Annotated in this window: 57 protein-coding genes (2 of these 57 only partly in view); 34 read left to right on the forward strand and 23 right to left on the reverse strand. The window is 57.2% G+C overall.

Annotated elements, in window-relative coordinates; all coding sequences use genetic code 11:
- Positions 1 to 740: the 3' portion of an SMP-30/gluconolactonase/LRE family protein gene (locus AC2FLB_RS17770; protein WP_496692871.1), read on the forward strand. It extends 331 nt beyond the left edge of the window; 740 of the gene's 1,071 nt are visible here — the last part of the coding sequence; its start codon lies beyond the left edge, outside the window; the stop codon is at positions 738 to 740.
- A 66-nt stretch (positions 741 to 806) separates the two neighbouring features.
- Positions 807 to 1,589: a crotonase/enoyl-CoA hydratase family protein gene (locus tag AC2FLB_RS17775; protein ID WP_496692870.1), complete on the forward strand. Its 783-nt coding sequence runs from the start codon at positions 807 to 809 to the stop codon at positions 1,587 to 1,589.
- A 205-nt stretch (positions 1,590 to 1,794) separates the two neighbouring features.
- Here AC2FLB_RS17775 and AC2FLB_RS17780 read toward each other — a convergent pair whose 3' ends face one another.
- Both AC2FLB_RS17780 and AC2FLB_RS17785 read right to left on the reverse strand, forming a co-directional pair.
- Positions 1,795 to 2,958: a benzoate/H(+) symporter BenE family transporter gene (locus AC2FLB_RS17780; protein WP_496709771.1), complete on the reverse strand. Its 1,164-nt coding sequence runs from the start codon at positions 2,956 to 2,958 to the stop codon at positions 1,795 to 1,797.
- Between the two features lie 143 nt (positions 2,959 to 3,101).
- Positions 3,102 to 6,200, reverse strand: coding sequence for a valine--tRNA ligase (locus AC2FLB_RS17785; protein WP_496709772.1), 3,099 nt, complete (start codon positions 6,198 to 6,200; stop codon positions 3,102 to 3,104).
- Between the two features lie 142 nt (positions 6,201 to 6,342).
- Between AC2FLB_RS17785 and AC2FLB_RS17790 the strand changes: the two genes are divergently transcribed.
- The 3 genes from AC2FLB_RS17790 to AC2FLB_RS17800 all read left to right on the forward strand — a co-directional run bounded on the left by AC2FLB_RS17790 (position 6,343) and on the right by AC2FLB_RS17800 (position 10,901).
- Positions 6,343 to 8,634, forward strand: a complete 2,292-nt coding sequence (locus tag AC2FLB_RS17790) for a xanthine dehydrogenase family protein molybdopterin-binding subunit (protein WP_496709773.1) — start codon at positions 6,343 to 6,345, stop codon at positions 8,632 to 8,634.
- A complete protein-coding gene (locus tag AC2FLB_RS17795) occupies positions 8,612 to 9,688 on the forward strand; it encodes a T6SS phospholipase effector Tle1-like catalytic domain-containing protein (RefSeq protein WP_142638056.1) in 1,077 nt (358 codons plus the stop codon). Before AC2FLB_RS17790 ends, AC2FLB_RS17795 begins: the two co-directional genes overlap by 23 nt.
- 124 nt (positions 9,689 to 9,812) lie before the next feature.
- Positions 9,813 to 10,901, forward strand: coding sequence for a Hint domain-containing protein (locus AC2FLB_RS17800; protein WP_496709774.1), 1,089 nt, complete (start codon positions 9,813 to 9,815; stop codon positions 10,899 to 10,901).
- Between the two features lie 101 nt (positions 10,902 to 11,002).
- Here AC2FLB_RS17800 and AC2FLB_RS17805 read toward each other — a convergent pair whose 3' ends face one another.
- Positions 11,003 to 11,578 carry a GcrA family cell cycle regulator gene (locus AC2FLB_RS17805; protein ID WP_142638060.1) on the reverse strand — a complete coding sequence of 192 codons (576 nt, stop codon included), beginning with the start codon at positions 11,576 to 11,578 and terminating at the stop codon, positions 11,003 to 11,005.
- Positions 11,579 to 11,704: 126 nt separating this feature from the next.
- On the opposite strand from AC2FLB_RS17805, the gene AC2FLB_RS17810 reads away from it, so the two are divergent.
- Positions 11,705 to 12,508 (forward strand): ABC transporter permease, encoded by an 804-nt coding sequence (locus AC2FLB_RS17810; protein ID WP_142638062.1) that lies wholly within the window; start codon positions 11,705 to 11,707, stop codon positions 12,506 to 12,508.
- Here the strand turns inward: AC2FLB_RS17810 and AC2FLB_RS17815 are convergent.
- Together AC2FLB_RS17815 and AC2FLB_RS17820 are read right to left on the reverse strand one after the other, a co-directional pair.
- A complete protein-coding gene (locus tag AC2FLB_RS17815; protein ID WP_496690153.1) occupies positions 12,490 to 13,383 on the reverse strand; it encodes a DMT family transporter in 894 nt (297 codons plus the stop codon). The genes AC2FLB_RS17810 and AC2FLB_RS17815 overlap by 19 nt on opposite strands.
- A gap of 47 nt (positions 13,384 to 13,430) precedes the next feature.
- On the reverse strand, positions 13,431 to 13,796 hold the full coding sequence (locus AC2FLB_RS17820) for a MerR family transcriptional regulator (RefSeq protein ID WP_496698048.1): 366 nt from the start codon (positions 13,794 to 13,796) through the stop codon (positions 13,431 to 13,433).
- A 73-nt stretch (positions 13,797 to 13,869) separates the two neighbouring features.
- Here AC2FLB_RS17820 and AC2FLB_RS17825 point away from each other — a divergent pair, with 73 nt between their 5' ends.
- From AC2FLB_RS17825 to AC2FLB_RS17850, 6 genes are all read left to right on the forward strand, one after another.
- The gene (locus AC2FLB_RS17825; protein ID WP_496692863.1) at positions 13,870 to 14,127 is read left to right on the forward strand and encodes a zinc ribbon domain-containing protein; all 258 of its coding nucleotides are present in this window, start codon (positions 13,870 to 13,872) and stop codon (positions 14,125 to 14,127) included.
- 239 nt (positions 14,128 to 14,366) lie between these two features.
- Positions 14,367 to 15,554, forward strand: a complete 1,188-nt coding sequence (locus AC2FLB_RS17830; protein WP_496707590.1) for an aspartate aminotransferase family protein — start codon at positions 14,367 to 14,369, stop codon at positions 15,552 to 15,554.
- Between the two features lie 28 nt (positions 15,555 to 15,582).
- On the forward strand, positions 15,583 to 16,509 hold the full coding sequence (argF, locus tag AC2FLB_RS17835; RefSeq protein ID WP_271950442.1) for an ornithine carbamoyltransferase: 927 nt from the start codon (positions 15,583 to 15,585) through the stop codon (positions 16,507 to 16,509).
- 57 nt (positions 16,510 to 16,566) lie between these two features.
- Positions 16,567 to 16,908 carry a 5-carboxymethyl-2-hydroxymuconate Delta-isomerase gene (locus AC2FLB_RS17840; protein WP_496707587.1) on the forward strand — a complete coding sequence of 114 codons (342 nt, stop codon included), beginning with the start codon at positions 16,567 to 16,569 and terminating at the stop codon, positions 16,906 to 16,908.
- A gap of 309 nt (positions 16,909 to 17,217) precedes the next feature.
- Complete coding sequence (locus AC2FLB_RS17845) at positions 17,218 to 18,180, forward strand: pirin family protein (RefSeq protein WP_282027759.1); 963 nt, start codon at positions 17,218 to 17,220, stop codon at positions 18,178 to 18,180.
- A 67-nt stretch (positions 18,181 to 18,247) separates the two neighbouring features.
- Complete coding sequence (locus AC2FLB_RS17850; protein ID WP_496709775.1) at positions 18,248 to 19,213, forward strand: 2-dehydropantoate 2-reductase; 966 nt, start codon at positions 18,248 to 18,250, stop codon at positions 19,211 to 19,213.
- A 4-nt stretch (positions 19,214 to 19,217) separates the two neighbouring features.
- On the opposite strand, the gene AC2FLB_RS17855 is transcribed toward AC2FLB_RS17850, so the two are convergent.
- The 3 genes from AC2FLB_RS17855 to hrpB all read right to left on the reverse strand — a co-directional run bounded on the left by AC2FLB_RS17855 (position 19,218) and on the right by hrpB (position 23,820).
- Positions 19,218 to 20,696, reverse strand: a complete 1,479-nt coding sequence (locus tag AC2FLB_RS17855; protein WP_496709776.1) for an inorganic phosphate transporter — start codon at positions 20,694 to 20,696, stop codon at positions 19,218 to 19,220.
- Between the two features lie 93 nt (positions 20,697 to 20,789).
- Positions 20,790 to 21,248: an NUDIX hydrolase gene (locus AC2FLB_RS17860; protein WP_282027762.1), complete on the reverse strand. Its 459-nt coding sequence runs from the start codon at positions 21,246 to 21,248 to the stop codon at positions 20,790 to 20,792.
- A gap of 139 nt (positions 21,249 to 21,387) precedes the next feature.
- Complete coding sequence (gene hrpB / locus AC2FLB_RS17865) at positions 21,388 to 23,820, reverse strand: ATP-dependent helicase HrpB (RefSeq protein WP_496709777.1); 2,433 nt, start codon at positions 23,818 to 23,820, stop codon at positions 21,388 to 21,390.
- Between the two features lie 153 nt (positions 23,821 to 23,973).
- Here hrpB and meaB point away from each other — a divergent pair, with 153 nt between their 5' ends.
- The 5 genes from meaB (at position 23,974) to AC2FLB_RS17890 (ending at position 27,962) form a co-directional block, all read left to right on the forward strand.
- Positions 23,974 to 24,951 carry a methylmalonyl Co-A mutase-associated GTPase MeaB gene (gene meaB, locus AC2FLB_RS17870; protein ID WP_142638208.1) on the forward strand — a complete coding sequence of 326 codons (978 nt, stop codon included), beginning with the start codon at positions 23,974 to 23,976 and terminating at the stop codon, positions 24,949 to 24,951.
- Positions 24,952 to 25,100: 149 nt separating this feature from the next.
- Complete coding sequence (locus tag AC2FLB_RS17875) at positions 25,101 to 26,240, forward strand: Hint domain-containing protein (RefSeq protein WP_496709778.1); 1,140 nt, start codon at positions 25,101 to 25,103, stop codon at positions 26,238 to 26,240.
- Positions 26,241 to 26,409: 169 nt separating this feature from the next.
- Positions 26,410 to 26,697 (forward strand): 50S ribosomal protein L28, encoded by a 288-nt coding sequence (rpmB, locus tag AC2FLB_RS17880; RefSeq protein WP_142638086.1) that lies wholly within the window; start codon positions 26,410 to 26,412, stop codon positions 26,695 to 26,697.
- A gap of 407 nt (positions 26,698 to 27,104) precedes the next feature.
- Entirely contained in the window at positions 27,105 to 27,455 is a 351-nt protein-coding gene (locus AC2FLB_RS17885; protein ID WP_142638088.1) for a hypothetical protein, read from the forward strand.
- 42 nt (positions 27,456 to 27,497) lie between these two features.
- A complete protein-coding gene (locus AC2FLB_RS17890) occupies positions 27,498 to 27,962 on the forward strand; it encodes a copper chaperone PCu(A)C (RefSeq protein ID WP_496709779.1) in 465 nt (154 codons plus the stop codon).
- 81 nt (positions 27,963 to 28,043) lie between these two features.
- Here AC2FLB_RS17890 and AC2FLB_RS17895 read toward each other — a convergent pair whose 3' ends face one another.
- Both AC2FLB_RS17895 and AC2FLB_RS17900 read right to left on the reverse strand, forming a co-directional pair.
- Positions 28,044 to 28,652, reverse strand: coding sequence for an HdeD family acid-resistance protein (locus AC2FLB_RS17895; RefSeq protein ID WP_496692855.1), 609 nt, complete (start codon positions 28,650 to 28,652; stop codon positions 28,044 to 28,046).
- A gap of 54 nt (positions 28,653 to 28,706) precedes the next feature.
- A complete protein-coding gene (locus AC2FLB_RS17900; RefSeq protein ID WP_271950400.1) occupies positions 28,707 to 29,402 on the reverse strand; it encodes an NAD-dependent deacylase in 696 nt (231 codons plus the stop codon).
- Between the two features lie 28 nt (positions 29,403 to 29,430).
- Between AC2FLB_RS17900 and AC2FLB_RS17905 the strand changes: the two genes are divergently transcribed.
- A complete protein-coding gene (locus AC2FLB_RS17905; protein ID WP_496692854.1) occupies positions 29,431 to 29,874 on the forward strand; it encodes a low molecular weight protein-tyrosine-phosphatase in 444 nt (147 codons plus the stop codon).
- A gap of 67 nt (positions 29,875 to 29,941) precedes the next feature.
- Here AC2FLB_RS17905 and AC2FLB_RS17910 read toward each other — a convergent pair whose 3' ends face one another.
- From AC2FLB_RS17910 to AC2FLB_RS17920, 3 genes are all read right to left on the reverse strand, one after another.
- Positions 29,942 to 30,868 (reverse strand): DMT family transporter, encoded by a 927-nt coding sequence (locus AC2FLB_RS17910; RefSeq protein WP_496709780.1) that lies wholly within the window; start codon positions 30,866 to 30,868, stop codon positions 29,942 to 29,944.
- A gap of 159 nt (positions 30,869 to 31,027) precedes the next feature.
- Positions 31,028 to 31,969: a LysR family transcriptional regulator gene (locus AC2FLB_RS17915; protein WP_282022114.1), complete on the reverse strand. Its 942-nt coding sequence runs from the start codon at positions 31,967 to 31,969 to the stop codon at positions 31,028 to 31,030.
- Positions 31,970 to 32,035: 66 nt separating this feature from the next.
- The gene (locus AC2FLB_RS17920) at positions 32,036 to 32,344 is read right to left on the reverse strand and encodes a hypothetical protein (RefSeq protein WP_496704024.1); all 309 of its coding nucleotides are present in this window, start codon (positions 32,342 to 32,344) and stop codon (positions 32,036 to 32,038) included.
- A 175-nt stretch (positions 32,345 to 32,519) separates the two neighbouring features.
- Here AC2FLB_RS17920 and AC2FLB_RS17925 point away from each other — a divergent pair, with 175 nt between their 5' ends.
- The 3 genes from AC2FLB_RS17925 to AC2FLB_RS17935 all read left to right on the forward strand — a co-directional run bounded on the left by AC2FLB_RS17925 (position 32,520) and on the right by AC2FLB_RS17935 (position 35,228).
- Complete coding sequence (locus AC2FLB_RS17925) at positions 32,520 to 33,143, forward strand: RNA ligase family protein (RefSeq protein WP_496709781.1); 624 nt, start codon at positions 32,520 to 32,522, stop codon at positions 33,141 to 33,143.
- Positions 33,144 to 33,229: 86 nt separating this feature from the next.
- Entirely contained in the window at positions 33,230 to 35,029 is a 1,800-nt protein-coding gene (lepA, locus tag AC2FLB_RS17930; protein WP_496709782.1) for a translation elongation factor 4, read from the forward strand.
- Between the two features lie 61 nt (positions 35,030 to 35,090).
- Positions 35,091 to 35,228 carry a hypothetical protein gene (locus tag AC2FLB_RS17935; RefSeq protein ID WP_496709783.1) on the forward strand — a complete coding sequence of 46 codons (138 nt, stop codon included), beginning with the start codon at positions 35,091 to 35,093 and terminating at the stop codon, positions 35,226 to 35,228.
- A gap of 42 nt (positions 35,229 to 35,270) precedes the next feature.
- On the opposite strand, the gene AC2FLB_RS17940 is transcribed toward AC2FLB_RS17935, so the two are convergent.
- Positions 35,271 to 35,840, reverse strand: coding sequence for a hypothetical protein (locus tag AC2FLB_RS17940; protein WP_496704026.1), 570 nt, complete (start codon positions 35,838 to 35,840; stop codon positions 35,271 to 35,273).
- Between the two features lie 624 nt (positions 35,841 to 36,464).
- Between AC2FLB_RS17940 and AC2FLB_RS17945 the strand changes: the two genes are divergently transcribed.
- Positions 36,465 to 36,644 (forward strand): CTP synthetase, encoded by a 180-nt coding sequence (locus AC2FLB_RS17945; protein ID WP_142638109.1) that lies wholly within the window; start codon positions 36,465 to 36,467, stop codon positions 36,642 to 36,644.
- Positions 36,645 to 36,734: 90 nt separating this feature from the next.
- On the forward strand, positions 36,735 to 37,055 hold the full coding sequence (locus AC2FLB_RS17950; protein WP_142638110.1) for a hypothetical protein: 321 nt from the start codon (positions 36,735 to 36,737) through the stop codon (positions 37,053 to 37,055).
- Between the two features lie 1,294 nt (positions 37,056 to 38,349).
- On the opposite strand, the gene AC2FLB_RS17955 is transcribed toward AC2FLB_RS17950, so the two are convergent.
- The 4 genes from AC2FLB_RS17955 to AC2FLB_RS17970 form a co-directional block, all read right to left on the reverse strand.
- Positions 38,350 to 38,487: an entericidin A/B family lipoprotein gene (locus AC2FLB_RS17955; RefSeq protein WP_142638111.1), complete on the reverse strand. Its 138-nt coding sequence runs from the start codon at positions 38,485 to 38,487 to the stop codon at positions 38,350 to 38,352.
- Between the two features lie 76 nt (positions 38,488 to 38,563).
- Complete coding sequence (locus tag AC2FLB_RS17960) at positions 38,564 to 39,358, reverse strand: metal ABC transporter permease (RefSeq protein ID WP_142638112.1); 795 nt, start codon at positions 39,356 to 39,358, stop codon at positions 38,564 to 38,566.
- Entirely contained in the window at positions 39,358 to 40,107 is a 750-nt protein-coding gene (locus tag AC2FLB_RS17965; RefSeq protein ID WP_496690139.1) for a metal ABC transporter ATP-binding protein, read from the reverse strand. Before AC2FLB_RS17965 ends, AC2FLB_RS17960 begins: the two co-directional genes overlap by 1 nt.
- On the reverse strand, positions 40,104 to 40,583 hold the full coding sequence (locus AC2FLB_RS17970; protein ID WP_142638114.1) for a Fur family transcriptional regulator: 480 nt from the start codon (positions 40,581 to 40,583) through the stop codon (positions 40,104 to 40,106). Before AC2FLB_RS17970 ends, AC2FLB_RS17965 begins: the two co-directional genes overlap by 4 nt.
- A gap of 93 nt (positions 40,584 to 40,676) precedes the next feature.
- Between AC2FLB_RS17970 and AC2FLB_RS17975 the strand changes: the two genes are divergently transcribed.
- Positions 40,677 to 41,705, forward strand: coding sequence for a zinc ABC transporter substrate-binding protein (locus AC2FLB_RS17975; protein WP_496709784.1), 1,029 nt, complete (start codon positions 40,677 to 40,679; stop codon positions 41,703 to 41,705).
- Positions 41,706 to 41,728: 23 nt separating this feature from the next.
- Here AC2FLB_RS17975 and AC2FLB_RS17980 read toward each other — a convergent pair whose 3' ends face one another.
- Positions 41,729 to 42,064: an ArsR/SmtB family transcription factor gene (locus tag AC2FLB_RS17980; RefSeq protein ID WP_142638116.1), complete on the reverse strand. Its 336-nt coding sequence runs from the start codon at positions 42,062 to 42,064 to the stop codon at positions 41,729 to 41,731.
- Between the two features lie 320 nt (positions 42,065 to 42,384).
- Here AC2FLB_RS17980 and AC2FLB_RS17985 point away from each other — a divergent pair, with 320 nt between their 5' ends.
- The 6 genes from AC2FLB_RS17985 to AC2FLB_RS18010 all read left to right on the forward strand — a co-directional run bounded on the left by AC2FLB_RS17985 (position 42,385) and on the right by AC2FLB_RS18010 (position 46,150).
- Entirely contained in the window at positions 42,385 to 43,017 is a 633-nt protein-coding gene (locus tag AC2FLB_RS17985; RefSeq protein ID WP_142638117.1) for an ATP-dependent Clp protease proteolytic subunit, read from the forward strand.
- A gap of 132 nt (positions 43,018 to 43,149) precedes the next feature.
- Positions 43,150 to 44,415: an ATP-dependent Clp protease ATP-binding subunit ClpX gene (clpX, locus tag AC2FLB_RS17990; protein WP_142638118.1), complete on the forward strand. Its 1,266-nt coding sequence runs from the start codon at positions 43,150 to 43,152 to the stop codon at positions 44,413 to 44,415.
- Positions 44,416 to 44,481: 66 nt separating this feature from the next.
- Complete coding sequence (locus AC2FLB_RS17995) at positions 44,482 to 44,856, forward strand: Rid family hydrolase (protein ID WP_496709785.1); 375 nt, start codon at positions 44,482 to 44,484, stop codon at positions 44,854 to 44,856.
- Between the two features lie 79 nt (positions 44,857 to 44,935).
- The gene (locus AC2FLB_RS18000) at positions 44,936 to 45,319 is read left to right on the forward strand and encodes an NADH:ubiquinone oxidoreductase subunit NDUFA12 (protein WP_271950379.1); all 384 of its coding nucleotides are present in this window, start codon (positions 44,936 to 44,938) and stop codon (positions 45,317 to 45,319) included.
- Between the two features lie 13 nt (positions 45,320 to 45,332).
- Positions 45,333 to 45,785: an outer membrane lipid asymmetry maintenance protein MlaD gene (gene mlaD, locus AC2FLB_RS18005; protein ID WP_496703388.1), complete on the forward strand. Its 453-nt coding sequence runs from the start codon at positions 45,333 to 45,335 to the stop codon at positions 45,783 to 45,785.
- Positions 45,782 to 46,150, forward strand: a complete 369-nt coding sequence (locus AC2FLB_RS18010; protein WP_142638127.1) for a DUF2155 domain-containing protein — start codon at positions 45,782 to 45,784, stop codon at positions 46,148 to 46,150. Before mlaD ends, AC2FLB_RS18010 begins: the two co-directional genes overlap by 4 nt.
- On the opposite strand, the gene aat is transcribed toward AC2FLB_RS18010, so the two are convergent.
- The 4 genes from aat to AC2FLB_RS18030 all read right to left on the reverse strand — a co-directional run bounded on the left by aat (position 46,105) and on the right by AC2FLB_RS18030 (position 49,325).
- Positions 46,105 to 46,737, reverse strand: coding sequence for a leucyl/phenylalanyl-tRNA--protein transferase (gene aat / locus AC2FLB_RS18015; RefSeq protein ID WP_496709786.1), 633 nt, complete (start codon positions 46,735 to 46,737; stop codon positions 46,105 to 46,107). The two genes, AC2FLB_RS18010 and aat, sit on opposite strands and share 46 nt — an antisense overlap.
- 48 nt (positions 46,738 to 46,785) lie before the next feature.
- Positions 46,786 to 48,135 (reverse strand): acetyl-CoA carboxylase biotin carboxylase subunit, encoded by a 1,350-nt coding sequence (gene accC, locus AC2FLB_RS18020; RefSeq protein WP_271950374.1) that lies wholly within the window; start codon positions 48,133 to 48,135, stop codon positions 46,786 to 46,788.
- A gap of 9 nt (positions 48,136 to 48,144) precedes the next feature.
- A complete protein-coding gene (gene accB, locus AC2FLB_RS18025) occupies positions 48,145 to 48,636 on the reverse strand; it encodes an acetyl-CoA carboxylase biotin carboxyl carrier protein (protein ID WP_281995796.1) in 492 nt (163 codons plus the stop codon).
- A 152-nt stretch (positions 48,637 to 48,788) separates the two neighbouring features.
- On the reverse strand, positions 48,789 to 49,325 hold the full coding sequence (locus AC2FLB_RS18030; protein ID WP_142638135.1) for a helix-turn-helix domain-containing protein: 537 nt from the start codon (positions 49,323 to 49,325) through the stop codon (positions 48,789 to 48,791).
- A 226-nt stretch (positions 49,326 to 49,551) separates the two neighbouring features.
- On the opposite strand from AC2FLB_RS18030, the gene AC2FLB_RS18035 reads away from it, so the two are divergent.
- From AC2FLB_RS18035 to AC2FLB_RS18050, 4 genes are all read left to right on the forward strand, one after another.
- Positions 49,552 to 50,847 (forward strand): helix-turn-helix domain-containing protein, encoded by a 1,296-nt coding sequence (locus tag AC2FLB_RS18035; RefSeq protein WP_496709787.1) that lies wholly within the window; start codon positions 49,552 to 49,554, stop codon positions 50,845 to 50,847.
- Between the two features lie 78 nt (positions 50,848 to 50,925).
- A complete protein-coding gene (locus AC2FLB_RS18040; protein ID WP_142638139.1) occupies positions 50,926 to 51,306 on the forward strand; it encodes a response regulator transcription factor in 381 nt (126 codons plus the stop codon).
- Complete coding sequence (locus tag AC2FLB_RS18045; RefSeq protein WP_281973229.1) at positions 51,303 to 51,605, forward strand: hypothetical protein; 303 nt, start codon at positions 51,303 to 51,305, stop codon at positions 51,603 to 51,605. The genes AC2FLB_RS18040 and AC2FLB_RS18045 overlap by 4 nt, the downstream gene beginning before the upstream one ends.
- Positions 51,605 to 54,274, forward strand: partial view of an ATP-binding protein gene (locus AC2FLB_RS18050; RefSeq protein WP_496703393.1) — the 5' portion only. Its footprint extends 9 nt past the window's final position; only the first 2,670 of its 2,679 coding nucleotides appear in the window; it begins with the start codon at positions 51,605 to 51,607; its stop codon lies beyond the right edge, outside the window. Before AC2FLB_RS18045 ends, AC2FLB_RS18050 begins: the two co-directional genes overlap by 1 nt.

A 54,274-nucleotide genomic window follows, 5' to 3' on the forward strand; every position in this document is an offset into this window, starting at 1 on the left:
TCGCAGATAGCTACCGGGGGCTGATGCGCTGGACCGGGCCCGGCACGCTGGTATCCCTTGTGTCCGAGATTGGCGGGTCTCCGGTGGTCTATGCCAATCAGTTGGACGTGGCTCCGGACGGTACGGTCTATTTCTCGAACTCGTCTGATCGGTTCGATCCCGAAACCATGGGCGGTACCAAAGCCACCTCGGTCCTGACCATCTGGGAGCAGTCGGATACGGGATACGTGGCCCGCTATTCCCCTGATGGCACAACAAAAAAGGTGGCCGAGGGCTTTGTCTATACCAATGGTGTAGCGCTTTCCCCGCAGACGGATTTTCTGCTGATCGCCGAAACTGGCCGTGCGCGGGTGCACAAGCTCTGGCTAACTGGGCCGAGTGCTGGGCAGCGCGAGGTGTTGATGGAAAACCTGCCGGGATACCCCGATAACCTAACGGCGCAGGGCGACGGCACTTATTGGATGGCCTTCGCCAGCCCGCGGGTGCCGAGTGAAGCTTTGATGCCCTATCCCTTTTTGCGCAAGGTGATTTGGCGGCTGGGTCCTTTGGTGCGACCGGCCCCGATTCATCGCGGCATGATCGTCCAATTCGACGGGGATGGCACAATCCTGCAAACCTTGCAGGACCCCGGCGGGCGGCTGGGCATCACCACGGCGGGTCAGGTCGTTGGTGACCTGTTCTATGTCATGACGCTGGATTCGCCGTGGTATGGCCGAATGCCCGTCGCTGATTTGCCCTGACGTCGTGGTGGCACTGTCCTCATCTTGCTGGCATGGTTGACGCAACACTGATTTCCGGAGGGACCAATGTCTCGCGTTTCCATCGAATACAAAGACCATATCGCCCATGTCACGCTAACCCGTGGCGACAAGATGAACGCGCTGGACGAAGCCATGATCAAGGCGATCCTGTCTGCCGGGCAAGAGGTGGCGGTTTCCGACGCCCGCGCCGTGGTGCTGTCGGGTGAGGGTAAAAGCTTCTGCGCCGGTCTCGACATGGCCAGTTTCGCCAGCATGGCCCACAAGGACCCAACCGAATGGCTGATGAACCGCAGCCATGACGACGCCAACGAAATGCAGGAGCTTGCCTTGATCTGGCGCCGTGTCCCCGTTCCAGTCATCTGTGCCATTCAGGGTGTGGCCTATGGTGGTGGTCTGCAAATCGCACTGGGCGCGGATATCCGCATTGCCCACCCCGAGGCGAAATTGGCGGTGATGGAGATGAAATGGGGTATCATTCCCGACATGGGCGGCATGGTTCTGCTGCCCGAGCTTGTGCGCTCGGACGTGCTGCGCTTGCTGACGTATACTGCACGTCCAATAGGCGCGCCGCAGGCGGCTGATTGGGGGCTGGTCACGAAACTCTCGGACGATCCTCTGACCGAGGCGCTGGCTCTGGCTGAAGACATCGCAGGCCAAAGCCCTTCAGCCATCCGTGCCGCCAAGCGCCTGATCGACGTGGCCGAAACCCGTACGCGAGCCGACGTTCTGCTGGCCGAATCTGCCGAACAGGTGGAGCTGATCGGCAAACCCGATCAGATGGAGGTTGTCATGGCGCAGATGCAGGGCCGTAAGCCCAAGTTCAAGTAGTCACCACATGAATCCCGATGGGCATCGCGGACCTGCGTGTCAGGCAGTGGGGTGTAGGCTTTGCGCATCTGATCCAGCGTTACTTGAAACGAATTCTCTGGGTTGGACTTAGGTCTGTGCTTTCTTGATCCGGCGTTCCACCAGAGTTCCCAATGATCCAAATTTAAGCCGGTTTTGCTTTGGCTGTGGCCTCTGGGCAAAGCGGCTATCGCAGCCGGTTAGTCACCAGATAGGCAATGCCACCAGCCAGCAAACCCCAGACCGCGGCCCCCAGCCCGAAGACTGTGATACCGGACGCAGTGATAGCAAAAGTCAGGATCGCCGCCTCACGCTCGGCCACAACCTCCAGCGCAGCGTGGATCGCATTTGCCAGCACGCCGATCAGTGCGACCCCGGCCAGCGTCCCCATCAGCAACGGATCGGCATGGGCGGCAAATCCGGTGATGGCCACGGCAAAAATACCAAACAGGCAATAGAATACGCCACCCATGATGGCCGACCAATAGCGCAGCGCAGGATCGGGATGACTATCCTGATTTGAACACATCGCGGCAGTGATGGCGGCAAGGCAGGTGGCGGGGGCTCCGAACGGGGCGGACAGCAGGCTGGCCCCTCCGACGGCCGAGAACAATTTGCCCGGCACGGGCGCAAAGCCAAAGCTGCGCATCACCGCGATGCCGGGGATGTTCTGTGTCGCCATAGTGACGATGAACAGCGGCATTCCGATCCCTATGGCCGAGGCCAGCGAGAATGTAGGCATGGCCCAGATCGGTGCCGCAACCAGACGCTCGGGCATGATCGTTGTATCCCCGGCGTTCAGGATGACTACAACGGCTGCTGCGATCACTGCCGCGGGAACCGCAAACAGCCGGTTGAACCGCCCCGCGATGAACCATGTCAGGATTACGGGTAGCGCCTGCCACGGAATCTCGACGGCCGCTTTGAACGGGAGGATACATAGCGGCATCAGAACCCCGGCAAGCATTGCCTGCGCTAACGTGGTCGGGATTGCAGCTGCCAACCTTCCCAGCGGCTTCCACAACCCAGCCACAACCGTCAAAGCGCCAGCGCACAGGAACGCACCGATAGCTCCTGAGAACCCCTCGACAGGTGTAGCGGATACAGCCAACAGCGCGACACCCGGCGTGGACCAGGCGACACTGATCGGCAACTTGTAGCGCAAGCTCAGCGCGATGGCGGCCAGCCCCATGGCGATGGCGGCGGTCATCAGGCCCGATGCGGCCTCCTCCGGTGACGCGCCCATCGCATCCAGCCCCTGCAGTACGATGGGGAATGAGCTGAAAAAGCCGACGATGGCCACAACCAATCCGGTTGAGATGGTCTGCATTGGTGGAAATGCGCGTGTCATCCTGCCCTCAGCGTTATCAACCCGCACTTGCTAGCAATCGTAAGCGGAGGTGAACAGGGCGAAATCCGGGCCGGGGAACGAAAACCCCGCCAACGCGGGCGTGGCGGGGTCTGGTATCTAGAACGGCTTGGAGTAGACGAAGATCAGGCGATTTCGGCCAGACGGGCTAGCGCTTCGTTCAGTTTCACCTCTTCCTCTTCACGGGCGGCGAGGTTGGCTTTGGCTTCGGCGACAACCTCTTCCGGGGCCGAGGCCACAAATTTCGGATTGTTCAGACGACCGCGCAAACCACCCAATTCCTTGGCAAGTTTGCCCTTGGCCTTCTCAAGTCGTTCCTTTTCGGCGCCGATATCGATGATATCCGCCAGCGGCAAACCGAACGTCGCACCCGGCGCGGCAATCGAGATCGTCCCCTTGGGAAATGCGTCCACTTTGGTCAGGCTGTCGATCCGCGCCAGCCGCTTGATCAATGCCTCGTTACGGTCCCATGCAGCTTGGCCATGCGCGTCAATCTCTGTCACCAGCATCGGTACATAAAGGCCCGCCGGAACCCGCATCTGCGCACGAGCTGAGCGCGTGTTCTCGATCACCGAGATCACCCAGTTCATTTCGCGGTCCGCCTCTGGGTCGACCAGTTCGGTGCCGTAAGTCGGCCAGTCGGCGTGCACGACCATCTTGACGCGCGTGCCTGTCAGGCCCCACAGTTCCTCGGTAACGAAGGGCATGATTGGGTGCAGCAAGACCATGCACTGGTCCAGAACCCAGCGCATGGTAGCGCGGGTCTCGGCCTGTGCCTCGGCGTCGTCACCCTGCAGCAGGGGTTTGGACAGTTCCACATACCAGTCGCAGACCTTACCCCATACAAAGGCGTAAAGCCCGTTGGCCGCATCGTTGAAACGATAGCTTTCCAGTGCGGCGTCGACCTCGGCCCGTACGCGGGCAGTTTCGCCTATGATCCAACGGTTTACGGCGGCCTTGGGTTTCAGATCAGCGACGTCTAGTTGCGGTACGGCGTCGGTGAAGACCTCGTTCATCTCGGCAAAGCGAACAGCGTTCCAAAGTTTTGTACCAAAGTTGCGATAACCGGTGATGCGTTCGCGAGACAGTTTCAACACGCCGCCAATCGCCGCCATCGAGGCATTGGTAAAGCGCAGCGCGTCGGCGCCGAATTCGTCCACGATCTCCAGCGGGTCGATGACGTTGCCGGTGGTCTTGGACATCTTCTTGCCCTTCTCGTCGCGGACGAGCTGGTGCAGGTAGACGGTGTGGAACGGGATCTGATCGACCACCGCCAGTTGCATCATCATCATCCGGGCGACCCAGAAGAACAGGATGTCAAAGCCAGTGATCAGAACGTCCGTGGGGAAGTAGCGCTCCAGCTCCTCGGTCTGTTCGGGCCAGCCTAGCGTACCGATGGGCCAGAGGCCGGACGAGAACCAGGTGTCGAGGACGTCGGGGTCGCGGATAAGGCCAATTCGTCCGCGCTCTGGCGCGTTGTCCGAGAAATTGACAAGACTATCTTGCGCATCTTTGAACGATCCAGCTTCGAAGACGTCGTAGATCAGTGCCCCATCGACATCTCGGTGCTCTTCAGCGCACATCCGAGCAGCTTCTTCGAAGTTCGCGGCACAATACATACGGAGGTTTTGAGGCTCATAGCTCCAATGAACCTCTCGCGTCTTTTTGTTGTGCCCTTTAGCCCGAAGACCCGGTCCATACCAAACCGGAATCTGATGCCCCCACCACAGCTGGCGCGAGATGCACCAGGGCTCGATGTTTTCCAGCCAGTGGTAATAAGTCTTCTCACCGGACTCGGGGATGATCTTGACCGTGCCATCCTTAACCGCATCCAGCGCAGGGCCGACGACCTTTTCGGCGTCAACGAACCACTGGTCAGTGAACATCGGCTCGATGACCACCTTCGAGCGGTCGCCAAAGGGCTGCATGATCGGTTTGCTCTCGACCAGCGGTACCAGAGCGGCCGGATCGTCATCTTCACCCAGTTTGGTGCCCAGAACTGGGTTGTCAGCGCGGGTCATGACGGCCAGACCGTCGGCGGTGATCTCTTCGACCACCTTGGCGCGCGCCTCGAACCGGTCCAGTCCCCGCAGGTGATCGGGGATCAGGTTGATTGCGTCGATCTCATTCTCGGTGAATGCTTTGCCGCGTGCGTATTCCTGCGCTTTGCCCGCTTCCTCGGCGTAAGGCGCGCCATCGGCCCGCATTGCGCCACGCGTGTCCATCAGACGGTACATCGGAATACCGCCACGCTTGGCGACCATGTTGTCGTTGAAATCATGCGCGCCGGTGATCTTCACCGCGCCCGAGCCGAAATCGGGATCGGGATAGTCATCAGTAATGATCGGAATCTGGCGACGATGTTCCTTTGGTCCAACAGGAATTTCACAGAGTTTGCCGATGATTGGCGCGTAGCGCTCATCTGACGGATGAACCGCAACCGCGCCGTCGCCCAGCATTGTTTCGGGCCGTGTCGTGGCGATTGAGATATAGTCGCGCTGTTCCTCAAGCACGATATTCCCGTCCTCATCCTTTTCGACATACGTATAGGTCTCACCACCCGCCAGCGGGTACTTGAAGTGCCACATATGGCCCGCGACTTCGATATTCTCGACCTCAAGATCCGAGATTGCGGTCTCAAAATGCGGGTCCCAGTTGACCAGACGCTTGCCGCGATAGATCAGGCCCTTTTCGTACATTTCTACGAAGACCTTGATGACGGCATCGTGGAAATTTGCAGAATTCTCATGCCCTGTGCGCGGGTCACCCGGTGCACCTGCCATGGTAAACGCGTTGCGCGACCAATCGCAGCTGGCGCCAAGACGCTTGAGCTGTTCAATGATCGTGCCGCCGTATTCACCCTTCCATTCCCAGACTTTCTCAAGGAACTTCTCGCGCCCGAGTTCACGCCGCCCTTCGTTGCCCTGCGCCGCCAGCATCTTTTCAACCTGCATCTGCGTGGCGATGCCTGCGTGGTCCTGACCGGGTTGCCACAGCGTGTCGAACCCGCGCATGCGGTGCCAGCGGGTCAGGATATCCTGCAGCGTGTTATTGAACGCGTGTCCCACATGCAGCGCCCCCGTCACGTTGGGCGGCGGGATCATGATGGTAAAGCTTTCATCGCGCGATCTGTTCGCGCCCGCCTTGAAGGCTCCGGCCTGTTCCCAGGCCTCGTAAATGCGGGCCTCGGCCTCGGCCGCGTTGAATGTCTTTTCCATCGCCATTGGATGCGTCCTGCGTCAACAAATTCGGGTTAGCGCTTGCAATATCGAAAGGATAGCAAAAGGGAAAGGGCCAAGCGCCGGGGCTATGGACAATGATGCATCGCAGCCTAATGTCGCCTAGAGGCAGAGACAGGAGCGCGCGGTGGAAAAGTTTGGCAAAAGCCAGCCCGTCAAACGGACCGAGGACCAGCGGTTTCTGACCGGGCAGGGGCAATATATGGACGATGTCCTGCCGCACGGGGCTTTGCATGCGGTATTCGTGCGATCCCAGGTGGCGCATGGGGTGATTGGGGCGCTGGATCTGGATGACGCGCGCGCGGCCGAAGGGGTGCGGCTCATCATGACGCTGGACGACCTGAAGGCCGCCGGGATCGACACGTGTATGAATGCGGCCATCCTGAATAACCGAGACGGTTCGAAAGCCGCTGCGCCGGACCGGCATATGCTGGCCGCGGATCGCATACGGTTTGTCGGAGAACCCGTCGCTGTAGTCATTGCCGACACCGCCTTACAGGCCCGCGATGCGGCCGAGCTGATCTGGGTCGAAACCTCAGACTTGCCCGTAAAACTGGACGTGTGTGCGGGCGGAGAAACGCTGCACGCAGAAACTCCGGATAATCGGGCATTTGACTGGGCGCTGGGCGATGAGGCGGCAACTATTGCTGCGTTTCAGCAGGCGGCTCATACCGTTGCACTGAATGTGGAAGACAATCGAGTGATCATCACGTCGATTGAACCGCGGGGCTGTCAGGCGCATTGGGTTGATGGGCGGTTGCACTTTTCCTATGGCGGGCAGGGGGTTTGGGCCATGCGTGGTCAGCTGGCGCAAAAGTTGCGACTCAACCCCGAAGATATCCGCGTCACGACCCCGGATGTCGGTGGCGGGTTCGGCATGAAGGTCATGCCCTATCCCGAATATTTCTGTGTGGCCGTAGCTGCGATGAAGTTGGGCCAGCCTGTTCACTGGATGTCTGACCGTTCCGAGGCAATGTTGTCCGATCACCATGGCCGCGACCTGTCTTCGCTGGCCGAGCTGGCATTTGACAGCGATCACCGGATCACCGCCTATCGAGTGCACAGCAAGGTAAATCTTGGGGCCTATAACAGCCATTTCGGCCAGGCGATACAAACCAATCTTTTCAGCAAAGTGTTGATGGGCGCCTATGATGTACAAACCACCTATCTGCGGGTCGAGGGGTTCTTTACCAATACAACGCAGGTTGACGCCTATCGCGGCGCAGGGCGACCCGAGGCGATATATGTCCTTGAACGCGCTTTCGACCGCGCGGCCCGAGAGCTGGGTGTCGATCCCTGGGATCTGAGGCGCAAGAACTTCATCCGGCCCGAGGCCTTTCCTTACAAGACCGCGACCGGCGAAACGTATGATGTCGGCGATTTCGACATGGTTCTGTCCCAAAGCCAAATACAGTCCAGCGGATTTGCCGCCCGCAAGATCGCCGATGCTGAACGCGGTTTGTCCCGGGGGCAGGGGATTTGTTACTATATCGAAAGTATTTTGGGCGACCCTTCCGAGAACGCAAAGATCGAGTTCGTTGAGGATGGCACCTTGAAACTTTTTGTCGGAACCCAATCCAACGGGCAGGGGCACGAAACGGTCTATGCTCAGTTCCTGTCTGACCAAACCGGGGTTCCCCTGGATTGTATCATCGTAGTTCAAGGTGACAGCGACCAGCTTCCGAATGGTGGGGGAACCGGGGGATCGCGATCAGTTACGGTGCAAAGTACAGCGACGCTTGCCACGATCGACGTCATGGTTGCCGCATTCACGCCCTATCTCGCAGATAAGATGGGGGTGGAGGAAAGCGACGTGCGCTTTGATTTTGAAACCTTCCGCGCGCCGGGATCAAACCTGACGCCCACTTTGACCGAGGCCGCGGATATGGCCCGTGCCGACGGGCGCGTTGATTTGTTGCAGCATCAGGCAAGCATCACGCTGGACGACCGTAGCTATCCCAACGGGGCACATGTTGCCGAAATCGTGATTGACCCTTGTACCGGCGAAACATGGGTAGACCGCTATACTGTGGTTGATGATTTCGGTAATCTTATCAATCCGATGCTGGCCGAGGGGCAAGTTCATGGTGGTGTCGCACAAGGCATAGGTCAGGCGCTGTCCGAACATGTTGTCTATGATGCGCAGGGGCAACTGCTCACGGCATCGTTGATGGATTACGCCTTGCCCCGCGCAACCGAGATACCCATGATTAAGTTTACCTCGGCGCCGGTACCGTCAACCTCTAACCCGTTGGGAATGAAAGGATGCGGAGAGGCCGGCACCGTGGGCGCGCTGGCTGCAGTGGCAAATGCGGTTCAGGATGCGCTCTGGGATCACGGGGTGCGGCAGGCCGATATGCCTTTTACGCCGCACAAAGTATGGGAACTGCTGAACGATGCAACTGTCGCGGCTGAGTAGAAAGGTACTGGGGTGGCTTGGACGGCCGCTGCGATCCGAGCATTCGGCCGAAACGCGCCATCGTGAACCTGTCAGCCATGTCATCATTCTAGACGGCACCATGTCGACGCTTGAGCCCGGATATGAAACTCATGCGGGGCAGGCGCTGCGGCTGTGCTGCGAGATGGGAAGCAAGGTATCCGTCTTCTATGAGGCCGGTGTGCAATGGGAAAGCTGGAAGTCCTCGTTGGATGTGATGATGGGGCGGGGGATCAATCGCCAGATACGCCGGGCCTATGGATATCTGGCCTCGCGGTATAAGCCCGGCGACCGTATCTATTTCATCGGCTACTCACGTGGGGCCTACGGTGTGCGCAGCCTTGCGGGTGTTATCGACATGATTGGCCTGCTCAAGGCCGAGCACGCGACCGTTAGGAATATCAAACAGGCCTACCGCCACTATGAATGCAATGCCAATGGTAGCGCCGCCGCTGCGTTTCGCCGGCAGTTCTGCCACGAAGATGTTGCAATCGAAATGATCGGCGTGTGGGATACAGTAAAAGCGCTGGGCTTGCGTCTACCGCTGCTTTGGCGTTGGGCCGAGGATCGCCACGCCTTCCACAACCATCAGCTTGGTCCTGCTACGCGCCACGGCTACCACGCGATGGCGCTGGATGAAACGCGCGAGGTATTCGAGCCGGTCCTGTGGAAATGTACCCCCGATTTTAAAGGCCATATCGAGCAAGTCTGGTTCCGAGGCACCCATGGCGATGTGGGTGGCCAGTTGAACGGGTTTGAAGAAGCCCGTCCTCTTAGCAACATCTCGCTGGTTTGGATGCTGGACAAGGCAGAGCTGCACGGCCTGCCATTGCCGGAGGGATGGAGAGACCGCTTTGTGATCGACCCTCATGCGCGTTCGGTCGGCACATGGCGCGGTTGGGGTAAGATTTTCCTACTGCGCAAGCACCGCAAAGTAGGCCGCGACCGATCCGAGCGGCTGCATGTCTCGGTTTCGCCAAACGAACTGCCCGGTTGGGTGCCGATGTTGGATTTGCCATCGCATCCAGCGCAGTAATTCGGTTCCAGCTGCGAACAAAAATCACTGGGAACATTTACTGGTTAGTGAGACCCTAGTACTCATATATTGAAACAAGTATCGGATCATCATACTCACGCCGAACACAAAGGCGAATTGACATATGGCAGACCCATATTTTTCCGAACTCAAGTACCTTGGAGGCCCACCACAGGACTTTATCGAGGTCGCTGTTGACGCGGGTGCGGATGTTTCTGGGCTTGTTGTTACGATCTACAATTCTGACGGATCCATCCGCAGCACTAACACGCTTGATGGGATCACCCCGACGACCGTCGCAGGCCGGGACGTCTATGTAATTGATTCAGCCAGTTCCGCCACCTTTACCGGGCTCGGTAAAACCAATGGTATCTCTTTATCCGACGGATCAACGGTTTATCAGTTCAGCTCTTTCAGCGATCCCCCCAGCCCCGGTCCTGTAACGGCGACAACAGGCCCTGCCAATGGGATGAGCTCGACGGTTATCGGCGAGGCCGGGGCGGGAGATTCACTTATTTCCACCGACAATGGTGGAACCTATACTCTGAACACCACTCCGACACCGGGCACCATACCGTGCCTGACGGCAGGAACGTTGATTGCGACCGATCAGGGCCCAGTCTTGATCGAGAGTTTGAAGCAAGGTGATCGTGTCTTGACGGATCATGGTTGCACGCAGCCTTTGTCACAAATCATTCGGCGACATGTCAGTGTGCGGGATTTGCGCCGCAATCCCAAGCTTTACCCAGTACGCATTTGCGCTGGCGCGCTAGGGCAGGGCCTGCCCAGACGCGACCTGCTCGTGTCCCGTCAGCACCGGATGCTGATATCCTCGGCGATCGTTAAGCGCATGTTTGAGTGCCCCGAGGTTCTGGTCTCAGCTATAAAGTTGGTCGAGCTTCCGGGGATATACGTCGACGACAGAATTACAGAAGTTACTTATTTCCACCTGGTGTTTTCTGAACATGAGGTAATTTATGCAGATGGCGCCCCGACCGAGAGCCTTTTGCTTGGCGATGAAGCACTGAAATCTCTACCGGCAGCAGCCATGGAAGAGCTTTTTACGCTGTTCCCCGATCTTGTCGAAACCCCGATGCAAAAGACCAGCTACAAAATCCCAGAGGGGGGGCGGCAAAAGCGATTGATCGCTCGGCATGCACGGAACCGGCGGCCGCTTTTGGCAGATTACAACTCTTCTTCGATTCCAGTGTGATCGCTCTTAGATGACGCAGAGCCAAAACAGGTGTATTGCCTACATTCCGGCCTGCTGCGGGCACCGCGTTCTGTTGCTAGGTGCCTGCCGTCGTCAAAGCCTTACCGCCGCCGGTCGCGACGTGAGCTCATAGGCTGGAACGCCACACCCACATGCGCTTCGCAATAAGGTTTGCCTGCCTCAACGGGCAGACCGCAAAACCAGAAATCCTCGGTCGCGGGGTCGCCGACGGGCCATTTGCAGGTCTTCTCGGTCAGTTCCATCAGCGTCAGCTTTTTGGCTTTCTTCTCAACCTCGTTGACCTTGGCCAGCGCCTCGGGGCTGATCTCGTTCGCTGAAGGTTGCGGCGGCAGCGGTTGACCGGCCGGGATGATCTGACGGCGGGCCGGAACAGCGGGCTTGGCCTCGGCTGCCGGCGCTGCGGCTGGACGTGCCGGTTCCGTCTTGGGCGTGGGTTTGGGCTTGGCCTCGGCCTTGGGCGCGGGCGCTGGTTTTTCCTTTGGCTCAGCCTTGGCGGGGGTCGCGCCGGTTGCGCGATTCGACAGGCCCAGCCGGTGGACTTTGCCGATAACCGCATTGCGGGTCACACCGCCCAGTTCCTTGGCGATCTGGCTGGCCGACTGGCCCTCGCCCCACATCTTTTTAAGCAGCTCTACACGCTCGTCAGTCCAGGACATCATTTGCCTTTCAAAAGCGGAAAGCGGCCCCGGATTCGGGCCGCCTTGGGAATTCGTCTCAGCCCCCTATTTTAAACACTGCGGTCCGAGTTACAAGCGGTCTTCGAATCAGGTAGAGGGCAGATCATGCAGAATCTCATGGATCAGGAGGCACGCCGCTTTGGTGCGGTGAACTGGATGGGTCTCTATACGCTGGCCCGGCGGGAAACTTTGCGGTTTATGGCGGTGTGGACGCAGACACTTTTGGCACCGCTGGTGACTGCGGGGCTGTTTCTGCTGATCTTCAACATCGCTATCGGGCCCAGCCGGTCTGATGTGATGGGCGTGCCATTTTTGACCTTTCTGGCGCCGGGCATCATGATGATGACGGTGATCCAGAATGCGTTTGCCAATACTTCGTCCTCGATGGTGATCTCGAAAGTACAGGGCAACATCGTCGATACCCTTATGCCGCCGCTTTCGCCGTTAGAGATTCTGCTGGGATACCTTGCGGGCGGCATTGCCCGTGGCTTTCTGATCGCTGTTGTCGTAGCAACCGCGCTGGCGCTGGTGCTGGGTATTGTCCCGCAGAACCCACTGATCGCCATGATATTTGTAGTGCTGGGAGGGGCCTTTATGGGCGCGCTGGGCCTTTTTGCCGGGATATTCGCCAATAAGTTCGACCAGATGGCTGCGATTACCAACTTCATCGTCACGCCTTTGGCGTTTCTTTCTGGAACCTTTTACTCGGTCGAGGCATTGCCGCCGGTTTTGTACCGGCTAAGCCACGCCAACCCGGTTTTCTATCTGATCGACGGGCTGCGCTATGGTATGATTGGGGTTTCGGACAGCTCGCCCTACCTTGGGATGTTGATCTGCACGGCTGCAACACTGGTGGTCGGTGCACTGACCTGGCAGATGCTGCGAACGGGCTATCGGCTCAAGGCCTGACGGTGCCGCGCCTCGCGCCACACAAGAATCAGCCCTCCGGCCAAGATGATGGCAGATCCAATCAGGCTGACCGCGTCGGGGACCACATCGAATATCGCAAAATCATATAGCGCAGCGAACAGCAGTGTCGCATAGCTAATCGGCGCTACGAAAGACGCATCTGCCCGCGCCATGCCGTTAACGAAACAGGCCTGTGCGCAAGCCATCAATGCGCCGATCCCCGCAAGGGCCGCCCATTGCGCCGGGTTGGGCATCTGAAACACGAAACTCACCGCGACTGATGCGATGGTCAGGCCCATCGCGTTGTTCACCAATAGAATTTGGATCGGGCTCTCTCGCCCTGACAGCTTTTTGATAAAGATCAGCTCCATCCCGATGACGACAGCCGCCGCCAGCGCCAGTAACGCCGCAGGTTGGAAGCTCGCAGGTGTCGGGCGCAGCAGAACCATTGCCCCGATCAGGGCCACCGCTGCCGCCAGCCAGCGCCAGGGACCGACGCCTTCTTTCAGCAAAGGAATGGCCAGAACCATCGCAAAGACCGGGTTCAAGAACGAAATCGCCGTCGCATCCGCCATCGGTATGAACGCGACCGATGCAAACATCAGCGTGATTCCCAGCCAGCCAAAGCTTGTCCTACCGATATGCAGCCCCCAATGGGGCCGCCGCAGTTTAGGGCGCATGATGCCCACTGCCGAAACGATGACCAGGAAGGCGAATAGAAACCGCCCGTGGCTGATCTGCATTGGATGCAAAGGAGCACCTAGCGTATCTGTCCCCAAAGCTTTGGCCAGCAGGGTGGTTGCCGCAAGGAATGCACTGGCGACAAAAATCAACAGTGCCGCAAGGGGCGGGTTATGCGCTTTGGGAACGAACATGCGTAAGCGGTGATGTACGGGTGGACGAAAGGCAAGAGGTAAAACGGTCAGGGCTGTCCCGACGGTGTAGCAAGAGCCTGTTTGGCCTGTCGCAAGCTGTCCAGAAAACGATTTGCGCGCTCGATCCGCGCCTCAACCTCTTCGATCCGTTCCTGAAGAAATGCTACGCCGTCAAAGGTTTCGGGATCAGCCGCACCAAGTTGCCCCAGCAGGGTTGCAAGTTGCGCGATACTGATCCCCGCCGCCTGTGCATCGCCGATCTGTTCCAGCGTGATCAGCGTGTCATCCGGATAGTCGCGATAGCTGTTTGTCGCTTCTGGCCCGGGGCGCGAGGCAATCAATCCGTGCCGCTCGTAAAACCGCAATGTGTCGCGGGGCAGCCCGCTTCGGCGGGACAGTTCTCCGATACGCATATGTAAAACCATTGACTATACTCTATGGTTTTGATCTTATGGCTCGTGGTCAAAGCATGCAAGGGGAAAGATGATGGGATTCAAATGTCAAAGCTGCGGCATGCCTCTTAGCAAGGATACCGAAGGGGGCGGCAGCGAAGCGGACGGAACCCGCAGCACGCGGTATTGTTCACTCTGTTATGCGGACGGTGCGTTTCGACATCCCGATGCCTCGTTCGAGGAATTTCAGTCCCATTGTCTGGATGCGCTGGTGAACAAGGGCATGCCCCGTATTCTGGCCTGGGCTTTTACGCGCGGCATGGGCAAGCTGGACCGGTGGAGCGACGCCTGAAAACCAGCCCTTCTGACCAAAGAAACAAAACGCTTTTCATCACAAAGCATCGCCGCTATACGGCACCCATGATCAAACACGCTGATATCCTGCGACTTCGACGCCGACGCTTTGCCGCGTAACTGGCCCGTTTGATCCTTTTGCGCCGTCCAAATCGGCGCATCTCCCACCAAATCAGTTGACGAACATGGCTCTCGTGTATCACTCACGGGGCTCAACATATCGAAAAGGATGATCCGATGATCCCGTCCGTTCTGCCGACCTATAATCGTGCGCCCCTGACCTTTGTGAAGGGCGAAGGCGCTTGGCTGACCGAAGCGGATGGCCGACGTTTTCTGGATATGGGCGCGGGGATTGCGGTGAATGCACTGGGCCATGCGCATCCGGCGCTGGTGAACGCGCTGACGGAACAGGCCCACGCGCTGTGGCATGTGTCGAACCTTTATAACATCCCTCAGCAGCAGGCGCTGGCTGATAAGCTGGTTGAACATACCTTTGCCGACACGGTGTTTTTTACCAATTCAGGCACGGAAGCCTGCGAGCTAGCTGTGAAAATGGCACGCAAATATTTCTACGATAAAGATCAGCCCGATCGGGTCGACATCATCACCTTTGACGGTTCGTTTCACGGTCGGTCCTCGGCAGGCATCGCCGCTGCGGGGTCCGAGAAGATGACCAAAGGCTTTGGCCCGCTGCTGCCCGGCTTTGTACACCTGACATTTGGTGATCTTGACGGTGTCACCAATGCGATCTCGGACAAGACCGCGGCGATCTTGATCGAACCCATTCAGGGCGAGGGCGGTATTCGCCCCGTCCCTGATGCCGAGCTCAAAGCGCTGCGTCAAATCTGCGACGACAATGGCCTGTTGCTGATCCTCGACGAGGTCCAATGCGGCGTTGGGCGTACCGGTAAACTTTTTGCCCATGAATGGGCAGGCATCACGCCTGACATCATGATGGTCGCCAAGGGCATCGGTGGAGGGTTCCCTCTGGGTGCGGTGCTGGCCACCGAAGACGCGGCCAGCGGCATGACGGCAGGTACGCACGGGTCGACCTATGGCGGCAACCCTCTCGGTTGCGCGGTGGGCTGCGCGGTGATCGACCAGGTTGCAACCCCCGCCTTTCTGGACGGGGTCAATCGCAAGGCGGGCATGTTGCGCCAGAAGCTCGAAGGATTGATTGCAAATCATCCGGACGTGTTCGAAGAGGTGCGCGGCGCAGGGCTCATGCTGGGTCTGAAATGCAAGGCGACCAACTTGGACGTGGTGAATGCGGGATATGATAACGGCCTCATCACCGTTCCCGCCGCTGACAATGTGATCCGCCTATTGCCGCCTTTGACCCTCACAGAGGACGACATTGCACAGGCGGTTATTCGTCTGGAGAAAACGGCCGCGCAGGTCGAAAGCAATCTGGCGTCTGCCTGAGCCCACCCGATTAGAAAAGCGAAACGACATGAAGCACTTCCTCGACATTCACAAAACCAATGCCGCCGCTTTGCGGGGCATGATCGACCAGGCTGCTGCCATGAAGCAGGCGCGTCTGGGGCAGCCAAAGGCGGCACCGGATGACGAATTGGCACTCAAAGACCGCATGGTCGCCCTGATCTTTGAAAAACCGTCAACCCGGACGCGCGTGTCCTTTGATGTGGGCGTGCGCCAGATGGGTGGTCAGACGATGGTCCTTTCGGGCAAGGACATGCAGTTGGGCCACGGCGAAACCATCGCTGACACTGCCCGCGTGCTGTCGCGCTATGTCGATATGATCATGATCCGGACCTTTGACGAAACCATCCTGACCGAGATGGCGGAATACTCGGACGTGCCGGTGATCAACGGCCTGACCGATCGCACCCATCCTTGCCAAATCATGGCCGATGTTCTGACGTTCGAAGAGCACCGTGGCCCGATCGCTGGGAAGAAAGTCGTTTGGACTGGCGATGGTAACAATGTGTGTGCCTCGTTCCTTCACGCGGCGGGCCAGTTCGGGTTTGATCTGACTTTTACGGGCCCGGCGCAATTCGACCCCGAAGAGGATTTCATGGGTTTTGCCCGTCAAAAAGGGTCCAAGATTGTTGTGGAACGGGACCCCTACAAGGCTGTAGATGGGGCCGATCTGGTTGTCGCCGATACCTGGGTTTCGATGCACGACTCTCAATCCGCGAAGGAACGGCGCCACAACCTGCTGCGTCCTTATCAGGTAAACGCCGAATTGATGGCCCATGCCAAACCCGATGCGCTGTTCATGCATTGCCTTCCTGCGCACCGCGAAGAAGAAGCGACATCCGATGTCATGGATGGGCCGAACTCGGTCATTTTTGACGAGGCCGAAAACCGACTGCACGCCCAGAAGGCCGTTATGCGTTGGTGTCTGGGCGTCTGAACACATGAAAATGGCAAGAGAGAGCCGCGTGCTCTCTCATGATTTCCGGAGTGCACAATGCCCCATATAGTCCTCGAATTCTCTCAGGGCCTTGAAGAGAAACATGATTTCCATGCGGTCTGCGAGAAGTTGTTTGCGGTGCTTTCTGAACATGCTGAGTTTGATGCATCGGCCCTTAAGATCCGGGCCAACCCGGTCACCTATTTTCGGATCGGGACCGAACCGCAGACCTTTGTCCATGCGACGCTTTTATTGATGCAGGGCCGGGATGAGGCCACGCGAGCTGAATTGAACGCTACCGTTTTGGATGTTCTGACTGTTGCCATGCCCGAGGTTGGCAGCATCACGGTGCAAGAGGTCGAACTGAACCGTGCGTCTTATGCCAAACGCCTGGCGTGATTGTGTTTGGCAATTTGTTTATCTGAAGCACGGCGACTGACACCTTCTTTAGTCGTAAGCAACATTCCTTTGCAGGGCAGCAAAAATGCCCTGCATTCCCTGTCAAACAGGTGATCGGGTAGCGAGCTGTTTGGATGGTTCTTTTCTCAGGTGGAATTTCTGTTAGAATTGTTATGTAATAACATTAATGATATGTCATAACGGACAAAAATCCACCGGAGTTGTGCAATTATTGAGGTTTCTTTCAGGTGCAGCGGCCTGCATCTTGCAGGGGCGAACCGTTGCCTGCCGAAAAAGGGAGAAACTGGAATGAGCTGGAACCCGTCTCACAACCCCGATCGTTTGACTGAGAACCCGTCTTTAGAGGCACTGATCATTCCTCGCGCACGTGATCTGGGTGGGTTCGAGGTGCGCCGCGCGCTACCCTCGGTCAAACGACAGCTTGTTGGCCCGTTCATTTTCTTTGACCAGGTCGGCCCTGCAGAATTCATCACAGAAGGCGGTATAGACGTCCGGCCTCACCCTCATATCGGGTTGGGCACGGTCACCTACCTGTATAAAGGGGAATTTGAGCATCGTGATAGCTTGGGCACCCATCAGATGATCTATCCCGGTGAGGTCAACTGGATGATTGCAGGACGTGGCGTGACCCATTCTGAACGCACCAGCAAGGAAACGCGCAGCAAAAGACACAGTCTTTTTGGCATTCAGACCTGGATCGCGCTGCCAGAGGACCAGGAAGATATTGCACCGGACTTCGAACATCACAAACAATCTGCGCTGCCCCATATTCAGGATGCTGGGGTCAGCGCTCGTCTCATCCTTGGCTCGGCTTATGGTGAAAGCAGCCCGGTCACGACACTGTCTGAAACCTTCTATCTGGACGTGCAGCTTGCCCCCGGGGCCTCTTTTCCTTTGCCTGATGATCAGGAGGACCGCGGTGTTTATGTGACGGAAGGAACGGTTGAGATTGCCGGCGATCAGTTCACCCAAGGTCGTATGATGGTGTTTCGGCCAAGGGATCGCCTTTCCGTTCAGGCAGGGCCGCAGGGTGCGCGGCTAATGTTGCTTGGAGGTGCGACGTTGAACGAGGATCGTTATATCTGGTGGAACTTCGTGTCGTCCTCAAAGGAAAAGATAGAAGCAGCCACCCGCGAATGGAAAACGGCGGACTGGGCCAAAGGGGCTTTTCAACTGCCTCCGGGGGACGATCAAGACTTCATCCCGATTTCAGAAGACCTTGAACGCACCCGTCCGAGGCGCGCGCGCTGACCTGGCGTCAGTTGGCCTTGTCTGACAGGCGGATCGCGGCAATCTTTGACCGAAGGGGAGGGGCGTCATGAGGATCGCAATCGCGGGGGCGGGCAGCATTGGATGTTACTGCGGGGCTTTGCTGGCCCGATCCGGTCACGATGTCACCCTGTTGGGGCGGGCACGAATCCTCGACCCGATCCGGGATAAGGGGCTGATGGTCACAGATTTTTCAGGCCTGCGGTGTCATGTGACCAACCTGTCCCTGACCGAAGATCCGGCGGAACTGAGTGATGCTGAAATAGTCATTGTCACGGTAAAGACCGGCGCGACGGAAGAGATGGCGAAGGATATCGGAAAATATGCACCAAAGGCTGTGATCCTTTCCTGGCAGAACGGGTTGGAAAATGCAGGCACCTTACATACGATGCTTCCGCACCACGATGTCCGCGCCGGTATGGTGCCGTTCAACGTCGTACCGACAGATACCGGCGGATTTCATCGCGCGACTTCAGGTGAAATCGTTATCCAATCCGGCTTCGGCGATTTGGGCGCAAAGCTGACTGGCCCCGACCTACCGGTGTCAGAGAGTGACCAGATCGAAGCCGTCCAATGGGGCAAGCTGGTGATCAATCTCAATAACGCGCTGAATGCGCTGTCCGGGTTGACGTTGAAACAGCAGTTGCTGGACCGCAACTGGCGCCAACTGATGGCAGATCAGATGTCCGAGGCTCTGACCGTGTTGCGATCCGCAGGACAACCGATTGTGTCAATGACGCCGCTGCCCGCATGGATGACACCGTATATCCTGCGTCTGCCTACGCCTTTGTTTTCGCGGGTTGCCTCCCGGATGCTGACCATTGACCCCTCGGCGCGCACCTCTATGGCCTATGACCTGTTGGCAGGGCGCCCAACGGAAATCGACAGTCTGCAAGGCGAGATCATCCGTTTGGGCGAGCAGCAAGACATTGCGACCCCAATCTGCGCGCAGGTTCGCGAAAAGATTGCACAGAACCCAAAATCCCCGCTTACTCCCGAGCAAATCCGAAGCTGATGGGTTAGAGAAAAGCCGTCAGTGTCCAGAAGATAGCGGCTGATAACACTGCGGTAGCGGGGACCGTTATGATCCAGGCAGCCACGATCGTCATGAAATGCGAGCGACGGACGAGTTTCCGGCGTTTTTTCTCTTCCTGTGCTTGGCGCCGCTCGGGCAGTCGTTGGTGGTTCGCGTTCTTTCTGCGCCGCTCGGCATGCCATTCGCGATAAAAGCCCACTCCGAAGACCGCGCCCACTGCGATATGGGTGGAACTGACGGGCAGGCCCAGCCAACTGGCCAGGATCACAGTGATCGCCGCAGAAAGGGCGACACAGAATGCGCGCATTGGGTTGAGCTTGGTGATCTGACTGCCGACCATCCTGATCAATTTTGGGCCAAACAGGAACAGCCCAAAGGAAATTCCCAGCGCTCCGATCACCATAACCCAGGTTGGAATTGCGACTTGTGCAGCGAAATCCCCGAACTGCGCCGTATGCACGATTGCCGCCAACGGACCAACCGCATTTGCCACGTCATTGGCGCCGTGGGCAAAGCTAAGAAATGTTGCTGAGATAATAAGTGGTAGCCCAAACAGCGTTTTCAGAGACTTCGTTCTGTTTTCAAGCCCTTCTGATCTGCGATGCACCCAAGGGACTGTCACCAGCCATGTCAGAAATCCTGCGGCCAGACCGAACAGCAAAGCGACTTCAAGCTCAACTTTGACCAGCTTGTTCAGGCCTTTGACGGCCAAATAGGTGGTAAAGGCACCAGCCATGACAGCAACGAGTATCGGCACCCAACGGCGAGCAGCGGCGATCTTGTCGTCTTGATACTGAATTTTGGCATTGATCAAAGCCAGAAAGCCAGCGGCAATAGTTCCACCTAACACAGGAGAGATGATCCAACTGGCGGCAATGGCGCTCATCGTGGTCCAACTGACCGCGCTTAGGCCAGCTGCTGCGATGCCCGCCCCCATGACGCCCCCTACCACCGAATGTGTGGTCGAAACAGGCGCGCCGACCCAGGTGGCCAAGTTGACCCACATGGCTGAAGAAATCAGAGCCGCCATCATCGCCCAGATAAAGACGGTGCTGTCGTGAACCGATGCCGGGTCTATAATCCCTTTCGAAATCGTCGAGACGACATCCCCACCTGCCAGCAAGGCCCCCGCGCTTTCTGCGATGGCTGCGATGACGATTGCGCCGGTCATGGTCAGCGCGTTGGCCCCGACAGCGGGGCCCATGTTATTGGCAACATCATTTGCGCCGATATTGATGGCCATATAGGCCCCAAAACCGGCTGCCGCGACAACGATCAACCCGCCATCAGCCCGCCCAAAAACCACTGCGGCCGTCAGCCCGGCCAGCGCAATAAAGGCGAAGGCGATACCCGGCGCCAGCATGGGGCGTGCCACATGGGCATTGGCATACTCAACGCGTGAGATGCGCGCCAGATCGCTGTCCAGCGATTGCCAACGGGGTTTGGAGCTTGGGTTCGACATCAGGCTATTGCGGGCGGTTTCCAAAAGAACACCCGCGGCTATACGGTTTCGCTCAGACGAGCAACCGTGGCGTCATCACTTTTTGTGGAGGTGTCACAGCTGCAGCAGCAAAGCGCGCAGTTCGGGCTCCTGAACACGTCCGGCCGCTATCACGGGCGAAACCCACTCGCGGGTCCTTTCCTCGGCCTCGGGGTAGATATCGGCCAGTTCCTGCACTTCGATCCGATAGACATTGGTCACCACAGTCTGGCTGGCCCCGTCTTTCAGGATCTTGTCATAAGTATATTGCCCAACTGGGTCTTTGGATAGGGATTGGGCGCGCACGCCGGCTTCTTCCCAGGCCTCTTGCCGGGCAGCCTCGGCGCCATCCAGGCCATCAATCGGCCAACCTTTGGGGATGATCCAGCGTCCGGTGTCCCGGCTGGTGATCAAAAGAACCTGCAGCCCGTCCTGTGTTTCGCGGGTGCACAAGGCGCCAAACTGCACCCGATGGGGGCGCAGGAACAGAGGCCGGGCGACCTCTTCCCAAATATTTCGCAGCCATTTTGTCATGTTTGTCGTTCGCGAACCCGGGTTTTACCTGAGCAGCCCACATAGCAATGAAACAGATAATCTTCAATGAACGCCCGGAATCACCATGCTTTCCGCATCTTCACACCAAGAATTTTCGACGAAAATTCCCGACGCCCGCCTAATTACGACGTTTTGCGCGCAAGGTGGGGTCGGCCTTGGTTGGATCTTCGGGCCAAGGGTGTCTGGGATATTGCGCGCGCATATCTTTGCGCACATCCGCGTATGACCCAGCCCAGAAACCGGGCAGGTCGCGCGTGATCTGGATGGGTCGTTGGGCTGGGGAAAGAAGCGTGATCTTGAGGGCCTCACCGCCAATGACCGGATGGCGCGTTACGCCAAACAGTTCCTGCAGCCGCACCGAGATTTCCGGTACTGCACCGCCATAATCTATCGGCACCTTTCGCCCCAGAGGAGTTTCAAACGACCCTGGAGCGCGCCGGTCCAGTTCCTGCGTCTGGGCCCAGTCCAGTCGGGCGCGCAACGCTGGCAACAGGTCGAACCGTTTCCAGTCTTCAGCATTGCGGACGCCGGAAAGCATCGGCAACAGCCAGTCTTGCAGCGTGTCGGTCAACCCCTCGATCGAGAAATCAGGCAGCTCTGCGCCTTCGGTCCGGACCAGTTCCACCCGTGCCGCCAATCGCGCAGCGGCCCCGTTCAATCGCAGGCCAAGATCACGGACGCCATCCAGCATCGCCAATGCGACCGCGTCGTCCGGAACCTCTTTCCAAACACGATCACTCAGCGTGATTGCGCCGAGCCGTTCTTGTTTGCGCGCAACGACACGGCGGTCACGTTTTGACCAGTCGCAGACCTCGATCCAAGTGATCTGATCCTCGAACAGGTCACGAATTTCCTTTTCCGAGATTTGTGCGGCCATGCGCACCTTTGCTTCGCGGGGGTTGCCATCGGTATCGGTCACAACCAGGTAAGGCGCGGCAGCCAGCGTATCGCTGCCATCCAGCACAACACCCTTCCCTCCTGACAACACATAACGCGGCTCATCCCCTTTGCGCCGTTGTCCAATGCGATCGGGATAGGCGAGTGCGGCTGTTGCCGCTGGGCTGAAGTCGGACAGGTTGCCTTTGGTTTGCAGCCGCTTGGTCTCGGTTTTTATCCGTTCTAACGCACCAATGTTGACCTGCCAGACACGGTTGCGTTGAAAGGCGCGCATATCTCGCATGGCTTCGAGCCTAAGCAACATATCCACCGGAGCACCCCGTAAGGGATCGCGTTCGGCCATGAGAGCGGCCAAAGGTGCGGCGGCGGGGCCGACCTGTTCCAGCATATGTCCCAATCGCGGGTGCAGAGGTAGCGCCGCTAGTGACCGCCCGTGGTCGGTGATCCGTCCCTTCCCATCCAGCGCGCCCAGCATCATCAGCAACGTGCGTGCCTCTGTCATCGTGCCCTCGGGTGGAGGGGTCAGGAAAGACAGTTCTTCGGGGCCCGCCCCCCAAAATGCCAGTTCCAGCGCCAGCCCGGTCAGGTCGGTTGCCTCGATCTCGGCCGGGGGATAGGCGGCCAGCGCGCCTTCTTCGCCCTTCGACCATAAGCGATAGCACTTGCCTTCGGCGACACGACCAGCGCGGCCAGCGCGCTGCGTTGCCTCGGCGCGCGTCACCCGCTCTGTCACTAGTCTGGACATACCCGAACCCGGATCGAAACGCGCCCGCCGAGCCTGTCCCATGTCCAAGACCACGCGAATGTCTGGAATGGTCAACGAGGTCTCGGCAATGGACGTAGCCAAAACCACTTTGCGACCGGTTTCGACCGGTGCAATCGCTTGGCGCTGGGCAGCAAAAGGCATCGCGCCGAATAGTGGTCGCACCGTAGCTTTGCTGGATAGCCGGCCAGCCAAGGCGGCCTCTGCCCGGTGGATTTCGCCTTCTCCGGGCAGGAACACCAACATCCCACCTTCTGTTTCGCGCTCGGCCTGAACCACAAGATCGACCAATGCGTCCAGCTTTCGCGCCTGTTGTCCTAGCGGTCGGTCCAGCCAACGTGTTTCGACCGGGTAACTGCGCCCTTGGGACGTAACAACGGGGGCCTCCATCAACCGTCCCACAGGCTCAGCGTCTAGCGTTGCCGACATTGCCAGCAGGATCAGATCGTCCCGCAATGCCCCGGCGACCTCAAGGCACAAGGCCAGGCCGAGATCCGCGTTCAGGGACCGTTCATGGAATTCATCGAAAATCACCGCACTAATGCCGGGCAGATCGGGTTTGACTTGCAGCATCCGGGTCAGGATACCTTCGGTGACGACCTCGATCCGGGTCGATTTCGATACCTTCGCCTCGCCCCGCACGCGATAACCAACTGTGTCGCCCACGCGCTGTCCCAGCGTATCTGCCATGCGCTCAGCAGCAGCCCGGGCCGCCAAGCGGCGGGGTTCCAGCATCACGATCTTGCCATCGCATAGCCCCGCCTCGAATATCGCCAGCGGCACTCGTGTTGTTTTCCCCGCGCCCGGAGGTGCCTGCAGCACTGCGCGGCCCGAAGCCTTTAGGGCGGCAAGAAGGTCAGGAATGGCGTCGTCGATGGGCAGGCGTATCATGCGGGCTTTATCCGCCAACGGTACGACAAGGTCCAGTTCCGTCTCTTATGCCCGGAGAGCGCATATCCCAGAGGTAAATTCTTGTGCGCTCTGGTCTGGACAAACCCCTCATTGGGACGGCAACTAGAACTGCCGCAACTGATTGGGGGCGAAATGGAACTGGACAGCCTGAGTGACAGGATTTTGAACGGAGACCGGCGCGCGCTGGCCCGTGGTATCACGCTGGTGGAAAGCGGTCGCGCCGATCATCGTGCGCAGGCGACGGAACTGCTGACCAGATTGACCAAAGAGGGCCGCCAGGCCCTGCGGATCGGATTGTCAGGAACGCCCGGCGTCGGCAAGTCCACGTTCATCGAAAGCTTTGGTATGATGCTGACAGGGCAGGGGCTGCGTGTTGCAGTTCTTGCAGTAGATCCCAGCTCAACTCGGTCGGGCGGGTCCATTCTGGGGGACAAGACCCGGATGGAACGCCTGAGCCGCGAGAAAAACGCCTTTATCCGTCCATCACCCAGCCAGTCGCACCTGGGCGGCGTTGCCCGCCGCACACGTGAGGCCATCGCTTTATGTGAGGCCGCTGGGTTCGATGTTGTTTTGATCGAAACGGTTGGTGTCGGGCAATCGGAGACGGTTGTCTCCGAGTTGTCGGATCTGTTTATGCTGTTGCTTGCCCCGGCGGGCGGTGACGAACTGCAGGGCGTCAAGCGCGGTATCATGGAAATGGCCGACATGATCTTGGTCAACAAGGCGGATGGTGACTTGAAATCTGCCGCCACTCGCACCTGCGCCGACTATTCCGGGGCGCTGCGTCTTTTGCGTAAACGACCCCAGGACCCGGAAGGATTTCCCAAGGCGATGACTGTCTCAGCGGTCGAGGAACATGGGCTGGCTCAAGCCTGGGAGGAGATGCAGTCCCTCAGTAAATGGCGCCGTGAAAATGGCCACTGGGAGGTCAACCGCGCCACGCAAGCACAATATTGGTTCGAACAAGAGGTTCGGTCTGCCCTTCTGGCACGCCTGGCGACTCCACAAGCGCGTTCGGAAATGGAGCGTCTGGGCTCGCAGGTCAGCACTGGTCAGCTCAGTCCGTCGGTTGCGGCGGAACATATGTTGTCTGCTTTAGTCGCTGGCTAAGGCCTTATTCAAGCCTTTGATCTCATTCTCTTTCTGATTTCGGATCGGTGGGTTATCGCCCATAGGTTGCAAGTTGACCCAAACTTGATGCAAACTCAGGTTAAGGCCGCGCATCTGTCGCCAGGCCGGATATGCGGGAACCGTCAGCTATGCCCGATATTACTGGGACCAACGGCAACGACGATATCGACGTTAACAATGACACGGGGACCCTGAACGGTTCACCGGCTGGAACTCCGATTGATAATATCCGCGGCCGGGGTGGCGATGACGACGTCGACATCAATAACAGCACGATTACCGGGAATGTCATCGGCAATGCCGGCTCCGACACGATCACCGTCACCAGCAGCACCATTGGTGGCAGGATTGCCAGCGGGTCGGATGACGACACTGTCGATATCAGTGGCTCGAGTGTTGGAAACATCCGGCTGGGGAGCGGCAACGATACCCTGAATTTCACCAGCACCAGCGTCAGTGGCGATTTGCGGGGTGGCGGCGGGACCGACACGTTGAACTTGCCTGTGGGTACCGTCATCACCGATACCAATTTTGGCGTCATTAACGTCGTAGATGGCGTAGGCTATACCCTGTCCAGCGGGACATTCACCCTACCATCCGGTATCACGGTCACATATTCTGCCTTTGAGAACGGAAGTGGCGTTCCTTGTTTTACCCGCGATACGCACATCCTGACACAGGAGGGCATGAAAGCAATCCAAGCGCTGCGGATCGGGGACATGGTCCCGACCATGGGGTGCGACCCTCAGCCTATACGCTGGATCGGTCGTCGACAGTTTGACCGCGCCGCCTTGCTGGAAAATCCCAGGCTCTTGCCGGTACGAATCCTTGCAGGTGCGCTGGGCGAGGGTTTGCCGCATCGCGATCTTCTGGTCTCACGCCAGCACAGGATGCTGGTGCAGTCCAGAATCGCGGAACGCATGTTTGGCACCACCGAAGTTTTGATTCCGGCGATCAAACTGACCGCACTGCCGGGAATCTATATCGATGAGGCCGTGCAATCGGTTGAGTATTTTCACCTGCTATTTGATCGCCATCATGTCATCTTTGCCGAAGATGCCCCAACCGAAAGCCTGTTCACCGGAGTCGAGGCCCTGAAATCCCTCGGATCGGAGGCGCGGCAAGAAATTTTCGAAATCTTTCCGGAACTGATCGAAAATCATGGTGAAAACCCGGCCCGGTTCATACCATGTGGACGCCAACAGTCCCACCTGATCCAGCGGCATTTGAAGAACAACAAACCCTTGCTTCAACGCAATGGCGCCTAGGTCTTATAGAGTTTAAGATGGGTGCAAAGATTTCGCACGGCCCGTCTTGACCCTTCCTGTGATTCCCACTAAACGCATCCAACCAGTTTTCGGGCGCGACTTCGGGTTGCGCCCCTTGTGATTTGGCCACGGGTCCTGTACCCAGCCCGCAGATACAAAGGAAGAAACCATGTCGCGCCGTTGCGAACTGACCGGAAAAGGCCCGATGACTGGCAACAATGTCAGCCACGCCAAAAACAGAACTCGTCGTCGTTTTCTGCCCAACCTGAACGACGTAACCCTGCAGTCGGAAACCCTGGGTCGTGGCGTCAAGCTGCGTATCTCGGCCGCTGCCCTGCGTTCAGTTGACCACCGTGGTGGTCTGGATGCGTTCCTGGCCAAAGCCAAGGATGACGAGCTGTCCACCAACGCACTGAAAGTGAAAAAAGAAATCGCCAAGGCTCAAGCTGCGGTCTAAACGTTCTTTTTCATCAAAGATTTCGACCCTGTACCCGAACGGTGCAGGGTCTTTTCTTTTGTCTGAGTGAGTTTAGACGATTTCGCCGTCAGAGCGTGATCTTGTTCACATACAGTGTTCTGATGTTTGAATATGTTTGTTCATATTCTATTGGCGGAGTTCGATCTCATGTCTTTCAAATCCTTTGATTCCCTCTCCCTTTTGGCGGCCTTTTTTGGCAAGACGTTTGGGACATGTGTGCGGATGCAGCGTCAGGTGAACAGGTTGCATACCAGCCTGACCAAAGGGTCTGTCAAACGTCCTGGATTGGACAACTGACCTCGTACTGACCAAAATGACCCGAGGGCTTCTGGCGCATTCGATTGTGCTTGAAGCCCTTTTTGTCTCGGGCGTATACCGAAGGCAGGATGAAACACTTTCGGAACAGATTTCTATCATTTGCCCTGTCTCTGCTGGTCATTCTGACCGGTCAAGGGGTGGCTGCGTCGCGTGGCGTTGATACCGCAGTCGGGCAGATGGTGCTGTGTACTGGTGTTGGTCCTGTTGTGATCTATATGGATGCCGAGGGGCAACCGGCAAAGCCCCCGCATTTCTGCCCCGACTATGCGCTGACGTTGCTGGGTGCTATTGCTGTCGTTTCACATGTGCTGCCCGATGCACCAAGTTATGCCGGGCCATTTTTAGAGCGCGGCGACAGGAGCCTAATAGCAGCGCCCGTTCCGTTTCAGCCCGCCCGCGCGCCACCTGCAAGAGCCTGATTAAATTTAACTTTTTCAGACACTTGACATAGGAGAGGCGCAATGTCCCTCACTTCCAAACTTTTGGCAACCCTGGCTGCGGCCGCATTTGCCACCACTGCAATGGCGCAGGAAACCATCACACTAGAAGATGCCTATGCGCGCTCCGCCGGCAAAACGGCGAAAGCGGGCGCGGCCTTTATGGTGATTCAGAACACGGGCGAGGCGGATGACCGTCTTGTTCGCGCGGAATCGGAGGCGGCTGCACGGGTTGAGCTGCACACGCATCTGATCGATGCCAACGGCGTGGCGCAGATGACCCATGTCGAAGAGGGGTTCGTCATCCCAGCCGGTGGTGCGCATGCGCTCAAGCGCGGGGGCGATCACGTGATGTTCATGGGATTGGTTGCTCCGTTTGAACATGGTGCAACTGTGCCTGTAACGCTGGTTTTTGAAGAAGCCGGTGAGGTTGAGATCGACGTGCCGGTTGATCTGGAACGAAAAGACATGGGCGCCCACTCGAACTAAGGTCACGTCATCCTTCAAGCCGCTATGCGGCCGTCATCCACGCGTCAGGCCGGGCTTTGCCCGGCCTGTTTGCCTATCGCTTCAACGGTTAACAACCCGCATCGAAACGCGGTCATGCGCCCGTTTGAAGCGCGCTGCCAGAAAGAACATCACGGCGGCGAAAGCCAGAGCGGAAAAGGCAATGGCCCACCCCAGTGCGACCATGCCACTGCCGGGCCAGAACAACAGCACCAACCCAATGATCAGCGCAATGATCCCCGAGTTTCGCACCATCACGGCATCCGGGTTGTTGCTGGGTATCTGCCGCCATGCCAGCAACGAACCGATGCCGACGATCAGCGCCCAAGCACCCAGCAGGAAAAATGTCAGCCGCGCAACACCCTCGGGCCAGATCAGCAGGACAAGACCGATCAACAGTGCCCCGATGCCGACGCCGCCGATCAATCCGCGCCGTCCAAAGCCTAGTAGGGTCAGGCCGCCATCTAGAACCAAAAGCAGGCCGACCAGTCGCAACAGCAATGAGATACTGCCCGTTGGCCAAAACAGCGCGGCGATCCCCAATGCTCCGGCCAGACATCCGCGCAACAGGAAGGTCCACCACAGATTTGCCAGTTGGTCGCCAAATGTATCGCGGCCCTCCATACTGGAATCGTCCAGGATTTCTTCGCGCGTGTGGTGGGGGTCGGTCATGGGAGCCTCTTATTTCGATTGTCGTATCAATAATTTTGGTGCCGGTCTGGCGGGCTAAGATTCGCGCAGCAGCTTTTGAACCCAGCGTGGCACGGTTTCGGATGCAGGGCCAAGTATCACCTGATCGAAACTCGAGGCGCCGGATGACGGATCTAGGTTCAACTCGACGGTTCGTGCGCCTGACATTGTCGCCTCGTGCACAAATGCTGCGGCGGGGTAGACCTGACCCGAGGTGCCGATTGAAGCGAAGATTGCAGCATTGGCCAGGTGATCGTAGATCAGGTCCATAAAATAGGGCATCTCACCGAACCATACAACATCGGGTCGGGCGGTTGGGCCGCCGCAGGCGGGGCAGGGTTCACCCACCGACATCTCGGGCGGGGCGACCCAGCGGTGATCGCAGGTGGTGCATAAGGCCCCAGCGAGGGTGCCGTGCATATGGATCACATTCTCGGATCCTGCGGCTTCGTGGAGGCCGTCGACATTCTGGGTCACGATGATAACCTCGCCGGGCCAGTTGCGTTGCAGATGGGTCAGCGCCGTATGGGCCGGATTGGGTTGCGCCTGTGCAGCCTGCACACGGCGCGCGTTGTAGAACTTTTGCACCACCGCCGGATTGCGGGCAAAGCCATCGGGCGTGGCGACATCCTCGATCCTGTGCTGCGCCCACAGACCTCCTTCGTCGCGGAATGTGCCCAGCCCGCTTTCGGCGGAAATCCCGGCACCGGTCAGAATGACGATCTTTTCCATTTCCGCCTCACGCGTTACACCCGGTTGTATGACACACCGTATCCTTTTCGTCTGTTTGGGCAATATCTGCCGGTCTCCGGCCGCCGAAGGTGCCTTTCGCGCCCGTGCGCCGCATCATGCCACCGACAGCGCCGGAACCTCTGGCTGGCACATCGGAGACCCGCCTTATGGCCCAATGCAGCAGGCTGCTCATGACCGTAGTATCGACATCAGCGATCTGCGCGCGCGCAAATTCGTGGCCGAAGATTTTGACCACTTTGACCTGATCATCGGAATGGATGCAGAGAACCTTATCAATATCGAAAACTTGCGCCCCCGTGGCAACGAAACTCCGGTTCGCTTGCTGACTGATTTCGCTACTGAGACAGGCGCGGATCATGTGCCCGATCCGTATTACACCCGTGATTTCGAGGGCACGCTGGATTTGATCGAAAAGGCCGTCGCAGGTCTTGACGCACATCTGAGGGCTTAGTTGTAGACGCTCTGATGTCTTCGACATTCAGGTGTAAAATCAATCGACGCCTGCATCGGGGCCAAGCTCACCTGTTTGGTTCTTTCGCAATCACAGTGGATAAGGTGCGTGTCGTCCGGCTTCTGGTGATCGCAATCGCACCCAAAACCAAAGCGCAGGCTACGGCCTGTGGTGTTGTGATTGCTTCGCCAAAGGCAAGAAAGCCCACAGCAAACATTGTCGGCAATTCAATGCTGCCGACGACCGCAGTTTGAGAAGCGCCGATCAACGGCGAGCACATCGTATAAATGAGCTGTGGCACAAGCGCTGTGACCAGGCCAATTCCGACGATCAAAATCCAGTCGGATTGCCCCTGCGGGAGCAACTTGGCAACATCGGCGTTCAACATCAGCGGCAACAGCCCGAGAACCGATCCCAAGGAAACCGAAGCAATGCGCGCAAGCGGTGCGATGCGGGACAACCTGTGAACCAAGACACATATGCCGAAGCCGAACCCGATTGGGGCTGCTAGCGACATCAGAAGCGTTGGTATGTGCTGTATCGGAACAGATGCGGGCGATCCTGCAATGAGTGCCGCCAACGTAATGAGGCCCGAGGCGAACAATGCGCGCCTTGTGGGTGTATCGGCGAACAAAGCCCAGGCAATGATCAGCGTGAAAACCGGATAGGTCATATAGAGAACGCCCACAGTCGATGCGGGCAATGTCTCCAGCGCCGTCACATATCCAATCCATCCAAGGCCCATTACCGCGCCTGCCGAAAGCCCCCAAGCAATCTCGCGCCAAGCGTTTCGGTGTATAAAAAGAACAGGCAGCAGCAGAATTGCCGTAACGATGTAGCGATAGAACGCGACTGCATAAGGCGCGACGCCTTGCTCGGTCAGCCCTCGGCTAAAATAAGGAACCAGCCCGAAACAAATTGAGGCGAAAAGAACGCCGGCAACCGCAATCGGATAGGGAATAGTTGGTCTCGTCTGTGTTGATATCGTTGCCATTCCAATTTGCTATCACAGGTTTGCGACTGCTGTAGCAGAGATTCGTCGAGCGGTTGCTTCGGTTCGCAAAGCTAACCCTAGTTCGGTTCTGTATGAAGATGGTGGCAGAAACACACGGCGCGTTGGTAATTATGCTTCCAATTTCTGCGGTGCCCTACACTAACTCATCACCTTCAACTGCCCGCCCAGCCACGGCACCTGCGCGACTGCCGGATCAACAATCTGGCTCCGCATCAGCCGTCGGATCATGTCTGCAACCTCTTTGGGTACTTGGTCCGACCAGTCAGAGCGGGTGAACAGCGAAATTGTGCGGGCGAAGTCACCGAACGGGACCGGGTGCGCCTCCATCCCGTCATGAAACCGCGTCGCACGCATATATCCCAGTGGTGTTGTGATCGCCCAGCCAAGCCCCTGTGCGACCATTGCCATCAGCGCCAGGTGCGAGCCGATTTCAAACCGTTCCTCGAACTCCATTTGCTGGCGCGCCAGATGCGCCTCGATCTGGCGACTGATCAGCTGATCTCGGGCGTATCGCAGAAAGGGCAGGTCCTGTATTGAATTCCCCATACCCTTTGGGGTCACCAGAATGAAAGGGTCCTGAACCAGAGGGTATTCAATCACACCCTTCAGGACCTCTCCGGAATGCGCGGATACAGCCATATGCAGCCTCTGCGCCTCCAGCTCGGCGAACAGGTTTAGACTGGGCAACGTGATCAGTTTGAATTTCGACCGGGTCAGGCTGTCGGCCAGCAAGGTCGCCAGCCGCGGGGTCAGATCGTTGTCGAAATCGTCTATCAAACCGATGGAGAGGGTGGTCAGATGCCCCAGATCCATCACGGTCAGTTCGCTTTGGGCCATTTGCAGTTCGGCCAGCACGACCTCGGCCCGCGCCAGAAAGCTGCGGCCGGCTTGCGTTAAACGCATTGGTCGTCGCCCGTGATCGACCAGATCAGTGCCCAATGCCTTTTCCAGATTGCGCAACTGCTGAGAAACTGAAGGCTGGCTGAGCCCCGTGATCTCGGCGGCCTGTGCCACCGATCCTGTCCGCGCCAAAGCCTCGAACACCTCAAGGCCCCGCAGGGTCAGCCCTTTCATTACCATCTGATACACCTTTCGCTGCGCCATATCTGAGGTGCAGTGCGCATCAGGTCAAGCAGCGTGACCAGCTTAGTTGCAGATTGCCTGCGCCATCTGGCCAAAGTTCTTATACCGATCCCACAGCGCATCATCGCGCGAAGTCTGCGACATCTTCAACTCCTGCGCCTGATGGGGGTCGGTGAACCACTTGGCTACGGTCTTCTGATCGCCCCGCGTCAACGCCTGATCTGCGACGCGCTGAATGCAGCTGCACCGCGCCCGCGTCGCCGCCGACCGGTCCGACGCCAGACACGCCCGTTTGATCTGCGCTGCATCCGCAACCGGAGTCACTGCCGTCAGCGATGCCGCGCAGAATGCGATTAAGAGGAACTGTTTCATGCTCTTGCCTCGTTTTTGCCTGCCCGGACGGGTCTGATGCCCCTCTCGGTCTGCGGCAGAGTATGAATCAAAGTGGATTTCGGATCAATCATGTGCTGCGAAAAAGTGATTGCGCACATAATTGATGTCGCGTTTTCTGGCCTGACTTCGCTTAGAACTCTATCGTGAGACCAAAATGCTGAAGAAATACGGGCGTACATTCCACTTGCCGCAATCTCCCGGTGCTACGAGCGATGACAAAATCATGTCGAGTGTTGATGAGTTGGCATCAGCGGACGAAGTCGTCTTTACCGAAAAGATGGACGGTGAGAATACGACCATCCACAGTCAAGGCTGTCACCCTCGCAGTATCGACGCCAGATATCACCCGTCGCGAGACTGGGTGAAGGCTTTCGCAGCTGGTATCGCACCGCAACTTACTAAGGATGAGCGCATTGTTGGCGAATATCTATTCGCACGTCATTCCATCGCGTATTTGGAATTGCCGACTTATTTTTTGGGATTCGCGTGGATCAAAGCTGGCGTCGTTCAGCCATGGGATGCGACGCTGTCACGCTTTACAAAACTTGGAATCAGCCCTGTTTCCGAACTTTATCGGGGACGGTTCTCAGCTCAGGTCGTCGCTGATGTAATTGCAGCCCTAGATCTAGACACACAAGAGGGGTTTGTCGTTCGCACAACAGCAGCATTCGAGGAAGAAAACATGCCCACTCATCTCGCGAAGTACGTACGTGAAGGTCATGTGCAAAGTGAGACGCATTGGATGAATGCTGAACTGGTTAGAAATGGGCTGGTCTGATCGGATCGAAGCCTAGCAACTAAAGGGTTTCGTCGGGTCTCGTCCTACCTTGACCGCAGCCCATTTCCGACGCATATCCCCAACCCATGACAGACCTCGCTCACATCCGCAATTTCTCCATCGTCGCGCATATCGACCATGGCAAATCCACCCTTGCTGACCGGCTCATCCAAGAGACCGGTACGGTCAAGGATCGTGACATGAAGGAACAGCTGCTCGACAGCATGGATATCGAGCGCGAGCGCGGCATCACCATCAAGGCCAACACGGTCCGCATCGACTATACCGCTGACAATGGCGAGCAGTACGTGCTGAACCTGATCGACACCCCCGGCCACGTGGACTTTGCCTATGAGGTCAGCCGGTCGATGCGCGCGGTCGAAGGCTCGCTGCTGGTTGTGGACTCGACCCAGGGGGTCGAGGCGCAGACGCTGGCCAACGTGTATCAAGCCATCGACGCCGATCATGACATCGTGCCGGTGCTCAACAAGATCGACCTGCCTGCGTCCGATTGCGACCGCGTGGCCGAACAGATCGAGGATGTGATCGGCATCGACGCGTCCGAGGCGATTCAGGTCAGCGCCAAGACCGGGCAGGGCATCCATGAGACGTTGGAGGCCATCGTCACCCATCTGCCGGCCCCCAAGGGTAATCTGGACGCGCCGCTCAAGGCGATGCTGGTCGATAGCTGGTACGACGCCTATCTCGGCGTCATCGTTCTGGTCCGCATCATGGACGGCACCCTGAAAAAGGGCATGCGCGTCAAGTTCATGTCGAACAACACCCTGCACCATGTCGACCGCGTCGGCGTCTTCCGGCCTGAGATGGAGATGGTCGACAGCCTCGGTCCCGGCGAAATCGGCTTTCTCACCGCCTCGATCAAACAGGTCCGCGACACCCGCGTTGGTGACACGATCACCAATGACCGCAATGGCGCAGAAATCGCGCTGGACGGCTTTAAACCCGCGCAACCGGTGGTGTTCTGTGGCCTCTTCCCCGTCGACAGTTCCGAATTCGAAGACCTGCGCGAGGCGATCGACAAACTGGCGCTGAATGACGCCAGCTTCAGCTTTGAAATGGAAACCTCGGCCGCCCTTGGCTTTGGCTTCCGCTGCGGCTTCCTTGGCCTGCTGCACCTTGAGGTCATTCGCGACCGGATTGAGCGCGAATATGATATCGAGCTGATCACCACCGCGCCCTCGGTGATCTATCACGTCTTCATGAAAGACGGCGAGATGATCGAACTGCACAACCCCGCCGACATGCCCGACCCCTCAAAGGTCGACCATATCGAGGAACCACGCATCAAGGCGACCATCCTTGTGCCGGATGAATTCCTGGGCGACGTGCTGAAACTGTGCCAGGACCGCCGTGGCATCCAGATGGACCTGACCTATGCGGGCAGCCGCGCCATGGTCGTCTATGACCTGCCACTGAATGAGGTCGTCTTTGACTTCTACGACCGCCTGAAATCGGTGACCAAGGGCTATGCCTCGTTTGACTATCAGATGACCGGCTATACCGAGGACGCGCTGGTCAAGATGTCGGTGCTGGTGAATGACGAGCCGGTCGATGCGCTGTCGACCATGGTTCACCGTGACCGGGCCGAGATGCGGGGCCGGGCGATGTGCGAAAAGCTCAAGGACCTGATCCCGCGCCACATGTTCAAAATCCCGATCCAGGCCGCCATCGGAGGCAAGGTCATCGCCCGCGAGACCCTCTCGGCCCTGCGCAAGGACGTGACCGCGAAGTGCTACGGAGGCGACGCCACGCGGAAACGCAAACTGCTGGACAAGCAGAAGGCGGGTAAGAAAAAGATGCGTCAGTTCGGGAAGGTTGATATACCTCAGGAGGCGTTTATTAGCGCGTTGAAGATGGACAGCTAATGGTTCGCCTGAACCTGCGGGTTTGACGGTTATGTGGAATGACGCGAATGTAAAATTTGGATTGACCAGCGCAGTGCTGCTGTTGATTTTGGCTCAGCGCTGGCATTCGGGGAATCTGCACGCTGTGATCGATCCAGTTCTTTTGGCGATTGGTGTCGGAGTCAGCTATTGGTACTATTTTGTGCTACGCGGCAAGTGACTGCGTCCCCACAGTGTGAGGCAGGGAGAGCAGGCGAGTTTCCTAAGAAGGGTGTTCAACTATCGGCACGATCACTCGATGTATTCTTATCGGCAAATCTTCTCGGATTCGGCCAATCATTCCAAGGACAATGTGGTAGATTCGATCTGCGTCTTGGAGCACCTCGTCGATGTTCTCTTGCGTCACGGCACTAGTAGCACGCTTGAAGTTAGGTTCCTTTCTAGGACCAGTGTTCATCACATAGTCGACACGTAGGAATCCGTTTGGCGACCCGAAAAAAGCGCCATGTGCAGCCATATGCCGGTTTTGAATAAACTTTGCTATCCAATCTGACAAGGCTGACAAGTCTTCATCGAAACCGAAGTTTCTCGCGGGCTCACTAGACTTTTTAAGTTCTTTGATGAGTTTTGTAGTAGAGAGTTTTCTCACTTGGCAGTACCGATCAAACCAGTCATTGTCCTCTGGCTTCAACCCATTAAGGCAAACGATTAGCGCGCTTGCCAAAAATTCGATATGAGCACAGGTTTGTAGATAAAGCCCCAAATCATATGCGAACTCTTTTGGAAGTAATCCTTCCATAGCCGTGCCTCTTTCAGGAAAATGATCGTTCATACATTTGCTCGAACTGTTGCTGTGTCAAAAACTGGTTGGTTGTGAAAAGATTAGCTGCCGTAAGAACTTGCTGTAACCCGTATATTTTATCTCGCATTCTAATCAACCCACCCGCCCGGCGGCACCGCCGGACCTCGCCGACCCGCCCCCATGTGGCGGCGCGGCCCTCAGTTTTTTGATCGACCGTTGCAATTTACATTGTGGTAACCGAACCTATAGCGAAGATGTTTAGGTACGATCCAAAAATTGAGTTCATTGTCGCTTGCCTGCTACTGGTTGCAATCGTTGCATACCGGTGGGCGCACTACGAACCTTGGTACATCGCAGATAGTATCTGTGCTCTTGTCGGGTTTGGGGCTTGCTATTTTCATTACCGGCGGAAACGCAGAGAGTAGATTAAATACAAGACTTTCGCTTCACAGGATAAAGTTTGGTGGGTTGAAAATCGTTCATCCAACGAGACCAACCCCACAGCTTCGACCGCGCCCTCATTCTTTGTTTGACCTAACTGCCCTGGGTTCAATGAAGAATTCCAAGGCGGACCTCACTCTGACCCAGATCAAAGACCGCGTGTGCGCTCAATCCTAGGATCCGCGGAAGTTGAATCCCTGATATGAGGCCCCCATGCTTCCCCTGATGTTGATCGTACATATCTTCCTTGGCTCCACCTTTGCCGGGTCCGCTGTCATTGCGGTTCTGTCGATGGGGTATACGACGCTATACCCTATCCTGATCGCTGCCGGAGCTGGCTTTATTGCGGCGTTTCCGGTTTCGTATCTGGTGACCCGAAAGATCGCGGGATAAGGCCTGTTCGACCCATTGTGACCAACCTCACAGCCGCATCCCGGCTGGCCTGCTAGAGTTTACCCTGCGGTACCCTAGCAGGAGGCGCAGATGTCCACATCCATGATCCCCTTCATTGCCCTCGGGTCAGCGGGTCTCTATTCCGTTGCCATGGTCGCGATGAAGTTCTGGTGGAAAATCCCCGGCTTGGGGCTTGGCCTGCTGATCGTCGCGACCCTGCTGGCCGGGGCCACGCTGGAACTCGCCGCCCTGCGCGACGAACGGTTGGGCATAATCTATACTGGCATTCTGGGGGCCGAGGTCGTTCTGATCGCCATCGCCTCATTCTTTCTGTTTGGCGAAAACTTCTCGCATCGCGAAGTGTTTGGCATTTCCCTGGTCGTGATCGGCACCGCGCTGGCCTGGGCCTAAGCGCGACAATCTGGTTAGGCTTTTTTAAAGCCTTCATGAAGCTTCCTTTAGGTAAGTTGCAACCGGCACTCAGCCACCCAATCTGTGTAAAAGGCCAGCGAAAGGCCCAGCACAGGAGGTGAGCCAGTGACAGCAAATTCAACTATCGAAGCGGTAAATGCCCCTTCATTTAGGTTGGCTGCGTGGGCTGGCGCAAGATCCTTGGGCTGTATGTAATTTTGAATTTGCGTAGCCTGCGCGATCGAACGAGTTCCGGGCTCGTCTCCGGTCTCCAGGTGAACTGAAGCGTCTCTGGTCCGGTTGGAATTTAGGGGGTACTGGCTGCGAATTGCCGCAGCGCTTAGTAGGTAACCCAACCGGGTCGGAGCGCTTCTCAAATTCAGAACAGGCTTTCAGCGCAATGTGCGGGCAGGTGGCCCTGATTGGTCAGAAAATGCCTCGGTCCTCGGAGGCCGTGGCCAAAGAGCGACCCGTTCAAGGCGGGTTTGATTCGAAATATCAGGGATCGGATCGGCGCAATCGCTCACCAAAACCCCCAGAAGGGTCGTGCAGCCCGTTTGCGCCTGCAGAAAGAGTCCAAAATCCCGGGCCAAGCACGCAATTTCACTTGTCCATTGGCAACTCTGCGCAGGAACGTAGAATCTAGAGTTATCCACATCACTCTCCAGCGAGATATCAACAGTTTATCCCCGGCTATTTTTTATGCTGCAGTGCTATTTTCTTGCCCGTTTATGACCGCGATGTAACAGTCAGGTTACCGCAGAGGTTCTTAGGATCCTGGGTGGGACGCAAAGGCCAAGGGGGTCGCTGCGGTGAAGGGAAATCTTAGGATTTTGTTCTACTGCAAAGACTTACCGGTGCGTGATCCGCTGATTTGGGCGTCAAGTTTGAAACAGGTGATCAAGCTCTCAGAAGGTTAATGCGTGCTGTGCGGGGCCCTCGGGCTCTGTTCAGCGGCTGTGGCCCCTTAGGGGGACAAAGCAACTGGATCGGGACGTCCCTCGGGCGTGTCGAACCGGTAAGGCGTCAGGGGTGTCCTTTGGGCACGTGCAAAGACCGCGTCTGCGCACCTGACGCCTTTTCCTTTTTCCGGGCCCCGGATTCATACAGGCAGCGATTTAATTCCCCCTTAAACGGGAACGGGGTTCTTGCGTTTAAGCAAGAACCCCGTGATCGTGTCAGAAATGCAATGCCGCGTCTATGCACCTGTGTCCGCAAGGATAGCGGGTCCGGGTGCAGAGGGCAACTATATCTTGTATGCCGCCCGATCTTGACCGCTACATTCCGAAAGGAATCAGATGTTTTCCTGAACCTCGGTGGCTGCGCCCTGAATTGCGTCACCTGCTTTTTCAATATCTTTACCGGCGCCTTTAGCGGTTTCACATGCGGCGAGTGTGCAAAGGGCCAGTCCAATAAGTGCGGCTCGGATCATAGGTCTCTCCTTTTGTATAAGTCCCGATTTTCGTAGCAGTTTTGCTAATGGTGAACCAGAGTTTTGAACCGGCAATCTATTCTTTACGAAAAAGCGGCCCGATGGCGGCGGTTACCAGAAAGATCACAGCTGCGGCGCAGACGATGCTGGGCCCGGCCGGAGTGTCGGCAAGATACGCACCGCACAGCCCGACAAGGGCGGCAGCTGATCCGATGATGGCGGCCCCGAACGCCATATTTTCAGGTGTTTTCACCAAAGACCGCGCGCCGGCTGCCGGGATGACGAGCAGGGCGGCAATCAACAGAACCCCTACCACTTTGATTGCTACGGCAACGGCCAGCGCCATGGTCAGCGTCAACCACACCTCCTCGCGCTTTGGGTCAATGCCGGATGCATAGGCCATGTCCGGGTTCAGCGTGGCGACAAGTAGGGCTGACCAGCGCCAGATCATGACTGCCAGGATCAACGCGCCGCCGCCCCAAATGGTTGCCAAATCGCCTTTGGTGACAGCCAGGATATCACCAAACAGAAAGGCATTTAAATCCAGCCGGACGTCGGACAGCAAGGCGACGGTGACTAGTCCTGCGGCCAGGGCTGTATGCGCTATTACGCCTAGTAATGTGTCCATCGCCAACCCCTTGCCACGCAAAAGCGTGACGGTAAGCCCCATGGCAAGCGCTGACGCCACAATCGACGGCAGCATCGGAAGCGAAAACGCCAGAGACAGTGCCACACCCAGAACAGCCGCGTGCGCTGTGGCTTCGCCCAGATAGGCCATCCTGCGCCATACCACAAAGCACCCCAAAGGGGCCGCCGCGAGTGCAACACCAATACCCGCCAGCGCCGCACGAACCATAAAATCGTCTAACATCAGTTGGTTGTTTCCTGGTCGTGGTGGTGGTCATGGTCGTGCGAATGGCTGTGTTGATGTTGGTAAAGGGCCATCATGCCCTTGGTTCCGCTGCCAAATAGGGCCCGGTATTCGGGTGCGTCCGCGACGGTATGAGGCGACCCCTCGCAGCATATATGTCCGTTCAGACATAGCACACGGTCTGAGGCCGCCATGACAACGTGCAGATCGTGACTGACCATCACGATCGCGCAACCAAGGTCGCGTCTGACCTGCTCAATGCGTTGATAAAAGGCAGCTGCACCCGGTTGATCCAGGCCTTGCGTCGCTTCATCCAAAAGCAAGACCTGAGGATCATCAAGGAGTGCGCGCGCCAGCAGAACTCGTTGAAATTGACCGCCCGAAAGTTGGGTCATTTGCCGGTTGCGCAGATCCGGGACGCCCGCTCGTTCTAGTGCATCCAGCGCTTTGCGGGCCGAGATCCGTTTGGGTAAGCCCAGGAAACGTTGCACGGTCATCGGTAAAGCGGCGTCCAAAGCCAGTTTTTGCGGGACATAACCGATGCGCAGGCCGGGTGCGCGGCTTACCTGGCCTTCTGATGGGGTAATGGCCCCAATGATCGCCCGTAAAAGAGTCGACTTACCAGATCCGTTGGGCCCCACAATGGTTACGATCTCTGCTTCGGAAACTGCCGCATTCACATGTTCAAGGATCGTGCGGCCGTCGATCCGAATGGACATGTTTTTCAATGAAATAAGGGGGGTATTCATGCCGCCGACCCTACGCATTCGGGACATAGGCCCTCGGCCTCGACCACTACTCGTTCGATTTGAAACCCCGAGGTGTTCGCCGCAGCGCCCAATCGACCCTGTGTCAGCTCGGTTTCCGTTTCAGCCACTGCTTTGCAGGACCTGCAGATCAGAAACGCGGGGACATGGTCATGGGTCGGGTGGGCGCAGGCTGTATAGGCATTCAGTTGCTCGATACGATGCACGAACCCGTTTTGCACAAGGAAATCCAGTGCACGATACGCGACCGGAGGTTGCGACCCGAGCCCTTCTGCAGCTAGCACAGCCAGGATATCATATGCGCCCATTGCCCGGTGCTTTTCCAACAGGATCTCAAGAACACGGCGTCGGACAGTGGTGAACTGCAGGCGCTTTGTTCTGCACTTGTTTTCGGCCTGAGACAGCGCAGTGTGAACGCAGTGGGCGTGATCGTGTTGTCTGAATCCAACGGTGCTCATGACGGGGCTCCAATGATTTTGAACTTGATATGTAATAACGTCCGGATTAACAAGCGCTCAACGAATGTAATAACATATCAATTTGGAGGGAAAATGTTCCGATCTACACTATATGTGTGCTCACTTGCGTTTGCGGGCCAGGCAATCGCCGAGGCGCCAAGCGTGGCCGTCGATATTGCGCCTGTCCATTCGCTGGTCGCCCGGGTGATGGACGGCGTGGGTGAGCCCAGCTTGATCATTCCACCCGGCGCGTCTCCGCATGATCACGCGATGCGGCCTTCTGAGGCGCGGTCTTTACAATCCGCCGAGATCGTATTCTGGACTGGAGAAGAGCTGACCCCTTGGCTGGTTAAACCCTTGGGCGCGCTGTCGCCGGATGCGCTGCATGTCTCTTTGTTGGATGCGGATGGAACAATTCTCTATGAATTCCGGGATGCGACCGATCATGATGACCATGATGACCATGATGACCATGATGACCATGATGACCGTGCGGATCATGATGGCCACGACGATCACGCGGATCACGACGATCATGCGGGTCATGACGATCACGACGACCATGCGGGCCATGCAGACGACCATGGCCATGATCACGAAGGGGTTGACCCCCACGCCTGGCTGGATCCCGAAAATGCACGTATCTGGGTTCAGGTAATTGCCGCAACGCTCTCAGAGGCGGACCCTGAAAACGCCGATGCTTATCAGCAGAACGCGGCGACCGCTGATCGGGAACTGGTTGAACTGAAAGAAAAAATTATGACAGATCTGACAGATATGCAGACGCTGTCATTCATAACGTTTCATGATGCCTATCAGTATTTCGAAAAGCGATTTGGGCTGGAGTCATCCGGCGCAGTCAGTCTTGGCGATGCGTCCTCTCCCGGGCCGGCGCGATTGGCGGCTTTGCGTGAAAAGGTTGAGCATGAAGGAATTGTTTGTGCCTTTTCCGAGCCGCAATTTGACACAAGGCTGGTGCGGACAGCGATCGAAGGAACCGGGGCCACGATCTTTGAATTGGATCCCGTAGGCGTGAGTTTTGACACGGGAATTTCGCACTATGACAGTTTGCTAATGGCCATGTCCGCCGGCTATCAAGACTGTTCCAAAAGTAAGTCGTAAGTAGCCGGGATAGCGGATTGCTCTTATTCTTCGTTGCAAAAGAGTTCGTAGACAACCTCTAACATCCGGCGTGGCCGTTCATCGGCCAGTCTATAAAAGATCGCCTTGCCTTCGCGGCGAGGCGTCACCAACCCTTCAAGTCGCAACCGCGACAGTTGTTGCGAAACAGCCGCTTGCCGCGCCGAAAGCAGCTCTTCCAGTTCTGTTACTGACTTTTCTCCCGATACCAGGTGGCACAGGATCATGAGACGCCCTTCGTGGCTGATGGCCTTGAGGAAATTTGCAGCATGCGTTGCGTTCTCAACCATTTTGTCGAAATTTTCCGGAGATGTTTCCTGTGAAAGTTGTGGAAGGGCCATCCTCTGTTTCCTTACCAGCCCACACTTTGGGCGCCTGTTTGTGTTGCTGCCTGGAGAAGGTCGCAAGTCAGCTAGTTATGAACATTTACTCTCATATGCATGAATCAAAATGAGGTGAGGGGAAAAGGGGAACTTGTGAGAGTTCGACGCAGATTTCGACTTAGAAGAGCGTATCGCTTTAGTCACCGCTGAATATCTATTTGCATTTGCAGGGCATGAAGTTTCCTGCACCCCTTGCAGCCCCACTGTGGCGATACTAAGACTCAGGTAACAGATTTTCGGGTAGTGTCCCGATCCATAGCAAAGCAGGCAGGTTTCTTATGTTCGATCCCGTTGACACATACATGAACACGCTTGTCCCAATGGTCGTTGAGCAGACCAGCAGGGGTGAGCGCGCATATGATATCTTCTCGCGCCTTCTGAAAGAGCGGATCATCTTTATCAACGGCCCGATCCACGACGGGATGAGCCATCTTGTGGTTGCTCAGCTGCTGCACCTTGAGGCGGAAAACCCGAACAAGGAAATCTCGATCTACATCAACTCGCCGGGTGGCGTGGTCACCAGCGGTTTGTCGATTTACGACACAATGCAGTATATCAAACCGAAATGTTCCACATTGGTGATCGGTCAAGCGGCCTCGATGGGGTCGGTTCTGCTGGCCGGTGGTGAGAAGGGTATGCGCTTTTCCCTGCCGAACAGCCGCATCATGGTGCACCAGCCCAGTGGCGGATATCAGGGTCAGGCAAGTGATATCATGATCCACGCAGCTGAGACGCAAAAGCTGAAGGATCGCCTGTATGATATCTATGTACGCCATACTGGACAGACCAAAAAGGCCGTTGAAAAGGCGCTGGACCGTGACAACTTCATGAGCCCGGAAGAGGCTAAGGAATGGGGTCACATCGACGAGATCGTTGAAAACCGCGCCAAGATGAGCGGCGAAGAGGGCTAAGCCCAGACCCCTCGTGTCGCCGATACGGGGGGTATTTTGAGATTGTAGCCGCCACAGTGCTGGCCTAAGCTGCACGAACAGGCGCAAGCGCGGCCCCGCAAGGGGCATAGGATGGAGCCCGAAAGGTAGATCATGGCGACGAATTCAGGCGGTGACGGCAAAAACACGCTCTACTGCAGCTTCTGTGGCAAAAGCCAGCATGAGGTGCGTAAGCTGATTGCAGGTCCGACCGTGTTCATCTGTGATGAATGCGTCGAGCTGTGTATGGACATCATCCGCGAAGAGACGAAAGCCAACGGGCTGAAATCTTCTGACGGAGTGCCGACGCCGAAAGACATCTGCGAAGTTCTGGACGATTATGTGATCGGTCAGGCTACGGCCAAGCGGGTTCTGTCAGTGGCGGTTCACAACCACTATAAACGATTGAATCACGCTCAGAAGGCCGGCAGCGATATCGAGCTGGCCAAATCCAACATCCTGTTGATCGGCCCGACAGGCTGCGGCAAGACGTTGTTGGCGCAAACTCTGGCGCGCATTCTGGATGTGCCCTTTACCATGGCCGATGCGACCACGCTGACCGAAGCCGGTTATGTGGGCGAGGATGTCGAAAATATCATCCTCAAACTGTTGCAGGCCAGCGAATACAATGTCGAACGCGCGCAGCGCGGCATCGTTTACATCGATGAGGTCGACAAGATCACGCGCAAATCCGAGAATCCCTCGATCACGCGCGACGTATCGGGCGAGGGCGTGCAGCAGGCGCTGCTGAAGCTGATGGAAGGCACCGTCGCCAGTGTTCCGCCGCAAGGTGGACGCAAGCATCCGCAGCAGGAATTCCTGCAAGTGGACACGACGAATATCCTGTTCATCTGCGGTGGTGCCTTTGCGGGTCTGGATAGAATTATCGCACAGCGCGGCAAAGGCTCGGCCATGGGCTTTGGTGCCGATGTGCGGGACAATGATGATCGCGGCGTGGGTGAGATTTTCAAAGAGCTGGAGCCTGAAGATCTGCTGAAATTCGGTCTGATCCCGGAATTTGTCGGACGTCTGCCAGTTCTGGCCACGCTTGAGGATCTTGACGAGGATGCGCTGGTCACCATTCTGACAAAACCCAAGAACGCGCTGGTCAAACAGTATCAGCGTCTGTTCGAACTGGAAGATGCCGAGCTGGGCTTTACCGACGATGCGCTCAAGGCTATCGCCAAACGCGCCATTGAACGGAAGACCGGTGCACGCGGGCTGCGCTCGATCCTTGAAGACATCCTTCTGGACACGATGTTCGAATTGCCTGGCATGAAGAACGTGACCGAAGTTGTCGTCAATGAAGAGGCTGTATCCTCGGACAAGCAGCCGCTGATCATCTATGCGGATGCGGCGGAATCAGCTTCGGCCGGGTAATCACTGAATTTGAATTGCAACAGATGGCGCGGTGATCCCGCGCCATTTTGTGTTTGGGAGGGCAGGATGACGATAAGGCGAATTTCCTCGGGCGGTCAATATGAGGCCAAAGTCGGCTACTGCCGGGCAGTGGTTGCAAACGGTTTTGTCTTTGTTGCCGGAACCTGCGCACAAGGCGAAATCATTCCCAAAGATATCGTCGGACAGTGCAAATCCGCGCTGCAGGCGATTGAAAAGGCCTTGGATGAGGCTGGATCAAATTTGGCGCATGTGGTTCGGGTAAACTACTACCTTTCGGACATGTCAGAATTTGAACTGTGCTGGCCCTTGCTGGTTGAGGCATTTGGTGAAAACCCGCCGGCGGCGACAGTGACCGAATGCAACCTGATCACGCCAGAGGACCGCATCGAGATTGAAGTGACCGCAGTTTTGCCGGATTGATGCGCAACGTTACCCTAGCACTGGACCTTGGCGGACCTTTGGTCCATATCTGCAGAGACAAAAATGCCGGAGGCAGCCGATGGGAATCCTGAACAGTCTTTTGCGCGCCGTGACCTGGTGGAACGGGGCCACCCTGAACACCCAGATTTACACCGCGCGCAAAGGCGTGAAAGTCGGTGAAGATAATGAAGGCAATATGTTTTATCGTACCGCGGATGACAGCAGGCGTTGGGTGATCTTCAACGGCGAGGCCGAGGCCAGCAGGGTTGATCCCGATTGGCACGGTTGGTTGCACCGCACCTGGGACGAACCGCCAACCGATAAACCTCTGGCACATAAATCCTGGGAAAAACCGCATCAGGAAAACCTGACAGGAACCGCGCTTGCTTATGCACCGGCGGGGTCTTTGCGCCGCCCGGATCCGGTCGAGCGTTCGGATTATGAGGCCTGGAACCCGGAATAAGACGAGGCGAGCAATGTCATCTTACAAAGTTTCAGAAGTTTTGGTCGGAGGCGCCGTCCTGGCCGGGGCAATAGCGTTTGGCGTCTATGCGAGCCAGTCGACAGGCCTGTCCCAGGGCGGTTCTGGTTATGAGCTTAACGCCTCTTTCCGCTCGCTCGAAGGCGTCGGCGTCGGAACGGACGTGCGGCTTGCCGGGGTCAAAATCGGCACCGTGACAGGAGTGGCCCTGAACCCGGAAACCTACCGGGCGGACACGACTTTTGCGATTTCTGATGGAATTTTAGTCCCCGATGACAGTGCTATCGTGATCTCATCCGAAGGGTTGCTGGGTGGTAACTTTGTAGAAGTCATGCCAGGCGGATCGCTCTTTAACTTTGAACCGGGCGATCAGGTCGAGGATACACAGGGCGCAGTCAGCCTGATTTCGCTTTTGGTTAAGTTCGTCGCCGGAGATGGCGGCGAATGAAGCGATATGCTCTGATCGCGGCAATACTGGCAGCCTCTGGGGTAGCGGCACAGCAAAAGGTTCAATCTGGACCGGGTGCAATGCTCAGAGGGCTGGATAAGGTCAATGGCCAGACCGTTGATGTCGAACTGCAAAACGGCCAATCCAAGACAGTCTTTGGGCTGGATGTCGCACTGGGTGATTGCCGCTATCCTGCAGATAACCCAACAGGGGACGCGTTTGCCTACCTGACCATTTGGGAACAAGGCGGAACGGATCAGCTGTTTGACGGGTGGATGATTGCCACCTCGCCAGCCCTGAATGCGCTTGATCATTCGCGCTATGACGTCTGGGTGATCCGCTGTATCACGCCATCCGGCGATTGATCGAGATCAGCAGAGAAATCTGCTGCAATAGTCACTGCCTCTTCCAGCGCGTTCCGATACTGTGTCCGCGGCACCTCAATCGCGCCGAGCGAGGCGAGATGCGCGGTTAAAAACTGTGTATCGAACAGTTTGAACCCGCAGGACCGCAACCGGTCGACCAGATAAGCAAGCGCAATTTTTGAGGCATCCTTGCGTCGGGAAAACATGCTTTCGCCAAAGAAGGCAGCGCCAAGAGTAACGCCATAAACGCCCCCAACCAAATTCGGGCCGTCCCAGATTTCCAGCGAATGGGCGTGACCGGATTGGTTCAGCTTTTGGTAAAGGGTGCGAAGTTCCTGATTGATCCAGGTATCCGTGCGATCAGCGCAGCCATCAACAACGCCGGCAAAATCCCTGTTGATTGACACCGTGTACCCACAGTTCCGAATCCTGCGGGCCAAGCTGCGTGAGATGTGAAATCCGTCCAGAGGGAAGATGCCGCGAAACTTAGGATCAACCCAGAACAGGTCCGGATCATCGCGATGTTCAGCCATCGGGAAGATACCGATGGAATATCCATGGAGCAGTAATTCCGGGGAAAGGCTCATGCCAGGCGCCTCAGGGTCGGAAAGCGGCAACCTTCCGACCCAGCAGAGTTAGTCGGCCATATTCTCCGCAAGCCAGTGCTCCAGCCAGTGGATGTTATAATCACCGCTTTGGACGTCACTTTCTTGCAGAAGCGCGTGGAACAAGGGAACCGTCGTGTCGATTCCGTCCACGATCAACTCACCCAATGCGCGTTCGAGACGGGCCAGTGCTTCGGGTCGGTCGCGGCCCTGCACGATCAGTTTGGCGATCAGTGAGTCGTAGTAGGGCGGGATCGTGTACCCGTCATACAACGCTGAATCCATCCGCACACCCAGACCGCCCGGCGCATGGTAGGCCGAGATTTTTCCGGGGCAGGGCGAGAAGTTTGGCAATTTCTCGGCGTTGATCCGAACCTCGATGGCGTGACCATTGATTTTCAGATCATCCTGACCGAATGACATTGGCTGACCAGCCGCAACGCGGATTTGTTCGCGCACCAGATCTACGCCAAAGATGCCCTCAGTGACCGGGTGCTCGACCTGTAGGCGGGTGTTCATCTCGATGAAATAGAAGTCGCCATTTTCGTACAGAAATTCGATCGTACCTGCACCGATATAGTTGATCTTGGCAACCGCATCGGCACAGACCTTACCGATCCTTGCGCGTTCTTCGGGGGTGATGCAGGGGCCGGGTGCCTCTTCGAATACCTTTTGGTGGCGGCGCTGCAGGGAACAGTCGCGCTCGCCCAGATGAACCGCTTGGCCCTTGCCATCGCCAAAGACCTGAATCTCGATGTGGCGCGGTGTGGTCAGGTATTTCTCAATATAGACCTCGTCATTACCAAATGCGGCTTTGCCTTCGGCGCGCGCGGTCATAAAGGCGCTTTCCATCTCATCCGCACTCATCGCGACTTTCATGCCGCGTCCGCCGCCACCGGCGGTGGCCTTGATGATGACAGGATAGCCGAATTCTTCACCGATCCGCTTGGCTGCGGCCAGATCCGGCACGCCACCATCTGAACCAGGCACACAGGGAACGCCCAAGGCTTTCATCGTGTCCTTGGCTGTGATCTTGTCCCCCATCACGCGGATATGCTCAGCGGTGGGGCCAATGAAGGTGATGTCGTGATCTTCGACGATCTGCACAAACTCGGCATTTTCAGACAAAAAGCCGTAGCCCGGGTGGATCGCCTGAGCGCCAGTGATCTCGCAGGCTGAGATGATCGCAGGCACCGACAGATAGCTTTGTGGGCTGGGCGGGGGGCCGATGCAGACCGATTCGTCCGCCATGCGTACATGCATCGCGTCACTGTCTGCGGTTGAATGGACGGCGACTGTCTTAATCCCCATCTCGCGGGCGGCGCGGATGACGCGCAGGGCGATCTCGCCTCGGTTGGCAATCAGGATCTTGTCGAACATGGGGCCGCCTTACTCAACAATGACCAGAGGAGTGCCGAATTCCACAGCATCGCCATCACCCACCAAAATACGCTTGATAGTGCCGGATTTAGGCGCGTGGATGTGGTTCATGGTTTTCATCGCTTCGACGATCAGCAGCGTGTCGCCTTCGGAAACACTGGCACCGACGGAGATGAAGGACGGCGCACCCGGCTCGGGCTGCATGTACACGGTGCCGACCATGGGCGAAGTCACAGCGCCCGGATGGCTGGCTGGATCGTCACTTGCTGCGGGTGCTTCAGCTGCTGCAGGTGCGGCTGCCGGGGCTGCGGCTGGCGCGGCCGCCGGGACCGCAACCTGGACCGGAGCGGCGACGGGTGACATGCGGCTAACACGTACGTTCAGGCTGTCATCTTCGCCATAATCACGCTTTACCTGCAACTCGGTCAGGTCGTTTTCCCGCAGCAGTTCGGCCAGTGCCTTGATAAACGCCACATCCGCTTCGTGTTTGGTATCTGTCATGAGTGTCCTCGACGGTTCCCCTTTGGCCCGTCTGTTTCGCGCGGGCTTTGGTCTGATTACGCAGCGTTATAAGCTAAGCGTACGGCCATGAAAAGCACAGTCTCGGCCTGTCAGATGGGGGTTTTGCTGAAGATTACCAGTGGTAAACAGCGTTACAGCGGCATTCCGGAGAGTTTCGCAACCAGTTCAGGCAGTTTACGTGCCCCGAATTTTTCGAGCAGCCGCGCACGGTAGGCTTCGATTGTACGATAGCTCAGGTTTAGTTCCGCACCGATTTCCTTGGCCGACAAGCCCTTGCAGGACAGAATGGCAACCTCGCGCTCACGGCTGGTTAGCTCGACCAAAGGGCGTTCCTCGGAAATATCCGAAAAACTCCAGATGCCATGGCGGAATGGATCTTCAGGCGTTAGCGAACGTCCACGCGCGCGGCACCAGAATAAGTCGCTATCGCGGCGACGCATGACCCTCTCATCCGTATAATATCCGGTGTCGCGCATGATTTGCAGGCTCCGTGCGCCGATACGTTCCCAATCTGCGACAGAAGGATAGAGGTGTAGCAGGGGCATGTTGCGGTAATCGGCCTCTTCACCGCCGAAAGTGCGTGCGAACTGCAGATTACACCGGCGGATCACGCGGTTCTCCAACTCGACCAATCCGATCGGCGCATATTCAAAGGCTGGGTCGCTCATATGTCCATGGTGCAGGTGTTTTGCCGAAAATAGAAGGGGAAGGCCTGTGATTTTCGAAATATGCAAATGGGTTACACCGTGGACCGGGTGTTTGGAATTGCGGGATGCGTTTGTGAAGAAAGTAAATTGCTCAAGAAAATTAATTGCTAAAGACTTATATTTAAATAATAGTTTTGAAAATGCTTCTGAGGTTGACCAAAGGAGCCAGCGGAAAAAGAGGAAATTTTTGCGGGACACGTTAACAGGCAGCCGTATTCGCGAAAGGCGGCAGATCGCAGGATTGCGTCAGGCCCAGCTTGCACGGCAGGTTGGAATCTCGGCATCCTATCTGAACCTGATCGAGCATAACCGCCGCAGGATCGGAGGAAAGCTGCTGGTGGATATCGCTGCGGCTCTGACCGTTGAGCCTTCGGTGCTAACCCAGGGGATCGAGGCGACGCTGATTTCTGCGCTGCGCGAGGCTGCGGCAGATGCAGTTGGCCAGAAAGCCGAAGTGGACGGGCTTGAGGAATTCGCAAGTAGGTTTCCAGGGTGGGCGGGCGTTTTGGCGCAAATGCACAGCCGAGTGGTGTCGTTAGAGCGAACGATTGAAACCCTGTCGGATCGTTTGACCCACGATCCGCATCTGGCGGCATCCATGCACGAGGTCCTTTCGACAGCCGCCGCGATTCGTTCCACCGCTGCCATTCTTGCTGAAACGCAAGAGATTGAACCCGAGTGGCAAGACCGATTCCACCGGAACCTGCACCAGGATGCCGAACGCCTGGCCGATAGCTCCAAATCGCTGGTGGCCTATCTGGATGATTCCGAGGGGGCCGAGGATCGTCGCGGGGTCCCTCTGGAAGATGTCGAAGCATTTTTTGACAGGCATGATCACCATTTCCCGGAAATCGAATCCGGAGGCGGAAGCGCAGATGTTAATCTGAATGAGATTGATTCCTCTGCCGCGCGAAAAGTGGCGCGGGATATTCTGGACGTTTACGAATCCGACGCTCGGCTTTTGCCTCTGGATGCGCTCAAAGGGGCTTTGGATCGGGGAGTTACAGATCCTTTGCTTTTGGCAACAGAGTATTCAGTCGACATCGCCACCGTGCTGAGGCGGCTGGCCGCCTTGCCCAAAGGGTATTTGTCGCGCCCGACCGGGCTGGTGATATGTGATGCCTCAGGCAGCATTTTGTTCAGCAAATCGGTGCCCGGTTTTGCCATGCCCAGGTTCGGCGAGGCGTGTCCTCTGTGGCCGCTGTTTCAGGCGCTGAACCGGCCGCTGGTTCCGATCCGAAAACGGATCGTTCAGTTGGGGCGAACGGCCGCGGAATTCGATTGTTATGCCTATGCCTGGCCGCAATCCATTTCCGGCTATGAAGATGCGCCGGTTTATCGTTCGGTCATGCTGGTTCGATCCGTCGAAGAAAGCCCTCAGGGCAGTCAGGCGGTTGCCCATGTTGGCCCAAGTTGCCGGGTCTGCCCCAATAAGGACTGTGAATCGCGCCGAGAGCCCTCGATTTTGAGCGAAGGTTTTTGACAGTTTCGTGACACTGCGCATAAGCTGTTTCGGACAGGTTGACAGTGGTGCAGCCCGTCTCGGGGAGGAATGAAATATATGAGCCGAAAGGTTCTGTTGATCGAGGATGAGCCGAACATTGCTGAAGCCATTCGGTTTTTGCTGACCCGCGAGGGATGGCAGGTTGAAACGCATGCTGAAGGGACGGATGCGCTGCTGGTGATACAGGGCGCGAAGCCGGATCTTGTGATTCTGGATGTGATGCTGCCGGGCAAAAGCGGGATGGAGATTTTGCGCGACTTGCGCGAACTCGAAGAGCTGCGAAATCTTCCGGTTCTGATGCTAACGGCTCGTGGCCAATCGAAAGATCGTGAGATGGCCGAGAATGCAGGGGTCAGCCGGTTCATGACAAAGCCGTTTTCCAATGCAGAAGTTCTGACCGCCGTCCGCGATTTGCATGCGCAGGCCTCGCGGTCATGAGCATGCAGGACGACCGCCAACCATCTGGTGCGCGGCCGTCGCTGTTTCTTGAGCGTCAAAGTTACCGCCGACGCAGGCTAACCGACGCCGCCCGTTTATTGCCCATATTGGGGGCCGCGCTGATTGCGATTCCGTTGCTGTGGCCGCGTGGGGGCGATGCAGCGGACGGAGTGCCGCTGTCTTCTGCGATTCTCTATATCTTCACATGCTGGGCGGTTTTGATCGTTGCCAGCGTCCTCTTTGGGTTCGCCGCAAGACGCATATCAACCGGCGATGATTCCGAGCCAGGTCAAGACTGATGGCAACGCTGAACGTGCTGATCCTGGTTTGTTTGGGCTATGTGGTGCTGTTGTTCAGCGTCGCATTCGCCGCCGACAGAATGGCCGCGGCGGGCAGGGGAGCGTGGCTGCGATCTCCGTTGATCTACACGCTGTCGCTGTCGATCTATTGTACCGCCTGGACCTTTTATGGCGCGGTAGGGAACGCCGCCCGGTCGGGGCTGGAGTTCGTAACGATCTATCTGGGCCCCACGCTGGTCATGATCTGTTGGTGGTGGGGATTGCGCAAGCTGGTTCGGGTTGGCCGCAGCCAGAGGGTGACCTCAATCGCTGACCTGATTTCGTCTCGCTATGGCAAGTCGAACACTCTGGCGATTTGCGTCACAATTCTGGCCGTGTTGGGCGGGACACCCTATATTGCGCTGCAACTTCAATCCATTACGCTGTCATTCTCAATCTTTGCCGAGGCCGACCCAAGCGGTCTTTACCGCGAAGGGTCCAGTGTGTTCTGGGTTGCGGCGGGGCTGGCGGTGTTCGCCATTCTGTTCGGTACCCGCAATCTGGATGCCAACGAACGCCATCATGGCGTTGTCACGGCCATCGCATTGGAATCTGTCGTTAAACTTTTTGCGCTGCTGGCCGTGGGCATTTTCGTTGTCTGGGGTATAGCCGGAGGAGTCAGTCCGATGATGGACCGCATCGATGCCTCTGAGATCGGGCAGTGGAATGTGAATGCCGGACGCTGGACCACGTTTATTTTTCTATCGGCTGCGGCCTTTGTGTGTCTACCGAGGATGTTTCAGGTGATGGTGGTGGAGAACGCCGATGAAGGGCATCTGAGGACAGCCGCATGGGCCTTCCCCCTGTATCTGCTGTTGATGAGTCTCTTTGTCGTGCCAATCGCGGTCGTAGGATTGGACCTTTTGCCCGAAGGATCGAATCCGGATCTGTTCGTGCTGACGGTGCCCCTGTCGCAGGGCAATGAATGGCTGGCGATGCTGTCCTTTATTGGCGGCTTTTCATCCGCCACATCGATGGTGATTGTCACGGCAATGGCCCTATCGACCATGGTGTCAAATCACGTCGTGATGCCGATCTGGTTTAGCCGGCAGGAGGGCGCTGGCGCCGTATCCGGTGATGTCCGCAATGTGGTTTTGCTGTCCCGGCGGATTTCAATCGCCGTGATCATGGTGCTTGGGTTTTCGTATTACCGCATCTCCGGCGGCGGGGCTGCGCTGGCGTCGATCGGTCTGGTGGCCTTTGCCGGGATTTCCCAGATTTTGCCCTCGCTGGTTGGGGGGCTGTTCTGGCGCGGGGCGACGCGAACAGGCGCTTTGGTCGGGCTGACGGTCGGGTTCTTGTTGTGGATCTACACGCTGTTGTTGCCCGGCATGGGCAGCGCGATTATGTCGGATAGTGTCCTGCAGAACGGACCGTTCGGATGGGGCTGGTTGCGCCCGCAGGCCTTGTTCGGGATCGACGGAATGGACCCGATGGTGCACGCTGTGTTGTGGTCGCTGTCGCTGAACACGCTGGCATTTTGCGCGGCCTCTTTGCTGAGCTTCCCAAGCCCGCTTGAACGGTTGCAGGGCGCGCAATTCGTCAACGTATTCGACCATTCGGTCGCGCTGCGCGGTTGGACCGGATCGGTGGCACAAAGCGAAGACCTGATGATCATGACCCAGCGCATTTTGGGCGCAGGTCCGGCGCAAGAGTTCTTTCAGGCACAGGCCGAACAGCAGGGTGGGCGGTCCAGCCTGCCCGAACCTACGCCAGGGTTTTTGGAGCGGTTGGAACGTGAACTCAGCGGCTCGGTCGGGGCGGCGACAGCGCATGCGATGATCGGGCAGATTGTTGGTGGTTCCTCCGTTTCGGTCGAGGATTTGCTCGCTGTGGCTGACGAATCCGCGCAGATGTTGGAATACTCCAGCCAACTGGAAGCGAAATCCGCTGAACTCAGCCGTACGGCGCGTCAGTTGCGTGAGGCGAACACCAAGCTGACGCAAATTTCCGAACAGAAGGACGGGTTCCTCAGCCAAGTCAGCCACGAATTGCGAACCCCCATGACCTCGATCCGAGCATTTTCCGAGATCATGCGGGATACCGAAGGTCTGACCAGCGAAGAAAGAACGCGTTACGCTGCCATCATCCATGACGAGGCGCTTCGGTTGACACGGCTGCTGGATGACTTGCTGGACCTGAGCGTTCTGGAAAGTGGGCGAGTCAATTTGAACAAGAGCGGTGACACCCTGCGGTCGGTTTTGGATCGTGCTGTGTCCAGTGCCTTGGCTGGAACCAGCCAGAAACTAACCGTCCGGCGGTCGAAAACCTCCGAACGCGTTCTCCTGCATACGGATTTGGACCGTCTGGGGCAGGTGTTTATCAACCTGATTTCGAACGCTCAGAAATATTGTGATGCCAAAGAACCGGTTCTGACCATTTCCGCGCATGATGTCGGGGGGCAGGTCGTCATTGATTTTGCTGATAACGGCACTGGCATTCCTCCAGATGCCCGGCAGATGGTTTTTGAGAAATTTGCCCGCGTCGGAGGCGACAAGGCAGGTGGTGCGGGGCTGGGATTAGCGATCTGCCGTGAGATTATGCAAAGACTGGGGGGCGATATCAGCTACTTGCCCGGCCATGGTGGGGCTGCGTTCCGGGTCAGGCTGCCACAGGCCTACCGACAGGCT

This window comes from Ruegeria sp. CDSA236 (assembly GCF_059611285.1).

What these genes read in the sequence shown, in the direction of transcription:
- meaB (WP_142638208.1), top strand. Translation starts at nt 23,974, where the DNA reads ATGGAACTGGACAGCCTGAGTGACAGGATTTTGAACGGAGACCGGCGC.
- accC (WP_271950374.1), bottom strand. Translation starts at nt 48,135, where the DNA reads ATGTTCGACAAGATCCTGATTGCCAACCGAGGCGAGATCGCCCTGCGC.
- AC2FLB_RS17830 (WP_496707590.1), top strand. Translation starts at nt 14,367, where the DNA reads ATGATCCCGTCCGTTCTGCCGACCTATAATCGTGCGCCCCTGACCTTT.
- accB (WP_281995796.1), bottom strand. Translation starts at nt 48,636, where the DNA reads ATGACAGATACCAAACACGAAGCGGATGTGGCGTTTATCAAGGCACTG.
- lepA (WP_496709782.1), top strand. Translation starts at nt 33,230, where the DNA reads ATGACAGACCTCGCTCACATCCGCAATTTCTCCATCGTCGCGCATATC.
- AC2FLB_RS17785 (WP_496709772.1), bottom strand. Translation starts at nt 6,200, where the DNA reads ATGGCGATGGAAAAGACATTCAACGCGGCCGAGGCCGAGGCCCGCATT.
- argF (WP_271950442.1), top strand. Translation starts at nt 15,583, where the DNA reads ATGAAGCACTTCCTCGACATTCACAAAACCAATGCCGCCGCTTTGCGG.
- AC2FLB_RS17950 (WP_142638110.1), top strand. Translation starts at nt 36,735, where the DNA reads ATGTCCACATCCATGATCCCCTTCATTGCCCTCGGGTCAGCGGGTCTC.
- AC2FLB_RS17875 (WP_496709778.1), top strand. Translation starts at nt 25,101, where the DNA reads ATGCCCGATATTACTGGGACCAACGGCAACGACGATATCGACGTTAAC.
- AC2FLB_RS17885 (WP_142638088.1), top strand. Translation starts at nt 27,105, where the DNA reads ATGAAACACTTTCGGAACAGATTTCTATCATTTGCCCTGTCTCTGCTG.
- AC2FLB_RS17900 (WP_271950400.1), bottom strand. Translation starts at nt 29,402, where the DNA reads ATGGAAAAGATCGTCATTCTGACCGGTGCCGGGATTTCCGCCGAAAGC.
- AC2FLB_RS17955 (WP_142638111.1), bottom strand. Translation starts at nt 38,487, where the DNA reads ATGATCCGAGCCGCACTTATTGGACTGGCCCTTTGCACACTCGCCGCA.
- rpmB (WP_142638086.1), top strand. Translation starts at nt 26,410, where the DNA reads ATGTCGCGCCGTTGCGAACTGACCGGAAAAGGCCCGATGACTGGCAAC.
- AC2FLB_RS17890 (WP_496709779.1), top strand. Translation starts at nt 27,498, where the DNA reads ATGTCCCTCACTTCCAAACTTTTGGCAACCCTGGCTGCGGCCGCATTT.
- AC2FLB_RS17975 (WP_496709784.1), top strand. Translation starts at nt 40,677, where the DNA reads ATGTTCCGATCTACACTATATGTGTGCTCACTTGCGTTTGCGGGCCAG.
- AC2FLB_RS17860 (WP_282027762.1), bottom strand. Translation starts at nt 21,248, where the DNA reads ATGACAAAATGGCTGCGAAATATTTGGGAAGAGGTCGCCCGGCCTCTG.
- AC2FLB_RS17945 (WP_142638109.1), top strand. Translation starts at nt 36,465, where the DNA reads ATGCTTCCCCTGATGTTGATCGTACATATCTTCCTTGGCTCCACCTTT.
- AC2FLB_RS17965 (WP_496690139.1), bottom strand. Translation starts at nt 40,107, where the DNA reads ATGAATACCCCCCTTATTTCATTGAAAAACATGTCCATTCGGATCGAC.
- AC2FLB_RS17775 (WP_496692870.1), top strand. Translation starts at nt 807, where the DNA reads ATGTCTCGCGTTTCCATCGAATACAAAGACCATATCGCCCATGTCACG.
- AC2FLB_RS17825 (WP_496692863.1), top strand. Translation starts at nt 13,870, where the DNA reads ATGGGATTCAAATGTCAAAGCTGCGGCATGCCTCTTAGCAAGGATACC.
- AC2FLB_RS17810 (WP_142638062.1), top strand. Translation starts at nt 11,705, where the DNA reads ATGCAGAATCTCATGGATCAGGAGGCACGCCGCTTTGGTGCGGTGAAC.
- AC2FLB_RS17820 (WP_496698048.1), bottom strand. Translation starts at nt 13,796, where the DNA reads ATGCGTATCGGAGAACTGTCCCGCCGAAGCGGGCTGCCCCGCGACACA.
- AC2FLB_RS17960 (WP_142638112.1), bottom strand. Translation starts at nt 39,358, where the DNA reads ATGTTAGACGATTTTATGGTTCGTGCGGCGCTGGCGGGTATTGGTGTT.
- AC2FLB_RS18010 (WP_142638127.1), top strand. Translation starts at nt 45,782, where the DNA reads ATGAAGCGATATGCTCTGATCGCGGCAATACTGGCAGCCTCTGGGGTA.
- AC2FLB_RS18030 (WP_142638135.1), bottom strand. Translation starts at nt 49,325, where the DNA reads ATGAGCGACCCAGCCTTTGAATATGCGCCGATCGGATTGGTCGAGTTG.
- AC2FLB_RS17915 (WP_282022114.1), bottom strand. Translation starts at nt 31,969, where the DNA reads ATGGTAATGAAAGGGCTGACCCTGCGGGGCCTTGAGGTGTTCGAGGCT.
- AC2FLB_RS17795 (WP_142638056.1), top strand. Translation starts at nt 8,612, where the DNA reads ATGCAACTGTCGCGGCTGAGTAGAAAGGTACTGGGGTGGCTTGGACGG.
- clpX (WP_142638118.1), top strand. Translation starts at nt 43,150, where the DNA reads ATGGCGACGAATTCAGGCGGTGACGGCAAAAACACGCTCTACTGCAGC.
- AC2FLB_RS17905 (WP_496692854.1), top strand. Translation starts at nt 29,431, where the DNA reads ATGACACACCGTATCCTTTTCGTCTGTTTGGGCAATATCTGCCGGTCT.
- AC2FLB_RS17970 (WP_142638114.1), bottom strand. Translation starts at nt 40,583, where the DNA reads ATGAGCACCGTTGGATTCAGACAACACGATCACGCCCACTGCGTTCAC.
- AC2FLB_RS18000 (WP_271950379.1), top strand. Translation starts at nt 44,936, where the DNA reads ATGGGAATCCTGAACAGTCTTTTGCGCGCCGTGACCTGGTGGAACGGG.
- hrpB (WP_496709777.1), bottom strand. Translation starts at nt 23,820, where the DNA reads ATGATACGCCTGCCCATCGACGACGCCATTCCTGACCTTCTTGCCGCC.
- AC2FLB_RS17815 (WP_496690153.1), bottom strand. Translation starts at nt 13,383, where the DNA reads ATGTTCGTTCCCAAAGCGCATAACCCGCCCCTTGCGGCACTGTTGATT.
- AC2FLB_RS17920 (WP_496704024.1), bottom strand. Translation starts at nt 32,344, where the DNA reads ATGAAACAGTTCCTCTTAATCGCATTCTGCGCGGCATCGCTGACGGCA.
- AC2FLB_RS18045 (WP_281973229.1), top strand. Translation starts at nt 51,303, where the DNA reads ATGAGCATGCAGGACGACCGCCAACCATCTGGTGCGCGGCCGTCGCTG.
- AC2FLB_RS17940 (WP_496704026.1), bottom strand. Translation starts at nt 35,840, where the DNA reads ATGAACGATCATTTTCCTGAAAGAGGCACGGCTATGGAAGGATTACTT.
- AC2FLB_RS17910 (WP_496709780.1), bottom strand. Translation starts at nt 30,868, where the DNA reads ATGGCAACGATATCAACACAGACGAGACCAACTATTCCCTATCCGATT.
- aat (WP_496709786.1), bottom strand. Translation starts at nt 46,737, where the DNA reads ATGAGCCTTTCCCCGGAATTACTGCTCCATGGATATTCCATCGGTATC.
- AC2FLB_RS17925 (WP_496709781.1), top strand. Translation starts at nt 32,520, where the DNA reads ATGCTGAAGAAATACGGGCGTACATTCCACTTGCCGCAATCTCCCGGT.
- AC2FLB_RS18040 (WP_142638139.1), top strand. Translation starts at nt 50,926, where the DNA reads ATGAGCCGAAAGGTTCTGTTGATCGAGGATGAGCCGAACATTGCTGAA.
- AC2FLB_RS17845 (WP_282027759.1), top strand. Translation starts at nt 17,218, where the DNA reads ATGAGCTGGAACCCGTCTCACAACCCCGATCGTTTGACTGAGAACCCG.
- mlaD (WP_496703388.1), top strand. Translation starts at nt 45,333, where the DNA reads ATGTCATCTTACAAAGTTTCAGAAGTTTTGGTCGGAGGCGCCGTCCTG.
- AC2FLB_RS17980 (WP_142638116.1), bottom strand. Translation starts at nt 42,064, where the DNA reads ATGGCCCTTCCACAACTTTCACAGGAAACATCTCCGGAAAATTTCGAC.
- AC2FLB_RS17985 (WP_142638117.1), top strand. Translation starts at nt 42,385, where the DNA reads ATGTTCGATCCCGTTGACACATACATGAACACGCTTGTCCCAATGGTC.
- AC2FLB_RS17840 (WP_496707587.1), top strand. Translation starts at nt 16,567, where the DNA reads ATGCCCCATATAGTCCTCGAATTCTCTCAGGGCCTTGAAGAGAAACAT.
- AC2FLB_RS17805 (WP_142638060.1), bottom strand. Translation starts at nt 11,578, where the DNA reads ATGTCCTGGACTGACGAGCGTGTAGAGCTGCTTAAAAAGATGTGGGGC.
- AC2FLB_RS17850 (WP_496709775.1), top strand. Translation starts at nt 18,248, where the DNA reads ATGAGGATCGCAATCGCGGGGGCGGGCAGCATTGGATGTTACTGCGGG.
- AC2FLB_RS17855 (WP_496709776.1), bottom strand. Translation starts at nt 20,696, where the DNA reads ATGTCGAACCCAAGCTCCAAACCCCGTTGGCAATCGCTGGACAGCGAT.
- AC2FLB_RS17780 (WP_496709771.1), bottom strand. Translation starts at nt 2,958, where the DNA reads ATGACACGCGCATTTCCACCAATGCAGACCATCTCAACCGGATTGGTT.
- AC2FLB_RS17895 (WP_496692855.1), bottom strand. Translation starts at nt 28,652, where the DNA reads ATGACCGACCCCCACCACACGCGCGAAGAAATCCTGGACGATTCCAGT.
- AC2FLB_RS17800 (WP_496709774.1), top strand. Translation starts at nt 9,813, where the DNA reads ATGGCAGACCCATATTTTTCCGAACTCAAGTACCTTGGAGGCCCACCA.
- AC2FLB_RS17995 (WP_496709785.1), top strand. Translation starts at nt 44,482, where the DNA reads ATGACGATAAGGCGAATTTCCTCGGGCGGTCAATATGAGGCCAAAGTC.